Raw genomic sequence first — 53,525 nt, 5'->3', positions numbered from 1 at the left:
GGCAACCAGCCGGACATCCTGCAGACCGGCGGCTACGCCGACTTCGCCAAGAACGGCCAGCTCTACCCGGCCCAGGACGTGCTCTCCGGCAGCACCACGGCGGACTTCCTCCCCGCGATCGCGCGCGCCGGCGAGCAGGACGGCACCCAGTACGGCATCCCGTTCATCTCCAGCGCCCGGATGTTCCTGATCAACAACGAGCTCTTCAAGAAGGCCGGCCTCGACCCGGCCAACCCGCCCAGGACCTGGGCCGACCTCACCACCGCGGCCACCGCGCTGAAGAACGCGGGCGTGGAGATCCCGCTCGGCGTGCCGCTGGGCAAGGAGGAGGCGCAGGGCGAGTCGTTCATCTGGATGCTGGAGAACCACGGCGGCTACCAGGACGCCAAGGGCCAGTACAGCATCAACTCCCAGGCCAACGTCGACACCTTCGGGCAGCTCAAGAGCTGGGTGGACGCGGGTCTGACCGAGCAGAGCCCGGCCTCCGTCAACCGCACCGACCTGGCCAAGGACTTCGCCTCCGGCAAGGTCGGCATGCTCAACGGCATCCCCACCCAGCTGAACGACGTCAAGGCCATGGACGTCACCTGGACCGCGATGCCCAGCAAGGACGGCACCGGCAAGGCCACCCTCGGAGTCGCCGACTGGATGATGGCCTTCAAGAAGGGCGGCCACAAGGAGCAGATCAAGGCCTTCCTCGACTTCGCCTACGCCAAGGACAACGCGGTGAAGTTCGACAAGCAGTACAGCCTGCTGCCGGTCACGCAGTCCGCGCTCACCGCACTCCAGGCGGACCCGGACGAGAAGGCCCTGGCACCGTTCCTGCAGATCCTGCCCACCGCCACCTTCTACCCCCTCAGCGACCCGACCTGGCCGGCGGTCTCCGCGCAGATCAAGACCCAGATCGGCAGCGCGGTCGGCGACCCGAAGAAGACCCTCGACGCGCTCCAGAAGGCCGCGCAGCAGGCCGGCGAGTGACCCTGACGAGCGCACAAGGAATCCCCACACCGTGTCCTTCCCCAGCAGCACAGACGCCCGGCCCGGCGACCCCGCCCGGCCGGCCGCGCCGCCGACGAGTCCGTCGGCCCCGCCCGCGGGCCCCGCGCCCGGGCGCCGCTCCCTGTTCGAACGGCTCGGGCCACTGCCCTGGCTGGCCCCGGCCATCGTGCTCATCCTCGGCGTGGTCGTGTGGCCGGTCGTCGAGATGGTCACCACCTCACTGCGCAGGATCGACACCACCGGCACCGACCACGGCCCGGCCGGTCTGATCAAGTACCGCAAGCTCTTCGGTGACCCCCGCCTGCCCGGAGTGCTCACCTGGACCGTCGTCTGGACGGTCGTCGTCGTCGGCCTGACCATGCTGATCTCGCTCGCGCTGGCCCAGCTGTTCAACCAGAACTTCCCCGGCCGTCGCGTCACCCGCTGGGCGCTCGTCGCCCCCTGGGCCGCCTCCGTGCTGATGACCGCGATCGGCTTCCGCTGGATGCTCGACCAGGTCGCCGGCGTGTTCAACCGGCTGCTGCTCGACCTCGGCCTGATCGACCACTCCCGGGCCTGGCTCGGCGACGCCGCCCACGCGAAGCCCTGGCTGGTCCTCGTCGCCGTCTTCGTCTCGCTGCCGTTCACCACCTACACCCTGCTGGCCGGACTGCAGACCATCCCCGGAGAGGTCTACGAGGCGGCCAGGGTCGACGGCGCCACGCCCTGGCAGACCTACCGCAAGGTCACCCTGCCGCTGCTGCGCCCGGCCTTCCTGGTCGGTCTGGTGATCAACCTGATCAACGTCTTCAACTCGTTCCCGGTCATCTGGGGCATGACCCAGGGCGGCCCGAACGCCGACACCGCCACCACCACCGTGTTCATGTACATGTTGCGCGGCTACGACGTCGCCGAGTCCGCCGCCATGTCCGTGGTCAACTTCGGCGTCGTGATCCTCATGGTGATCGTCTTCCTCAAGGTCAGCCGCTGGAACGGGGAGGAGAGCTGATGACCATCCTTCAGTCGCCGCCGGCGAAGCACCGCCCGCGCGCACGGACCGTCCTGCTCACCGCGCTGGCCTGGGCGCTCGCCGCGCTCTTCGTGCTCCCGTACGTCGAAATGCTGATCACCGGCGGACGCCCGGCCGGCCAGCTGCGGGACAACTCCTACCTGCCGACGCACTTCGACTTCTCCTCCTTCACCAAGGTCTGGACGGACACCACGCTCGGCCAGAACCTGCGGACCACCCTGCTGGTGGCCGGAGGCTCGACGTTGCTGGTGCTGCTGGTCGCCCTGCCCGCCGCCTACTACACCGCCCGGGTGCGCTTCCGCGGCCGCAAGGCCTTCCTGCTGCTGGTGCTGGTCACCCAGATGTTCCAGCCCACCGCCCTGCAGGTCGGCCTCTACCGGGAGTTCTTCGCACTGGACCTGCTGGACACCCCGATCGTCCTGGTGCTCGCCAACGCCGCCTTCAACCTGGCCTTCGCGATCTGGATCCTGAGCGCCTACATCGGCTCCATCCCCAGGGAGTTGGAGGAAGCCGCGATGATCGACGGCAACGGTCGCATCGGCGCGCTGTTCCGCGTCACCCTGCCGCTCGCGCTGCCCGGCGTGGTCACCGCCGTGATCTTCACGTTCATCTCGGCCTGGAACGAGTTCATCATGGGCCTGACCCTCACCAACTCGCCGGACCGGCAACCGCTCACCGTCGGCATCAACAACATGATCGGCGCCTACAGCGTGCAGTGGAACTACGTGTTCGCCGCCTCGCTGGTGGCCATCGTGCCGGTCGTCGTCCTGTTCGCGGTGATCGAGCGCCACGTCGTCTCCGGACTCACCGCCGGCTCGGTCAAGTAGCCGGGCCACCACGCTGCCACGCCACGAGGTCGCCCCGCGGAACGCGGCCTCGCGGCGTGGCCGCTCCGCTGGGCACCGGGGGCCGGGACGGGCTCCCGGGCGACCGTCCTCGCACTCGTCACAGCCCGATGTTCGACTTCGGCCCCATGTACGTGCCGGCACCCGGCCAGTCGGCCCTGGCCAGCTTCACGAACCGCTCGGAGAAGCCGTGAGCGGGAAGGTCGTCGAGCTTCACCCACTCCACGCCCCGGATCGGCCGGGTGTCCGCGCCGTCGGCGACGTCGCCGATCCGGGCGCCGGTCACCGCGACCTCGAAGGTGATGTGCACGACGCCGGCGGCCGTGACGTCGCAGACGTACAGCAGGCAACCGACCTCGACTTCGAGTCCGGTCTCCTCGAGCATCTCCCGGCGCAGCGCTCCGGCCAAGGTCTCACCGTCCTCGACCTTCCCACCGGGCAGGGACCACCTCCGCGGCCCCTCGGTGTCCTGGTTCAGCAGCAGCATCCGGCCGCCCCGTACGGCGATACCCGTCACACGTGTATGCATCCGCGCACCGTACCGCTTCCCAACGCCGGGAGAAGAAGGGCGTGTTGAGGAACCTCGCGGTCCCCGTCGGCATCGCCGCCGGTGGGCCGGGCACCCGGGCGGCCGGCCGGTCGCGGACGCCGCCCGAGCGGTGTCGCCCGGTCGGGGGACGGCCCGGTCGGCTCACGACCTCGAAGGGGCGGTGGCCGGCGGCGCCGAGCGCGTCGTCCGCCCGTACCGCGCCGGCCTCCGAAATGCGCCGGCGGGTCGTCCAGCACCGTAGTGCTGTGTGCGAACGAAGAGGAGCCGGCGGCACTCAAGGTCACCTGGACGGACGCGATCGCTGCGGAAACCGGAGCCGTCGGGGTTTGTGAGAACCCGATCGCCGTAGCTCGGCGGGTCGGGGAATCGGGCGCCCGGCCTCTCTCCCTCCGGCGGGTGCCGTCGGCACCCTGCCGGGCGTGCCGGAAGGGCGACCCGGTGCGACCACCGGCCGATGCTTTCGGTGCCGGTGGAAGTCCTCCGGTCGCCGGAGGCCTGCCGGGCCCCTACGGTCGTGTTCTGACACGGGCCCGTCGTCGCGGAAGGCCAGGATGCGGTACTACCGGTGGATTCTCGAGACGCAGGACGACGACGGCCGCTGGTCCCGGCGGGACGGTGCTCCCATGCCGGACCCCGTCGAATACGAAGGGCCGCCCCAGCAGGCGGCCAATCATCTGCGGGACGTGTTCGTCCGTACCCTCTCCAGACCCGCGCCCGGCCCCCGGGCGATCAGGGTCCGGGTCTGGGAGGGCCGGCACACGGTCGGCGAGCCCCAGGCCGAGACCGAGTGGTCACGCGAGTAGCCGCCCCGGCCGCGGCCCTCGGGCGTCAGGGAGGGGCGGCCGGGTCGGTGCGGTGAGCCGGCCCGTCGGGGGAGGGGTGCTACGCGGAGACGGCGGCGCGCCGGGGTGCCCGGCGTCGGTCGGAGGAGCCCTGGTTGTCGCGGCCCGCGCCGGTCGCGCGGGTGTCACCGGCCGCGTGGGCGGGGCGTCCTCGACGGTTACGGCTGGTGGACGGGCTGCGGCGGGGGCGTTCGACGACGGGGGCGGCGATCACGGTGGGGATGCCGGTGGGCACGCGGGCGCCGGTGATGCGGGCGAGGTCCTCGTCGCCGGCGCTGACCCTGGTGGTGACGGGGGTGATGGCGGCCGTGGTCATCATGCGGGCCATCTCGCGGCGCTGGTTGGGCAGGACGAGGGTGACGACGGTGCCGGACTCGCCGGCCCGGGCGGTGCGGCCGCCGCGGTGGAGGTAGTCCTTGTGGTCGCTCGGCGGGTCGAGGTTGACGACGAGGTCGAGGCCGTCGACGTGGATGCCGCGGGCGGCGACGTTGGTGGCGATCAGGGCCGTGACCTGGCCGGTGCGGAACTGCTCCAGGGTGCGGGTGCGTTGCGGCTGGGACTTGCCGCCGTGCAGGGCGGCGGCCTTCACGCCGTTGGCGAGCAGGTCGTCCACCAGGCGGTCGGCGCCGTGCTTGGTGTCGATGAACATGATCACCCGGCCGTCGCGGGAGGCGATGTGGGCGATCGTGGCGTTCTTGTCGTAGTTCTGCACGTGCAGCACGTGGTGTTCCATGGTGCTGACCGCTCCCGCGGACGGGTCCACCGAGTGGGTGACCGGGTCCTTGAGGAAGCGCCGCACCAGGCGGTCGACATTGCGGTCCAGGGTGGCGGAGAACAGCATGGTCTGGCCGCCTTCGGCGACCTGCTCCAGAAGCTCGGTGACCTGCGGCAGGAAGCCCATGTCGGCCATCTGGTCGGCCTCGTCGAGCACCGTGATGCCGACCCCGTCCAGCCGGCAGTCGCCGCGCTGGATCAGGTCCTTGAGCCGGCCGGGGGTGGCCACCACGACCTCCGCCCCCTGGTTCAGGGCGTGGGCCTGGCGGCCGATCGACATCCCGCCCACCACGGCCGCCATCCGCAGCCGCACCGCGTGGGCGAACGGGGTGAGGGCGTCGGTGACCTGCTGCGCGAGCTCGCGGGTGGGGACCAGCACCAGGGCCAGCGGGTGGCGCGGCTCGGCGCGCCGGCCGGCGGTGCGGGCCAGCACCGCGAGGCCGAACGCGATGGTCTTGCCGGAGCCCGTCCGTCCACGTCCGAGGACGTCGCGTCCGGCCAGCGAGTTCGGCAGCGTCGCGGCCTGGATCGGGAACGGCTCGGTGACGCCCTGACGGGTCAGGGTGGAGAGCAGGGCCTTCGGCATGTCCAGTGCGTCGAACGCCTCGACGGCCGGCAGCGCCGGGGTGGTGCTCACCGGCATCGCGAACTCGCCCTGCGGAGAAGAACCCTGGCGGCCGCCACGGCCGCCGGCGGGCCGGTCGCCGTAGAAGGAGCTGCCGCCGGAGCGGGAGGAGGACGAGGAACGGGAGTTGGCGTTCTGGTACGGGGAGCGGCTGGAGCGGTTCATGTGAGACCTTCCTGGGGCGGCACGTCGCGAGGAAGCTCCGCAGCGCGGGGCGCCGGCAGGAGGCCGCAAGGAACGGGCCGAAGTGTGGAGTGCGGGGCGTGGACGGTGGAACCGTGCGGCACGTCACCTTGAGGTCGGCGCTCGCCGCGGAGGGCGGGAGCGGAGAACCTCGAACCGCGGGGTGTCACGGCAGGGCGGCGATCCGGACGCGGCGCTGTGCGTCTCGCGTGGGGATGGCCGCCGGTGGCGGAGCCAGGGGGCCGGAATCAGCCGGGGAAGCGCGTCGTGGCGCAATGCCGAGGGGCCCGCACCGGGCATCATGTACGCGGTGCGGGCCCCTCGCTACCAGGCGGGTGCCGTGGCAGAAAAACTACAGCGGACGAATGTTCTCGGCCTGCGGGCCCTTCTGGCCCTGAGTGACGTCGAACTCGACCTTCTGGCCCTCGAGCAGCTCACGGAAGCCGTTGGCGTTGATGTTCGAGTAGTGGGCGAACACGTCCGGGCCGCCACCCTCCTGCTCGATGAAGCCGAAGCCCTTTTCCGCGTTGAACCACTTCACAGTGCCATTAGCCATAAAGAAATCTCCTTCAAGGGGCTGTCCGAAGCCCGCACAGCGCGCGCTTCGAGTCGCCGCGATGAGCACCCACCCGGGGAAGAGCCGGGAAACAAAAAGGCGCCTGCGAAACATCAGCAGGCGCACACAAAGTTCATGGGAACCACTACTGCAACTAAAGCGACTCTAGCAGGCCCAGGCCCGTCGCGGGTGGATATTTCACCCCCACTTCTCCGGGAGCCTTCCCCCGGGGCCGTCGGCCGCGAGGCGACAGGACCACCAACACACATGGAGAGTGGCCTGGTTGAGCGATCACCCGTACTCCTTCGGCGCCGACCACTCGCCTTCCCCGGGGAAGGCGAGTCGCGCGGGTGCGCAGCGCCTGCCCTGGCCGCGCCAGACCCGTGAAAGCGACGCACCACGCCCACCGGCGCCATCCGGGGGCGCGCTGGACGGCTTGCGCGAAATTCCTGTCGTAGCTCCGAAATTGAGTGCGTCGAGAAGTCCCGCTCCCGCGACTTTCGGCGCATACTGCAGGGAATGACGAAATCTGCAGCAGTCCGCCGTGTCCTGCCCACCAGTCCCTTCAAGGCCCGGATCGAAGCGCCGCGCAAGCACTTCGCCGTCGGCGACCGCGTCACCCACGACACGTACGGCCTCGGCCGGGCCATCGGCGTCGAAGGCGACAGCGACATCGCGGTACTCGTCGACTTCGGATCGCGGCGGGAACGCATCACCCAGCCCTACGCCGCGATGTTCAAACTCTGACCCAGGGCGCACGCGGCTCTCCGCCGAGTGTGCCGCGCGTGTGCGGACCCCTGCGGTACGCCCCTGGCTCGCCGCGTCGGCACGCCGTCCAGGGGACGCGCACCCCGATCGGGTCGAACGGGAATCCGCAGCTCCGGCCCTGTAGCCTCGCCGGCCATGGCTGGAACAGCATGTGACGAAACGTCAAGGGCGGCTGGCTGCGGGCTGGGCAGGCGATAAACTCTGCGCGTGGATGACAAACATCTGTTTGAGTCCGTCTGTGCAGTGCTCTCCCTCCGAGGGTTCGAACTGGCGCCGCCCCAGGTGGCCGGGCTCTGCGCCCGGCGGCGTCCGGGGATCGGCCTGGTGCTGGAATGGAGCCCGGGCCAGGACCTGATCGGACCGACCCTCCACGCCTGCCCGCATCCCGCCGACGCCGCCGGGCGCACCGAGTTCCGCGGCATCCGCGGCGCGCTGATGCTGGCCCTGGCGGAGGTCCTCGGCTCCGAGGGCTTCACCGTCACCGCCCTCGGAGCCGACCTGCTCGTCACCGCCGGCCCGTACGATCCGGGCGATGCCCCGACCCTCACGGCTGCTCTCAACTGCCCCGCACCACGACGCAGCCGATCGGCGTGTCAGGTCGCCGCCATGTAGCGCCGTGCCGTGCAGCAGGCGCAAGGCCCGTGGTCGCCGTGGCCGCTGCCCCGGCCCGTGGGCGCCGCGGAGGCCGTGTCCTATTCTGGTGGGCATGTCGAACCCTGACGGGCTGCTCGTCGACATCGCCGCGATGGTCGAGTCCGAGCACAGCAATCAGATGTCCCTGACCGTGGTGGTCCCCGGCGCGGTGATCACCGGCAGGCTCGCGCCGGTGACCCTGTGGTTGGATCGGGTGGCGGAGGTCCTCCAGGCCTCGGAGCACCTGAAGCCGTTCGCCGCTCTCTTTGCCCCGCCCGCCGACGGCCCGCCCGCACGGCCCACCCATCTGCATCTCCACCGGGCGAAGATCCTTCAGGGCGACTTCGGGCTGCCCCACACCGGCGGCATGTACCGCATCGCCATCGAGGATGTCAGCAGCTGGACGGTCGGGGACCTCAGCTACTCCGATTCCTGAGGACCACGGCAGGCCGAGCGGCCGCCCGGCTCGACGCCCTACGTCCCCGCTGCAAGGAGTCGCTGAGCCTCGAGTGGGGTGTCGTGACCGCTGGCCCGGGTGTCGGGGTGGAGCCGCTGACGGCCCCGGCCGGAGAGACGAAGGGCACAGCGGGCAGGCGGAAGGCGCCGGCGCCCCGGGCGGTGCCGTCCATCTCCGAGCGGACCATCCCGAGGACGCGCCCGGCGGCGTCCAGCCCGGCCGCGCCCTCCAGTCGCCACGTCTTGTGCCGCGCTGCGGTGTTGCCGTCCGGGGCGACGGCCAGAGCGTGCAGCGCGAGGCCGTCCCCGATCCGGCCCCTGCGGCGTGGCCGTGCGGCTGGAGGGAGCTGTGGCCGGGTTGCCGGTCCGGTCAGGTGTCCGCGGCGGGTTCCTGGTGGTGTTGGGTGCGGCGGAGTTGCTCGTTGATGCGCAGGGCTTCTTCGAGTTGGTCTTCGAGGATGACGATGCGGCAGGCGGCTTCGATGGGGGTGCCCTGGTCGACGAGGTCGCGGGCGCGCATGGCGATGCGTAGTTGGTAGCGGGAGTAGCGGCGGTGGCCGCCGTCGGAGCGTAGGGGGGTGATGAGGCGGTGTTCGCCGAGGGCTCGTAGGAAGCCGGGGGTGGTGCCGGTCATTTCGGCGGCGCGGCCCATGGTGTAGGCGGGGTAGTCGTCGTCGTCGAGTTTGTCGGGTGTGTCGGGGCTGGCCGTTGTAGTCACTGCACCTCTCTGGTTCTCGGGGAGAACGCGTCGAGGGGCCCCGGGGCCGTGTCGGCTCCGGGGCCCCGAAGGGGAACAACACCATCTACCGGCCTGGGCCGGTCCTTCTACTTCCGCACTGCCCCGGGGGAGGGGTGTGCGGGGATCGCGAATGCGTGACCGGAAACCACCGTCCTTGCGTTGGGGTCTGCGGTGTCCGCCCGGGCGAGTGTTCACGGGCCGGGCGATCCTGATGGCGCTTGCGCCCTCCGTTCATCCTCTGTACTGAACTGTCACTTTCGTACTGCTGGTACTGCACCTGCTGAACTGCGTCCTGCTGGTCGGTGGCCGTGACGGCCCACCCGGTCCGGCAGCCCGGGCCCGCCGGCCGCCCCGCGTCTGCGGTGGCCTGGAACCCCACTGCCCGGACTCCTCGGCACGCGCGCCCGCAGTCTGGGCGCCTTTGCCGAGGTCCTGCTTGTCTGGCGACTGCCGGGTACTGCACTCACTGAACTGCGCACTGCTCGGTACCGCTGGTGGCCCCTGATGCCTGCGGGCCGCCCGGTCCGGCAGCCAGTCCCGTCGCCGTCCTGCGCCTGCCTGGCTTCGGAACTCCACTGCCGGACCGAACTGCGAACTTCGGTCCAACAACCCCGGCCAGTTCGTGTCTGGCCGGTATCGCCGACTGCTGTCTACGAGAGAAACGTTAGACCCACCCACGAGCAATGTCTACTCCGGCGCGCATAGATTTTGCGGCACCCGTGTGTGAGGTAGTCTTCCGCTGCGCGGCGGCGGCAACCCCCCGAGCCGCCGCCGTGCGCCCGAAGAAACGAGCGACACACCGCATGGAGGCGGCAGTGGAAGAGCTGGTGCCCACAGCACCAGAGACGGCCCGGAACGGACAGGCGGCCCTGATCGAAGCGATCACCGAGGCCGTGCGCAACGGTGACGACCGCCCCGTCCGCCGGCTGCTGGCCCGCTTCGCCGAACAGGCCACCATCGCCGACCTGTACGCCCTGCGCGACGCCCTCGACACCACCCGCCCATCCGGCGACCACGGGCAGAGGTGACTCCTGCCGGAACGCACTCGCGACCCTGCCCGGCCAGGCGTTCAGGTCGACCCCGGGCCTGGCGTCGCGGCTGCTGCGAAATGCGCGCTCGCCCTGGCTGGCCGGTGCGAGGGAGCGGGTTCCGCAGGCCAACTGGCTCCGGCACCGTGCCCGTGTCGGCCGGCGCCCGGCACGGCTGGGCCGTTCGCACCTGCCCGAGGTCGATGTCGCGGCGCACCACCGTGGCGCCGGACTCGAACCGGGCGCCCGGCGGGGGCGGTCGGTCTCTCGTCGTCGGTCAGCGCTTGGAGGCCGACGCTGGCCGGATTGAACGGCCCGGCGCCGGCCACCCTGCCACGTTGTGTGGCCGGTGGCCGGCGCCGGTAGTGCCGCCCCGGGTCAGGCCGCGATCGTGAGGTCGGCGCGGCCGAACAGGAGCGCGTAGCCGCGGGGAAGGCCGGCGAGGAGGCGGTCGGTGAGGTGGTCGCCGGCGAGGTCGTTGAGGGCGGCCAGGACGGAGGACGCGTCCCAGCGGGCGCTGGTGAGGCTGGTGTTCAGGGCGCGGGCGACGGCTTCGACGAAGGCGGGCGCTGCGACCGGCTGGGGCAGGGGGATCTGGGCGGCGAAGACGGCGCGGGCCCGGTCGGGGAGGCTGGCGGCGACGTCGCAGCGCTCCTCGCCGGTGAGCTGGGAGCCGAGGACGGCCAGGACAGCGTGCAGGACGCGTTCGGCCTCCTCGTCGGAGGTGTAGCGGCCGAGGGTACGGACCTGCTGGAGAAGGAGACGGTACCGGGTCATGGCGGTGGTGGCCTTCCAGGGGTGGGCCGCCGCTGGCGGTACGGCGGCGCGAAGGTAGGGGTCAGGGCCGGTGGCCGGGCTGGGGGCGGCCGAACAGGAGGTCGTAGCCGGGCGGCAGCTGGAGCAGGACACGCTCGATGAGGTCGTCGCCGGCCGCGTCGGCCACGGTGCTGAGGACGGCGCCGATGTCCCACAGGGCGGTGGTCTCGGTGGCGCCCTCGATCCAGGCCGCCGTCGCGCGCACGAACCTCTCCGGGCTGAGCGGCTCGACCGCCCGCAGCGGGCTGAGCAGGACCAGGGCCATGGTCTCCGGCAGGCGGGCGGCCAGTTCGGCGCGCACACCGCCCGCCAGGTGGGCGCCGAGCAGGGCCAGAACGACACGCGCCGCCCGCTCGGCCTCCTGGGGTGTGTCGTACTCACCGCGTTCCCGGATCTCCTCCAGGAACGCCTCCCATCGAAGAGTCACCACAGTTCTCCCTCTGTCCCAAGGACGGGCGCGAACGCCGTCGGCGCCCGGTCAGGGCTCGACGATCAGGCGCCCGTTCAGACCGGTGAGCTTGAGCAGCCGGACCACGCAGCGGCCGGCGCCGCGAAGGGCCAGGCGCCCGCCGCACCGGTCGGCCTGGTTGTGGGCCTGGACCAGGACGCCCAGGCCCGCGCAATCCATGAACGTCACCTCCGACAGGTCGAGGACCACCTCCCGATGTGACTTGAGCGCGGCGGTCAGGGCACGGCGCAGCGAGGGGGCGGTGCCGAGGTCGATCTCGCCGTCCGCCCGGACCACGAAGGGGTCGTGCCCTTGGTCGTGCATGGTGTCTCTAGCTGTCGGCCCGGGACGCCGTGGTGTGCAGGGGCCGCTGGGCCGGGCGGGTCGTGGCTGGGTGGGGTGGCCGTCCCGCAGGGCCCGGGGGATTGGCGGTGCGGGACGGCGGTCCGGGGGCCGGTCAGGCCTGGATCTGCTTGCGGCTTCCGCTATGGCTGATCTCGATCTTGCGGGGCTTGGCCTTCTCGGCGACAGGGATCTTCAAGGTCAGTACGCCGGCGTCGTAGTCGGCGCTGATCCCCGCGGGGTCGAGGGTGTCGGAGAGCATGACCTGGCGGGAGAACACGCCGAGCGGTCGCTCGGACAGCTCCCACTTCACATTGTCGCCCTCGTGGCGGGGGCGGCGTTCAGCCTTGACCGTCAGCATGTTCCGTTCGACGTCGATGTCGATCGCCTGCGGGTCCACCCCGGGCAGGTCGAAGCAGATCACGTACTCGTCGCCGACACGGCAGGCGTCCAGCGGCATCGGGGCCGGCCGGGACCAGGTGCCGTTCGTGCCCAGGAACTGCTGGGTCAGACGGTCCAGCTCGCGGAACGGGTCAGTGCGCATCAGCATCGCGAAACACCTCCACTGATCGATGGGAGCCAGTGCGCTTCACCTGAATCTGTTCTAGCATGTCATCCATCCGATGACAAGCAGCGAAGTCGCCAAAGGAGTGACACCTATGGGAAAGCGGCCCGACCCGCCCGCCACCGGCGGCAGCCCACCCACAGGACCGGCGTCCTTCCTCGCCGCCACTGCGGCGCTCGCCGCCATCGACGACGCCGTCCGCACCGCCCAGAACACCAGCCCGGCCGCCCGGCCCGGCGCCGGTGCACCGGACGAGGGACCGAGGCCGGCCCTGGCCGCGCTGGTGCTGCTGCGCGAACTGCGCACCGAGCTCGCCGGCTGGGAGGCGGGCCTGGTGGAGAGCGCCCGCGCCGGTGGCGCCACCTGGGCCGACCTCGCCCGGCCCATGGGCGTCGCCAGCCGCCAGGCCGCCGAGAACCGCTACCTGCGCCTGCGCCCCGCCGACAGCGGCTCCACCGACGCGGAGACCGGAGCGGAGCGCGTCAAAGCCGTACGCGACCGCCGGGCCGCCGACCGCGCTGTCACCGCCTGGGCCCGCGACAACGCAGCCGACCTGCGCGTCCTCGCCGCCCAGATCACTGCCGCGCCCGGCCTCACACCCCGGGCCCGCCCAGCGCTGACCGAGCTCACAACCGCCCTCGGCGCCCCCGACCCGGCCGACCTGATAGCGCCCCTCGCCGACATGCGACCCCACCTCGCCGCCGCCCACCCGGACCTCGCTGCCCGCCTCGACGACCTCACCAACCGCACCGACCGCCTCCGCCATGACAGCGACCAACGACGAACCTGACCCCCTCATCACCGAAGACCGCTGGCAGCACATCGAAGACCGGCTCGCCGCCATCGAACGCCGCATCCGCGAGCACAGCAGCGACGCCATTGCCACCGTCGACGCCTGCCTGGCCAGACTCGACGCCCTCCGCCACGACCTGGCCCACGGGCGGCGCGGGAGGCGGTCAGGTCACGCGGCATTCGCCAGCTCGGGCAGCCAGCCCGGCAGCCATCCCCGCCCGGGCTCAGACCCGGGTCCTGCGAGCGCACCAGTCGGTGCAGTAGCGGCGGGCGCGGCCGGTGGAGGCCGGCGGCATGCCTGGGCGCAGCCCGGGCAAGGGCCCGGCGGAACCGGAGCGGCCAGGTGTTGATGAGAATCCGCGATTTCCCCCCAGACCTGCTCGACCTCAGGCCGTCCGACGATCAACGAAGCGGGGAGGCCGGGTGAGTAGGCCGTTTCCGACGCCGTCAACGGCAGGGCGGGTACCGTGCGCGTCGGCCCGCGGCGGTGCGTTCAGGGCTCGGGATAGCCGGGGCCCGGCGTGGCCTCGACCAGGGCGGCGTTCAGCGTTGCCAGCGCGGCGATCACCGCGCTGACCTGCCCACCGGGCAGCCCAGGGAGCAGCTGGCGCAGTGTCGATTCGGCGTCCCGGTTCCTGGCTTTCTGCCGTGTCGCCGCGCGCTGGGATGCCTCCTGCGTCCTTACAGCCCTCGTCGGTGATCAGCTCACGACGGCTTCCTCACCTACCTCCTACTCCCCCCGCGGCTACGCGCTTCTGTCGCCGCCGTCTGGCCCTTGCCGGCCCGGACGGCCGCTGATCCGTCCCGCGCGCATGAACGGACGAATATCGGTAAAAAGGGGTGAAGAAGGGGCGGTGAGGCTGCGGCGCCCGGCGGACGACTGGAGGACCTGATGAGCGACCTGTCGAACAAGGCGCGGGAACTGGGTGGCAAGGCGAAGGAGAAGGTCGGTGACCTGACCGGTGACGAGGAGCTCAAGGGCGAGGGCCAGGCCGACCAGGTCGATTCGAAGGTCAGGCAGGCCGCGGACGATGTCAAGGACGCCGTACAAGGCGCCGCCGACCGGGTGAAAGGCGCCCTGAAGCGGAACGACTGACCAAGGGAGGCACCGGCATGGCCCTGTTCCTGTTCATCCTGTTCATCGCCGTGGTGTTCGGCTTCGTCGGCGCCCTCGTGAAGGGCCTGCTGTGGCTGCTCGTCATCGGCGCCGTGCTGTTCGTCGCAGCCCTGGTGCTCGGCGGCGTGCGCCTGGGCCGCGGGCGAGGTGCACCCAGATAGGTGCGGGCCCCGGGGCGTACCGTCCGCACAGGGGACAGGCCGCCTGTGTAGGCGCTGCGCTGGCCTCTGCGACAGGATCCTCGGGGGACAGGACCGGCTCTGGGGTGGCACGTGTTGGCAGGTCTCCCGCCTCTCCCGCCCCACCTGCGCCCATCGGTGTCTCGCAGCGGCATTCCGTAACCGGCTACGGGGGACGGGAGTTACCGGTTTCGTGACCGAGACCGCCCAGGTGCATCAGAACCGGTCTCGGCGTACCGGGCACCCCTGGTCCGTGGCGCGTTGGCGGGCCCGCTGGCACGGTTTCATCTGCTGGAACGTCACAGGAGCGCGCCAGCGGGCCGCGGAACTCTGGCATCTGGAGGTTCTCAGAGCACGGTATTTCACGTGATCCCAGGCGGGGCGATAGCGGTATCGCCGGGGCACTCGGGTCTCAGCACACGGCTTTCGTCCTTGGCCGCTCTGCGCGTGCGCGTTCTCCAGTCTCAGGGGGAGCCGGGGCCGCCGCAGCCCGCGCGAAGCGTCGGTGAAAGGGAACAGTGAGGCGTAGCCCGGATCGTCGAGTTCAACTGGCCGTGGCCCACTGGGTGGTTCGCGCGTGCAGAGGGGAGACGACTGCGGCGTAGCAGTTTCCGGGCAGGTCGGTGACCCAGTCGAAGGTGTCGAGGGTGACGCCGTGCTGGGCGGCGGCGTGGAGCATGTCGGCCAGCAGAGCGGTCGCGGTGGCTTTCTGCTCCTCGGTGCCGGGTGTGGTGCGGCGCTGAGCGGCTTCGTTGATGCGGTCGGTCAGGTCGCGGTGCCTGAGGACGGCGCGGTAGCACGTGCTGGGCAGGTCGGTGACCCAGTCGAAGGTGTCGAGGGTGATGCCGTGTTTCGCTGCGGCGTGGAGGATGTCGGCCAGCAGGGCGGTCGCGGCGGCGCGGTCCTGCTCGGTGCCCTCGTCCGGGCGGCGCTGAGCGGCTTCGTTGACGCGGTCGGCCAGGTCACGGCGCCTGGCCATGGCGCGGTAGCACGTGCCGGGCAGGTCGGTGACCCAGTCGAAGACATCGAGGGTGACGCCGTGCTGGGCGGCGGCCCGGAGCATGTCGGCCAGCAGGGCCGTCGCGGCGCCTTTGTCCTGCTCGGTGCCCTGGTCGAGGCGTCGCTCGGCGGCGGCGTTGACGCGGTCGGCCAGGGTGCGGTTCTTGCGGTCGGTGTACTGGTACACGCTTCTGTCTCCTCGGTCGGTCGGGTGGCCGTCGGCGTGGCCGGGGTTCGTTTCCGGCTGTCGAAGCGGGTGATGGCGGCGGTGCCGCAGAGGGTGTGGACGCCGAACCGGGTGCTGCACGCGCGTCCCGCCGGGCCAGGCTCGGCTCTGGCGGGACGCTCGGTTCGATGCGACTCGTGTGAGGCGTCCCCGACCCTTGCCTGTGGCGTGTGCCGGGCGCGGACGGCCGAGCGGTGCGGGGGTGCGGCCGGCCGGGCTGGTTAGGCGTACGGCGGGCCGCACCCCGGTGGGAGGGTTACAGGCTGTGGGTGAGGTGGTCGGTCAGGAGGCGGGTGAAGCGGGCCGGGTCGGGCAGGTCGCCGCCCTCGGCGAGCAGGGCGCTGCCGTGGACGAGTTCGGCGATGTCGGCCAGGACCGGGTCGTCGGACTTCGCCCCGTGGGCCCGGTGCAGGGCGGTGATCAGGGGGTGGGTGGGGTTGAGCTCCAGGATCCGCTTCACGGTGGGCAGTTCCTGGCCCATGGCCCGGTACATCTTCTCCAGGGTGGGGGTCAGGTCGTGGGCGTCGCCGACCAGGCAGGCGGCGGAGGTGGTGAGCCGGGTGGAGAGGCGGACATGCTTGACGTGCTCGGCCAGGGTGGCCTGCAGCCAGGTGAGGAGGTCGGCGAACTCCTCCTCGCGCCGGGCCTTCTGCGCCTTCGCCTCGTCGTCGCCGTCGGTGTCGGCGTCGTCGCCGAGGTCGACCTGGCCCTTGGCGATGGACTGGAAGCGGTGGCCCTCGAAGGCGGGGACCTGGTCGGTCCAGACCTCGTCGACGGGGTCGGTGAGGATCAGGACCTCGTAGCCCTTGGCGGCGAAGGCCTCCATGTGCGGGGAGTTCTCCACCATCTGGCGGTTCTCGCCGGTCAGGTAGTAGATGGTGTCCTGGCCGTCCTTCATCCGCGCGACGTACTCGCGCAGCGTGGTCGTCTTCTGCGCGTCGTGGGTGGAGGCGGCCGAGACCAGCGGCAGCAGCGCGTCGGTGTTGTCGCGGTCCTCGAGCAGGCCTTCCTTGATCACCCGGCCGAACTGCTCCCACGCCGTGGTGTAGGCCTCGGGGTTGGTGGCCTGCATGTCCTTGAGGGCGGCGAGGACCTTCTTGACGAGTCGTCGGCGGACCGCGGTGATCTGGCGGTCGTGCTGCAGGATCTCGCGGGAGACGTTCAGCGACAGGTCGTGGGCGTCGACGACGCCCTTGACGAAGCGCAGGTAGTTCGGCATGAGCGCGTCGCAGTCGTCCATGATGAACACCCGCTTGACGTACAGCTGCACGCCCCGCTTGGTGTCCCGGGAGAACAGGTCGAACGGCGCGTGGGCGGGGATGAACAGCAGCGCCTCGTACTCGAAGGTGCCCTCGGCGCGCATGTGGATGGTCTCGGCCGGGGCCTGCCAGTCGTGGCTGATCTGCTGGTAGAAGTCGTGGTACTCGGCCTTGGTCACCTCGCTGCGCGGGCGGGCCCACAGGGCCTTCATCGAGTTCAGCGTCTCGAGCGCGCCGGCGGGTTCGGCGCCGTCCACGGCCTCGGCCTCGGTCTCGGCACCGTCCGAGGCGGCGGGTTCGGCGGCCATGCGGATGGGCCAGCGGATGAAGTCCGAGTACTGCTTGACGATCTGGCGGATCTTCCACGCCGCGAGGTAGTCGCCGAGACCGTCCTCGCCGTCGGCCGGCTTGAGGTGCAGCGTGACCGAGGTGCCCGCCGGCAGGCCGCCGGCCTCCGCGATCGTGTAGGTGCCCTCGCCGTCGGACTCCCACGCGGTGCCCTGCTCGGTGCCGGCGCGGCGGGTGTGCAGGGTGACCTTGTCGGCGACCATGAACGCCGAGTAGAAGCCAACGCCGAACTGGCCGATCAGGTTCTGCGCCGCTTCCGCGTCCTTGGCCTCCTTGATCCTGGCCAGCAGGCCGGCGGTGCCGGACTTCGCGATGGTGCCGATCAGGTCGACGACGTCCTCGCGGGTCATGCCGATGCCGTTGTCCCGCACCGTCAGGGTGCGGGCCTGCCGGTCGACCTCCAGGGTGATGTGCAGGTCCGAGGTGTCGGCCGCGAGGTCGGTGTCGGTGAGGGATTCCAGGCGGAGCTTGTCGAGGGCGTCGGAGGCGTTGGAGATCAGCTCGCGCAGGAAGATGTCCTTGTTCGAGTAGATCGAGTGGATCACCAGCTGCAGCAGCTGGCGGGTCTCCGCCTGGAACTCCAGCGTCTCGGTCGGGCTGGCCACGGGAGGCGTCTCCTTTGTGTGCACGTAGCGGGAAGGGCTCGGGTCGGGCTGCCGGGGCTGGCCGGGGTGCTGTGTGGCCGGCCCCGGGGGTGTTCAGATGTGGCTGAGGGGCTGGTAGGGCTGCTCGGGGCGGGCGGTGCCGGGTCGGGCGGTGCCGTAGCAGGACAGGAAGAGCTTCCAGCCGTCGCGGCACTCCAGCGTCGCGCCGTAGCGCACTGCGGGTGGGTCCGGGCGCGTGCTGTACCGGTCGACGCGCACGATCCCGGCGGCCGGGTCGTCGGCCGCCATGGCGGCTGCGACCAGGGCCTGCTCGACGAGGGCCACCGGAATCGACGAGCCCGTCAGGTCCGGCGCTTCCACGCTCTCGGCGCCGTCACCGTCGCCGGTGGTGATGGTGGGGGCGGTGCCGCTGGCACCGGCGATGGTCCACCACACCTGTCCGCCGCTCTCCAGGGTCACGGTCAGTCCGTAGGGGCTGTCGTCGTCACGCTGGCAGGCGCCGGTAATGCCCGGTATGCCCAGGGCACGCTCGATGAGCAGTTGCTGCAGATCGGCTGGAGTCATGGGAGTCGGCTGGGATCGGGGACGGCGCGACCGTCGCCGTCCGGAAGATTCGGGTGGTCTGCACGCCGCGAGCCGTCAGGCGTCAACTCGCGCCCCGTGTGGGGGCACAGGCGCCTCGTGCGGGCTTGCGGCGGTAAGCCGGTCCACGGCGTGCGGGTCGTGGACCGGCAGGGGTGTGACTCGGGGTGGTCACGGGCTGGCTGAGGGTGTGCGGCGCTGCCGGTTGCTGTCGGCGCGTAGCTGGTCGGCTCGGGCGGTGAGTTGATCGAGGCGGTCTGCGATCTTCGGGTGCTCCGCCTCCAGTAGGGGCCGGGTCTCGGTGAGCGGGGCGAGCAGGCGGGCGGGGTCGTTGTGGCCGAGTGCATCCAGGAGGCGCTCTATGGTGGGGGCCGCTTGTGTGCCGAGGCCGTCCAGAGCGCCGATCTGTCCGGCGAGGCGGCGCAGGTCGGCGGCGTTGTCGCGGGCCCAGGTGGTCACCGCGCGGTCGGCGGCGCGCTGGTCGCGCGTGGCCTGGACGCGTTGCTCGCCGGTGCTTCCCGCCCCGGTGCCGGCGTTCGCGCTGGGACGCAGGCGCAGGTAGCGGCGTTCGGCGGCTTGGCGGCTTTGGACGCCCAGTGGTTCGGCGAGGTCGGCCCAGGTGGCGCCGGCATCGCGAGCGGTCTCGATCAGGCCGGTCTCCCAGTCGGCGAGTTCCTCGCGCAGGTGGCGTAGCAGCAGGATTGCGGAAAGGGCCTGTTGTGGATCGCTTTGGCCTGCGTCGTCCGGGGGTGCGTGGCGGGCGGTGCGGGCGGCGGCGTCCATCATGCCCAGCGCGGCGGCGGCGGCCAGGAACGAGGCCGGCCCCACCCCGGCCGCGCCGGTGTCCTGGGTATCCATGTCGTCACTCTTTCGCTGACTGGGTGAGTGTCATCGTCTGGATGACATGCTACAACGGTTCGTGTCGCGCCGCGCCGGCGCGAACCACCCAAAGCGCTTCTGGATCGGAGGTGCCCGACGATGTCCATGCGCACTGCGGTGCCTCACCAGGCGCCCCCCGGGGCCTGGTTGCGACCGGCCCCGATTCCGATGGACGCCTGGCGCGAGGACGACCGTTTCATGATCGCGCTCGATGTGCCCGGCGTCCCGCAGGAGGCGATCGAGGTCGACGTACTGGGTCGGGTGGCGACCGTAAAGGCCGAACGCCGTCCCGCCCCCCACGGCGGGAATGCGCGCATCCAGCTCGCCGAGCGCTCCCACGGGGTGTGCGAGCGCCGGATCCAGCTGGCTGACAGTCTCGACCCGGGCCGTATCACGGCCCACCTGCAGGACGGCGTCCTGACCCTCACCGTCCCCACCGCCTCGGCCTCCCGGCCCCGCAGGATCACCATCTGTCGGCAACGGGTGAAACGAGGGCTGCGGCGATGCTGGCGAAGGCGGCGAAGTGGTCGGCCTTGCGTTCGTAGCGGCGGTGGAGGCGGCGGAAGCCGCCGACCCAACGTCATGGCTGACCGGCTACCGCCGGCTCAACCACCGCTACGAGCGTGATCCCCGCAACTACCTGGCCTTTCTCGGCCTCGGCGCCACCCTGTGCTGCTACAAACGCCTGATCCGCATCACCACATAGGACACGGTCCAAGTCGAGCGAGACGGGACACCGCCGCTGGTCCGGTTCCGGGAGCTCTGACGAATGTCCTCTGACAGGTGATCTTGACCGTCTGTCAGCAGATCTTGACCACAGCTGATGCTGAGGCGTTGGGCTGGCGTGGGCAGGACGAACGAGTGCCCCGCATCGCGAGTGGACCTATCGGAAACGGGCCCTCTGTTATTGAGGTTCGAGATCCGCAAGGATCGCATCTAACGTGCAGTCAGGAACAAGGGTTCGCGGACAGCCCTGGGGTGCAGCCGACAGGCCCGGTAGCCCCGCGGTGGCCCACTTTGACGGAACGAGGGACTCATATGAGTGCAGCAACGCCGCCTGGCCTTCCTCCGGTGCCCCCCGAGCCCCCTGGCCCGGCAGGTCCCGAAGCGCCCGTGTCTGGCAGCAGCCGCCGGTTGGGCGAGATCGCGGCGTTGGTCTCGGCGGGCGCTGCCGTCGCCGGTCTGCTTCTGGGCTTTTTCGGGCTGCCGACTCTGGTGAACTCCCCGACCGCGAGAACCGTCACAGAGACTGTGACGGCCACAACGACAGTCACCGTGACCGCGGCCCCGGTGGCGGTTGCCACCCCAGCTCCGTCGACTGCGAGTCAACCGAGCCAGCTGACACCCACCCCGGCAAACCGGATCTCGCTGGTGAACGATCTGCTGCCCGTCGCCGAGGAACAGGGGCCCTATGACCGCGGGCCGCAGAAGGTCAATGGCCAGGCCTACTCCACAACGCTGTCTTCCAGCTGCTCGGTCGCCACGTGGCAACTCGACCGCCAGTACACGACCTTCACCACCACCCTCGGTGCGGCGGACAGCACCGCCTCCGACACCAAGATACTGCTCTACGTCGAACTGGACGGCGTGCGAAAAATCGAGCGGAGCATGGCCGTCGGCTCCACGCTGCCCGTGACACTCGACCTGCGCGGCGTCTTCCGCATCACCCTCGGCTCCATGTCCTGCAACAGCCGCCACCAAGAAAACGTCGGCGCGTGGATCGACCCCGTCATCACCAAGGCCCCCTGACCAACGGCCCCCCACGCCGAACTGGCCCGGCGCGAGATGGCAGCAGACGGTGTCCGGTGCAGGCCGATCCGAGGGCCGCCACCCCCATCGGGGCTGGCACGCTTGCCGGTGACGGTCATCTGTCCGTGAGGCTGTGGTCAAGATCTGCTGGCAAACGGTCAAGATCACGTGTCAGAGGACAACGAAGGCCGGCGGCCGGTTGTCCCAGCCTTGCCCCAGGTCCGGACGCAGAACAGCGTGACCTGGGGTTTTCAGGTGGGACCGTCCCAGCGAATCGGGCATACCGGGCGTGCTGGGACAGGGTGTGTCTCAGCTTTGTCCCAGGCCGACGGCGGCGCGACGGTGCCCGCCGGTGATGGCCCGGATTGTGCGTCTCGGGTCCGGCGGGCACCGGCAGCAGCGTAGCGGGCGCGGCACGCCGGCCCGGCTCTACAGCGCGGGGTGCGGCGGGTCTTCGGGGGCGACGGCTGCGATCCGCACGGTCGGCGGCCAGGGCGGGGCGGGGGCGTAGGCGTGCACGACGTTGAGCGCGGGCCGGCCTTTGGCCCGGTCGCCCTCGATCCGGGTGGAGTACAGCTCGACCTGCTGGCCGCCCTCGGTGACGGTGCGGATCGGGCGGCCGAGTCGCGGCCGGTGTTCGAGTTCGGCGCGCAGCGCTTCCAGTGCCTCGGTGGCGCCGAGCTCCTTGGCGCGCCGGGCGGCGCGGTCGGTGACCACGGCGACCGCCGGGTCCGGCTGCTGGTGCTGGTCGGTCACTCGGCGCCCTGCCGCGCCAGCAGGTCGGCGACGGCCTGGTCGACGGCGTCGGATGTCTCCCGGTCGGCGGCGAGCAGCACGCGGCCGCGGTAGGCGGCGACGATCTCGGCGACCGCGACCAGGTCCACGACGGCGGGGACCTGGTCGACCTGGTCGAGCCGGTCCATCGGCACCCGGCGCAGCAGCTGCTCGGCGAGTTCCGCGTCCAGGCGCTCGGCATCACCGGGGAAGCCGTGGCCGGCGCGCAGCGCGGCGCGCAGTTCCTGGACCGTGTCCATCGGCGGCAGCCCGAGACGGCCGCCCCCTCGTTCGGCGGGCTGGGCGCTCATCCCCACCAACCCCTCTCCCTGTCGGCATCTCCCGGCGCCGGGCCGGGCCCTGTGGTGTCGACGGTAGCCGCCCCGAGGCTGGTCTGGGGCGGCGCCTGGCAACTCGTCCCGGACGGGGCCGCCCCGGGTCCGTCCGGGACGGACCCGGCCCCGCAGGCCCACCGCCGCCGCCCGGCCAGGAGGCCGGCCCCGCGGCGGTCGGGTGTTGGGTCAGGACGGTTCGTTCGAGGCGAGGACGCGGTCGAGGTACTCCTCGCGGGCCGTCTTCTCCAGCTTGCCGTCGAGGCTCAGCGCGCTGCGCAGCGCGTCAGCGCTGACGTCAGCCGGGATCTTCAGACGGGCTTCGGCCTCGCGCTGGATCTCGCCGAGGGTGTGCTGTGCGGAGGCGGGGTGGTGGCAGATGAACCAGTCCAGCATCTTGGCCACTGGCGGGAAGCGCTCTGGTCTCTTCATCCTGCCGCGAGCGGCCGCCAAGCGCGCGGCATGGACCCCACGGGCGGGGCGTGGTAGCTCCGGTGCTCCCGGCCGGTCCCAGGGGGTAGGCCGACTGTGCGGTCTCCCTCCGTGACCGTGCCCGCCGACGGACCCACGGGTCGCTGGTCCGCCCGGCGCCCTACATCGCGGCACCTGCCACGACCGTCGATGCCGGGGAAGGCATCGTGCCCCGGCGCCACGCACGGCGCGTCGGTCGAGGCGTGTAACGCGCTGCGGACCGGGCAGACGGTGGCCGGACGTCCTGCGGTCTCGCTGGGTCGGGCCGCCGCTCGCGGCCGACCAGTGGCGCCGGGCGCCCGGGGGTGCCGCTGACTCGTCCGCCCGGATCTGGCAGGGCCGGAGTTTTGTCTGGAGGACCAATGAGCAAGTCCAACCCTGCGCGCAAGCTCGTGGGCGCCGTGACGGACGCTGTCTCGGGCAAGATGGATCACGGCCGGCCGGAAGTGCCGGGCGCGCCCGGCGTGCAGCCGCCGCCGGTGGCGGAGCCCACGGAGCCCACGGAGCCGCGCGCCCCGCTGCCGCCCAAGCCCGACCAGAGCCCGCCTGCCGTCCTGTCAGCGACCGGCCGAAGAGGTGGCGGGGCCGAGGATGCGCGCGCGGCTTCTTCCGTCAGGCGAGCAGCTTGAGGAGAGCCCGGTGCCGCGCCGCCGGCCGCGTTGTCAGGGAGACGGCGTCCTATATCTGGGCACCACCCCGGCGGTGTGCCGGGCCTCCGACGTCAATCCCAGACTCGTCGAGCCCTACGGGCGGACCATCGCCGTCGCGCTGCCCGGCCTCGTCGCGGACCCCGCGGGCCCAGACTTGCCGGGCGGCCGCGAGACTGTCGAACATGCCGTCCTCGACCTGCTGCATCACCGCCGGAGCTGTCCAGTGAGGCCCTATGCCTTGCTCGACCTCGACCCGACCGCACGGAGCCGGTCGACCCGACCGAACCGGTGGCCCGCTTGCATCCCGCCGGTCGCCCGGCGGCCCGGCTGTTCCTGCGGCGGCTGCTGGCCGGGCGGCGTACGGCGGCTCTGGAGGAGTGCGGCCGGGAACCCGCCGCCCGCCGGCCTGCGAGGTGCGGTCGCAGGCCCCACCGGGACCGCCCTCAGGGGCAGCCGGAGACCCACTGCCGCGACACCGCTCTGCCGCTGCGGCCCGAGGACGGCACCGTGCTGTTCTGGACCGACGGCCTGCTGAACCGCCGCGACGAGGGCACTGTCCGCCCGGACCGGCTGCTGCGCGAGGCCGAGAAGCGCGGCACCCGCGAGCTGGCGGACTTCCTCGACCGCATCGCAGCCCGCCTCGGCGGCCCCAGCTCCGACGACGACAGCTACCTGCTGGCCGCCCGGCTCCGGGCGGGGTCGAGGCGTTAGCGATCGCGGATCCGGGGTAGCCGCAGCGGCAGACCGCGGGGACCACGTTGCGAGGAGGCGGACGGCATGGACGGACGTGAGCAGATGGAGCTGCGCGGGATCGAACGGGGGCTCCACCGCGACCGCGTCCTGGAGCTGCGGCTGCGCGTCGTCGGGCTCCGCCTGCGCGGCCGGGCCTGGGACGTGCTGCGCGGCGTGCGGCCGCGGACCGTCCTGGCGCTCGCGCTGCTGTCGCTGGGCCTGCTCGGGGCAGGCCTGGGGACGTCCGAGGCGCCGTTTCTGTGGGTCTTCACGGGCTGCTGGGCCCTGACCCTGACCATCGCCTTCGCGGTGCTCTGTGCCTGCGCCGACGGCCGCCGGGAGGAAGGGTGAACGCGCTGCCCACGCCGCGCGGTCCGCTGTCGGCTGCGGTGTCGGCCCTGCTCACCTCCGGACCGCCAGGAGCGGGCCGTCCGCTCACACCGTCCGGCCCGCCCACCGAGCCGTGGGGCGAGGACCACCAACTGGCCCTGCACCTGTGCTACGAGCTCCACGACCGCGGGCTGCCCGGGGTCCCGGACGGCTGGGAGTGGGATCCCGAACTCCTGAGATTCCGGAAAGAGTTGGAGCAGCCTTTCCTGGCCGCGGTGCGCGCGGAGGCGGAGCCAGTGCCGCCCTTGAGGGAGGCGTTGGAAGCACTGCTCACCGAGCCGCCCGACGGCACCGGCCCGTCGCACTACCTGCTCGCCGAGGGCGAGCGCCGGCACGCCCGCGAGTACCTGGTGCACCGCTCGGTCTACCACCTCAAGGAGGCGGACCCGCAGCTGTGGATGCTGCCGAGGATCCACGGGCCCGCACAGGCGGTGCTGACGGCGATCCTCTACGACGAGTACGGTGCCGGACGGCCGGAGCGGGCCCACGCCCGGCTGTTCGAGCGGATGATGGTCGCCTTCGGCCTCGACCCCGGCTACGGGCACTACCTGGACCTCGTGCCAGCGCCGACCCTGGCCGTGGTCAACTTGATGACGCTCTTCGGCTTGCACCGGGCGTTGCGCGGCGCGGCCGTCGGGCACTTCGCCACCGTGGAGGTCACCTCGTCGCCCGGCTCCGCCCGCTTGGCGGCGGCGTTGGAACGGCTCGGCGGCGGCCCGGACGGCACCCTCTTCTACCGGGAACACGTCGAGGCGGACGCCGTCCACGAGCAACTCGTGCGGCGCGGGGTCATCGAGGAACTGGTCGCGGCCGAGCCCGAGTTCGCCCGGGACGTGGCGTTCGGCGTGGCTGCGGCCGGGGTGGTCGGCGGGCACTTCGCGGACCACCTGCTCGGCCGCTGGCGGGCCGGACGCAGCTCGCTGCGCTCCCCGCTGCCGGACGGCACGGGGTGAGCCGGGCCCGTCCGGGCCCCGGCCCGGACGGTCAGCCGGCCCTGGGAGCCGGACCTCCAGGTGCTCGGAGAGCACCCGCGTCTCCAGTGCCGGCTGGGGCGCGGTGGCCGGGCCATGTACGACCTCGCCGTCCCGCAATCGGAACTCGCTGCCGTGCCACGGGCAGCGCAGGCAGCCCTCCACCAGTTCGCTCTCGGAGATCGGCCCTGTGCGGCACGGCCGTCCATGGAGAACTTCACCGGCGTGATCAGCGATGTACGCATCTGGAGCCCTGCCCGCCACGGGTCTTCAGGGTGCAGGCCGGCTGGCGCAGTTCCCAGGTCCACGGCGCGGCGGTCTCTCGGACCACCAAGAAGGCCGCCCACCAGTACGCAACAGTGAGCCTGCTGGGACACATAGCTGGCATCGAGCCGGTCGAGCAAACCGGCTCGGTGTCGGGCTGGGTGTCAGCAGCGCGCGGTACGCGAGCGATCCGCTTCCCGAGCAGGCACGGGAGCTGTCCTTCGCCGACCGCCTGCAGCACGTTCTGGAACTGCCGCAATTCGCACCCGCTGTGGTGGCGGAGGTGGTCGCACGCATTGCCGCAGGTGCGCTCATCCCCGGGACCTTCACGCGGTGCTGTTTGCGGCGGTCTCCTCGGCCTGGGAGCCGGCGTGCCGAGCCGTCCTACAGGCTGCCGCGGCGGAGCCTGGCACAGCGGTGGCCTTGCTGACGCTCTACCAGTCGATGGGCAATCGCCCCATGACCGGCAGCGGCAGCTGGTCCCAGGTGCGGCCGTCGAGTAGGCGGCGGCCGGCCTTGGGGGTGTGCCCGCCCCACTGCTTGAAGAAGAACGCCACCTCGCCCTGAACACAGGCGTCGCGGATGTCCCGGGTCCAGGCCGCCTCCATGGGGCGGTACCCCGGCCCGGACTCACCACCGGCAATGACCCAGTGGATGCCGCCCAGCTCCAGCCCGTCAAGTGGGCCCAACAGCGGCTCGCAGGACAGGAACCGGACAGCGGCGGGCACTACGCGAAGGTCGTCCACCCGGTCGAGTTCCTCCGCGCTCTCCACGGACACGCCCATCCACACGTTGGAGGGCCACTCCAGCCGGTCCGCCACGCGCCGGAGCCGGCGGGCCCGCTTGGGTCAGCACCTGGTACGTGTGCTGCGGCGTGTCCGCCATCACGGCGAAGACCCGGCGCACGAAGTCCAGCGGGACCCGGGCGTGGAAGAGGTCGGACATCGAGTCGACGAAGACCGTCCGCGGACCGCGCCATCCGTACGGAGCCCGCAGAACGTCCGGGTGGAGCGTGAGATCGAAGCCGGGCCCCGACGTCCGCGGATCACCGTCGTTCTGGTACTTCGCAGCGCCCATCGCCTTCAACCGCTTCGCCAGCGTGAGCGCGTAGCAGTTGTCGCAGCCAGCCGACACCCGGTCACACCCCGTCGTGGGATTCCACGTCACCTCCGTCCACTCGATCCCGCTGCGCTCGCCCGCTGCCGCTCCCGATCTCCGTCGTGCTCTGCGGCCCCGCCCCCGCAAGCGTCCGCGTCCCGTGTTCGGGACAACCCTCCTCCGTCGCCGGAGCCCTGTCGAACCCGGCAGGGCACAGCTCCGCACTCGCCGGGGACGCCTATCACCGGCCGACGGCTCGGCCAAGCTGTCCGATCCGGCGACGATCGGTCGCCCCGTTGTCCGACGGGTGCTCATCGCCCCCCAGGGAGAAGCACTCATGCCCGAGCAGTTCATGACCGTCAAGCAGACCGCTGCCTACCTGAATATGTCTGTCGCCTGGGTGTACCGAGAGGCGCCGCGGGTCGGGCTGAGCCCCTACAAGTTCGGCCGCGGACTGAACGCGAAGCTCCAGTTCAAGCTGTCGGAGGTCCAGGCGTGGGTGAAGCAGCAGCGGATAGCGGGGGTCTGACGGCGTTCGCGCGTGACGGAGGGCCTGCCCTGGGTAGGGCAGGCCCTCCGCGTGTTCAGGTGGCCAGGCCGAGGTCGAGGAGTTGGGCGGCTCGGCTGAGCGAGCCGGGCATGAGGTGGCGGTAGATCCCGAACGTGATGTCGATGCTTCGGTGGCCCATCCACTCCGCCACGTCGGTGATCGCTATGCCGTTGCTGAGGCAGTTCGACGCAAAGAAGTGACGGAGGCCGTAGAGCACCATCCCTTCCGGGATGCCGGCGAGGCCGGACTTCTTGATCCGCCGCCACTGGCGGTCGATGACGTAGTGCGGCATAGCCCGGGTGATGTCCACGGGGTTGCGGAGGAGGTACCCGTCCACGGTTCCGTACGTGTCGGCGTACTCCTCGATCGAGCGCCGGGTGCGGGCCGGCAGTGGGACGTCCCGGTACTCGCCGGCCTTGCGGTGCTTCAGACGGGCGTAGGACCGGGTGGTCTGGTTGACTTGCTCGGTGACCCGGTAGACGTCGTCGGCGACGATGTTGTTGATGTTGACGGCGTACACCTCTCCGTTGCGCAGACCACAGCCGCTCATGAGGTTGGCGATCAGACGGAAGGTGTCGTCGCCCGCATCCCGGATCTGGTGCAACTGAGAGAGCGACGGGATCACCGCACGCTTCGGGTCGTACTGCGGCGACTTGACCCCGTCGAGCGGGCTGCCCTCGTAGAGGCCGAGCCTGTGCGCGTCGAGCAGGATGGCCTTCAGGCTCATGAACGCGTTGGCCTGGGTGGCCAGGCCGACGCCGTTTCGCTCCATGTCCTGGATAAACGCTTCGACGACCTTGTGGTCGAATGTGCCCATGCGGCGACTGCCGAAGGCGGGGAGGAGGTGGATCCTCAGAAGGGAGTCGACGTTCCGCAGCGAAGTGGGACCCAGGTCGCGCTGACTCTTGAGCCACTCGGCGACGTAGTCGGAGAAACTCATCCCTCCGTACTTCTGGACGCGCTCGGCCTTGCGCTGGCTTTGCGGGGAGTTCTTTCGCGCGTGGTACACCTCGGCGAGACGGGTCTTGGCCTTGTCCTGAGTGGCGAAGCCGGACTCCTCCGTCTGACGGCCCGCCGCGTTGCGGTACCTGATCTTGTACTCGTGAGGGCACTTGCTCCAGCGGGACTCGGGGTGCTCGGACTCCTTGAAGAAGCTGCCCATGCCGCGGGTGAGGCCTGTGGTCGCCATGGTGGTCGGAACCTCCGGGAGTCTTGCTGACGTTTTGCTGACTCCGGATGGTCGATCATGCCCCTGAGCTGGGCGGAAACGTCAGTTCCGCTATATCCTGCGCAAGGTGATCTGGATGGTCCCGGGCTTCACCGTCGACGCCTACCGGGACCGGCTGCGCGAGCTGGACGCCCGGATCCGGGCCGAGGGCCCGTTCGTGGCCCACTCGGCGCGCTTCCTGATCGAGGCGCGCAAGCCGTAGCCGCGGCCCGCCGGACGCCGGCCCGCCGGGCAGGGGACCGGCGGGCCGGCGTCGGAGCTCAGGACTGTGCGACCAGGTCCAGGTACGCGTCGTGCCAGAGGTCCTCGTCGCCGTCCGGCAGGAGCAGCACGCGGTCGGGCCGGAGGGCCTCGATGGCGCCGGGGTCGTGGGTGACCATCACGATCGCGCCCGGGTAGCTGCCCACAGCCGTCAGGACCTCCGTGCGGGAGGCCGGGTCGAGGTTGTTGGTCGGCTCGTCCAGCAGCAGGACGTTGGCGCCGGAGTGCACCAGGGCGGCCAGGGCGAGCCGGGTCTTCTCACCGCCGGACAGCACCCTGGCCGGCTTGTCGGCGTCGTCTCCCCGGAAGAGGAACGCGCCGAGCACGTGCCGCAGTTCGCCGTCGGTGAGGCCGGGCGCGGCCGCGGCGAGGTTGTCGCGCACGCTGAGTGCCGGGTCGAGGGTGTCGTGCTCCTGGGCGAAGTAGCCGAGTCGCAGACCGGAGCCGGGGACGACGCGGCCGGAGTCCGGTGTCTCCCGGCCGGCCAGGATGCGCAACAGGGTGGTCTTTCCGGCCCCGTTCAGGCCGAGCACGACCAGCCGGCTGCCGCGGTCCACGGCCAGGTCCAGTCCGGTCAGCACCGGCCGGCCGCCGTAGGACTTGGCGAGGCTGATCGCCCCGAGCGGCATCCGGCCGCACGGGGTGGGCTCGGGCAGCCGGATCCGGGCGGTGCGTTCGGCCTGCCGGACGGGTTCGAGTTCGGCGAGCATCCGGTCGGCCCGGCGGGCCATGCTGCGGGCGGTGGTCGCGGTGGCGACGTTTGCCCGCATCCGGTCGGCCTGCGCGTGCAGGGAGGCGGCCTTGCGTTCGGCGTTGGCCCGCTCCCGGGTGCGACGGCGCTCGTCGGCGGCGCGCTGGGTCAGATAGGTCTCCCAGCCGGTGTTGTGGACGTCGATCGTGGCGCGCTGCGGGTCCAGGTGGAAGACCCGGTTGACGGTCTCCGCGAGCAGGCGCAGGTCGTGGCTGATCAGTACCAGCCCGCCCTGGTGGGTGGCGAGGAAGCCGCGCAGCCAGGCGACGGAGTCGGCGTCCAGGTGGTTGGTCGGTTCGTCCAGCAGCAGGGTGCCGTGGTCGGCGAACAGGATGCGGGCCAGCTCGACCCGGCGGCGCTGGCCGCCGGAGAGCGTGCCGACGGGCGAGCCCATCAGGTGGGTGGGCAGGCCGAGCCCGGCCGCGACCCGGGCCGCCTCGGCCTCGGCGGCGTAGCCGCCGCGGGACTGGAACCCGGCCTCGGCCCGGACGTACGCGTCCATCGCCCGGCGTTCCTCGGCCGGCGTCCCGGCGCGGGCCATCGCCGCCTCGGCGGCGCGCAGCGTGCGGACGGCGGTGTCCAGGCCGCGGGCGGACAGGATGCGGTCGGTGACGGTGACCGACGGGTCGGCGGCGCGGGAGTCCTGCGGGAGGTAGCCGACGGCTCCGGTTCGGGTGACGGTGCCGGCGGCGGGTGCCAGCTGCCCGGCCAGGGTGGCGAGCAGCGTGGTCTTGCCGGCACCGTTGCGGCCGACCAGGCCGATCCGGTCGCCGGGGGCGATGTGCAGGGTGACGTCGGACAGCAGGAGACGGGCGGCGACGCGCACGTCGACACCACGGGTGGTGATCACGGGATGACGCTCCGAAAAGGCTAGCGAACAGACGGGTGGCGTGGAAGCGGTCCGTCGGCTAGGAAATTCGGGGCGTAGACATGGGGTCACGGTAGCGGGAGGGGCGGACCGGACGCATCCGAATTAACGGGGTGGCGCGGGGCGGTCGGCCGCGGCGGGGCTCCGGGTGTCACTCCGTCCGCCCGGGGCGGTGCGGTTTCGGCCATGCCGGAGGCGGATGGCGTGCGGGGCCTCCTTGTCATGGTCGCGGCATAATTGCTTGCATGTCCGCATGGGCCGACGCGATCTCGTACTCCTGACCGACCACAGCTCGACCGAAGGCAGCCGGCAGGTGCTCGCCGCCGCCGCGCGGACGCTGACCGGCCGGGAACCCGTCCAGCTGGACGCCCGGCACTTCATGACCGGCGGCAGCGGTCTGATCGAGGCCGACGACGCGGGCGGAATCCGGCTGGAGGCGGGCGGCCGGGCGGTTGCCGCCGACACGGTGATCGTCTACGAGATCCCGCCGCACCGGCGCCGCGCGTTCGAGGGCTGCCAACGGCGGCTGCGCGGCTTCGGCGCCCGCTCGCTCGGCACCGACGCCGAGGCGTGGCGGGCGGCCACCGAGAAGGACGCCACGGTCGCGAGCTTCGTCAGGGACGGCGTGCCGCACATGCCCAGCATCGCGCTCTCCAGGCCGAGCCCGGAGGCCGCCGCCGACGCCTTCGCGGCACTCGGCGGCGACGTCTGGGCCAGGCCCTGCATCGGGATGGGCGGCGACGACGTCTTCCACCTCACCACCCGCGCGCAGCTCGACGCCGCCGCGCGGCACTACGCCCGGGCGGGCGCGGACTGGCTGATCGCCCGCGACGCCCGGAACGTCCTCCCGGACGGGCGCCGCCACCAGTACCGGGTGGTGGTGCTGCAGGGGCGCGTGGTCCGGGTCGTCGAGCACGTCCAGGCGGACCCGGACGCGCCCTGCAACGAGAGCCGGGGGGCCGTCTCCACGCTGCTCGACTACACCGAACTGCCGGACGGGCTCGCGGAGTCGGCCATCGCGGCGGCCGCCTCCACGGGCCTCGACCTCGCGGGGGTGGACCTCGCCGCCGAGAGCGGCGGCGTGGTCTTCGAGGTCAACGTCCACCCCGCGTTCGGCCGGCGCGGCCTGGAACAGGTGGCGCTGCCGTACGTCGCCGCGCACCTCGGCGAGTAGCGCCGGGAGCATCCCGCCGGTGCCCGGAAGGCCCCGGCTCCGCCTCAGGCCCGCAGGACCGCCGCGAGCACCGAAGGCCGGAACAGCGCCGACGGTGGCGCCACCAGCGACATCACCTCGTGGAACACCGCGGTGACCGCCGTGTCCAAGGTGCTGGCCGCCAGCACCTTGTCGAAGAAGCTGTGCTGGAGCCCGATCAGGGCGCCGGAGGGCGCGCCGGTGGTGGCGGGGAAACGGGCGTCCTCGGCGCAGGAGATCACCCAGGGGATCTTGGACGCCACGGCGACGGCGCGCCGTGCGGCCCGGGCGGTGGCGTGTCCGATGCCGCCGTGCCGCTTCGCGGTGCGGCGGAGCTCCCGGGCGCAGAACAGCGCGACGGTGACGCCCTGCCCGTACACCGGGTTGAAGGTGCTCGCGGCGTCGCCGACCACCACCAGCCCGTCCGGGCAGCTGCGCTCGTAGTGCCGGCGCACGCCCGGGCCGGGGTGGAAGCCGCGGACCTCGCCCGCGGGTTCGGCGTCCCGCAGCATCTCGTGCAGGAGCGGGTCGCGCAGCAGGCGCAGGTGTTCGGAGAAGCCCTCCTCGCCGGCCGCCGGCTCGGCGCCGCGCATCCCGGCGAGGCTGACGATCCAGCGGTCGCCCTCGACCGGCAGCAGCACGCCCATGCGCTGCGCGTCCGGCGCCTTGGTCTGGAGGTAGGCCGCCCGGCCGACGGTCTCGGACCCGTCCGGGCGGTGGAACATCCGGGAGACGTACGCGACGCCCGCGTCCACCCGCTCCTCGGGCACCGGCGGGCAGCCCAGCTCGGCGAGCCACTTCGGCACCGAGGTCGAGCGGCCCGTCGCGTCCACCACCAACTCGGCGGGTATCTCCCGGACTTCGCCGCGCTCCTGACCGCGCTCGCGGACCTTCACCCCGGTCACCGTGGTCGCCGTGCCGAGCAGTCCGACCGCGTCCGTGCCCTCCAGGAACTCGATCGCGGGATGGGCGCGGACCCGGTCCAGCACGAACGAGTCCAGCAGCGACCGGGTGCAGGAGAGGAAGCCCACCTGCGCCGGGTACTCGGCCAGCCATCCGGCGGAGCAGAGCCACTTGACGTCCGAGGCGGCCACCCGCTGCGCGCCCGCGGCCACCAGTTCCTGCTTGATGCCGGGCATCATCTCCTCCAGCAGCCGGTGCCCGGCCTCCAGCACCAGGTGCGCGTGCCGGCCCTGCGGCACCCCCGCCCGGAACTCCGCCCCCGCCGGGTACCGGTCCCGCTCCACCACCACGATCCGCTCGGCGAACCCGCGCAGCGCCCACGCGGCCGCCATTCCCGCGAGCCCGCCGCCGATCACCACTGCCGTACCCCGCCCCGGGGCCCTCTCCGAAGAAGTCATGACACGTAGCGTAGTGGCGTGCTCGCCTCCCCGTGATCACTTCGCTGCCGACGAACAGCCCTGCCCAGTGGGGCCGTTGGCGGCGCACAGCGGCACCGGACGGTCCGCGGGGCGTGCGTGGGGCGTGCGCGGGGGCGGCAGGCGCGGGCGGCGGACACGGTCCGGGGGCGCAGGCCACGGCGGGCGCCGGCCGGAGCTCCGGCCGTAACCCCGGTCGGGGCCCGGGTCGTGCGGGTACTAGACTCGACGGGATTGTGCTGGCGCCCCTCCCGGTGCGCAGGCGCGCGGAGGCGAGGAGGTGAGGGCCGTGGAGTGCAGTAGTACGGGTCGAAGTCGGCCCCGCCCCCGGTTGTCCCGCACCACTCGCGGCCCCCGGCACACCTCCTCCCGTACGGCTCCCGCGCGGCACTGACCTCGTCCTCCCGGCGAGGCGCCGCCGGTCGCGCCGTGCGCGTGGCGGCCGGCCGGGCGCCTCCGGTCCGCCGTGTCCCCTTGCGGCGGCCGGGCATCCACCGTGGAGGTCCCGCCATGTCCGACTGGCGTGTGCGCGCCGTGCGCGCGAGCAAGCGTCCGTTCTCCCGTTCCGTCGTCCGGCCCACGGACACCCAGCCCGCGCCAGAGCACTCGATGGACCCCCGGCCCGACCAGCCCGTCGAGCCGGTGACGCTGGAACGCTCCGTGGTCGACGCGGCCGTCTACCGGGACGGCCGCCGGACGGAGGCGCCCACCGACCTCGCCGACATCTACCGCACGCTGCCCGACCGGCCCGGCACGATGGCCTGGATCGGCCTCTTCCGCCCCGCCGAGGCGCAACTGCTGGAGGCCGCCGACCGGTTCGACCTGCACGAGCTGGCCGTCGAGGACGCCATCGTCGCCCATCAGCGGCCGAAGCTGGAGCGCTACGGCGACACCCTGTTCGTGGTGCTGCGCGCCGCCCGCTACCTGGACGAGGCGGAGGAGGTCGACTTCGGCGAGATCCACCTCTTCGTCGGCCCCGACTTCGTGCTCACCGTCCGGCACTCCCAGGCCCCGGACCTGTCGGCGGTGCGCCGCCGGCTGGAGGCCGACCCGGAGCTGCTGGCGCTCGGCCCGGAAGCGGTGCTGTACGCGGTGCTGGACGCCGTGGTCGACGGCTACGCGCCGGTGATCGCCGGCCTCCAGCACGACATCGACGAGATCGAGACCGAGGTGTTCGGCGGCGACCCGCAGGTCTCCCGCCGCATCTACGAGCTCTCCCGCGAGGTGATCGAGTTCCAGCGGGCCACCCGCCCGCTGCTGGAGATCATGAAGAGCCTGGAGGCGGGCTTCGGCAAGTACGGCACCGACGACGAGCTCCAGCGCTACCTGCGCGACGTCGCCGACCACGCCACCTACGCCGCCGAGCGGGTGGACGGCTTCCGGCAGATGCTCCAGAACATCCTGACCGTCAACGCGACACTGGTCTCGCAGCGGCAGAACGAGGAGATGAAGCAGCTCGCCGAGGCGGGGCACGCGCAGAACGACGAGATCAAGAAGATCTCCTCCTGGGCGGCCATCCTCTTCGCGCCGACACTGATCGGAACGGTGTACGGGATGAACTTCGAGACGATGCCGGAGCTCAAGTGGGTCTTCGGCTACCCGTTCGCGATCGGGCTGATGGCGCTGGTGTGCACCGGGCTGTACCTGGTGTTCAAGAAGCGGGACTGGCTGTAGGCCGCTGCCCCGGGCCCGCTGCCCCGGGCCCCGCGCCCCCGGGCCCCGCGCCCCCGGGGCCCGGGGCCCGGGGCCGCTTCTGAGCGTGGACCCCGCACTCCGCTTTCCTCACCGGACGGTGACAACTCGGCCTCGTTCCAAGGACGTTCGGTGCCGGCGCGGGATCGGAGGGGGACTCTTCCACGGGAGCGGGGAGGGGGTCCGGATGCGGGCGATCGCGGGGATGATGACGGCGGCCGTGGTGATGGGGTTGCTGCTGGGCGGGGCGGTGAGCCTGCTGCTGTTCGCCTTCACGGACTGGTTCGACCCGATCGCGCGGTGGGTGCACGTGCACGGCTTCTTCCTCTGGGCCCACGGCGCACCCTAGACATCAGCCGGGCAGCAGTCGCTCGTACTCGGATTCCGGGTCCAGTTGGCGCCGGTACTCGACGTGCAGCCGGACGGTGCCGTCCGTTCCGGCCAGGCGGTCGAGCGGGCCGGCGCCGGCCGGGAGCGGGTGGGGCTGCGGCCACTGCTGTGCGAGGACGGCCAGCGGGGTGCCGTCGGCGGTGCGGACCACCCAGGTGGCGCGGCCGCCGCCGATCAGCGGGAGCCGGGGCCGGGGGAGGCCGAGGGCGGTGAGCGCCGCCGTGGTGTCCAGGTGGTCGGGGAGGGTGAGGGTCTCGGCGTGCGGGGCGTCGGCGTCGTCGCCGGCCGCGACGCTGTCCCGGGTGAGGAGGATGCGCATGGCGGGAGGATAGGCCGGAGCCGCGGGCGAGCGCCCGGAGTGTGGCCCGCGGGGGTGGCGGCGGGGCCTCACCCGTGTGCCGGATTGACAAGGGGCATTGCCGTACCGGCAAATGGCAGGCATGGCCGACGAAGACTTCGAGAACGTCCTCACCACGGTGGGCCCGCGGCTGCGGGCGCTGCGGCGGGAGCGCGGCACCACGCTCGCCAAACTGGCCGCCGTCACCGGCATCTCGCTCAGCACGCTGTCCCGGCTGGAGTCCGGGCAGCGCAAGCCGACGCTGGAGCTGCTGCTGCCGCTGGCCCGGGAGTACCGGGTGCCGCTGGACGAACTGGTCGGCGCCCCGGCCACCGGCGACCCGCGGATCCACCCGCGCCCGGTGACCAGGAACGGCCAGACCATCGTCCCGCTCACCCGCCACCTGGGCGGCCTGCACGCCTACAAGCACATCGTGCCGCCGGGCCGGAACGCCGGACCCGAGCTGGAGCTGAAGGTCCACGAGGGGTACGAGTGGCTGTACGTGCTGTCCGGACGGCTGCGGCTGGTCCTCGGTACCCACGACCTGGTGCTGACGGCCGGTGAGGCCGCCGAGTTCGACACCCGCACCCCGCACGCCTTCGGCAACGCGGGGCAGCAGCCGGTGGAGTTCCTCAGCCTGTTCGGGCCGCAGGGGGAGCGCATCCACGTCAGGGCGCGCCCGGGAACCTCTGTTCGGTAGGTTCGTTCCTGACAGGGGGTCTTCCTACCGGCTCCCGCCAGGCCATCGGGAGGGGCCGAGGAAATGACTGTGCAGCAGAGCGCGGAGTCCGGCGAGAGCGGCGGAGCCGGGGAGCGTGCGGAGGCCGGGGACGGCCGGGCGGAGCCGGGGACGGGCAGCGCGGTGGCGGAGGGTGCGGACGCGGGCGCCGGTGCTCCCGGCGGGATCGGTGCACCCGGGAGCGCGGGTGCTCCCGGGAAAGCGGCCCCCGGGGAGGGCAGTGCCCCCGGGGCGGCCGTCGCGGCGGGGACGGCCGTCGCTCCCGGGGCGGCCGAGGAGGAGGCCGAGCGCCCCCGGAAGAAGCGCCCGTTCTGGCAGGAGCTGCCGATCCTGCTGGTGGTCGCGCTGCTGCTCTCGCTCGGCATCAAGACCTTCTTCGTGCAGGCCTTCTCCATCCCCTCCGGTTCGATGGAGCAGACCCTCGCGATCGGCGACCGGGTGCTGGTCGACAAGTTCACCCCGTGGTTCGGCGCCGAGCCCGAGCGCGGCGAGGTGGTGGTGTTCCGCGATCCGGGCGGCTGGCTGGAGGGCACGCCGACGGTCTCGGGCGACTCCGTGATGGGGACCGTCCAGAAGGCGCTCAGCACCGTCGGCCTGATGCCCTCGGCGGACGAGAAGGACCTGATCAAGCGGGTGATCGCGGTCGGCGGTGACACCGTCGAGTGCGAGGCGGGCTCGCCGCTGAGGGTGAACGGCGTCGCGCTGGACGAGCCGTACCTGTTCCCGGGTGCGACGCCCTGCGACAACGACCCGGTCGGCACCGTCACCGTGCCCAAGGACAAGCTGTGGGTGATGGGCGACCACCGCAACAACTCGCGGGACTCCCGGTGGCACCACAACGAGACCGGCGACGGCTTCGTGCCGGTGGACAACGTGGTCGGCCGGGCCTTCGTGGTCGCCTGGCCGTTGTCCGACTGGTCCACGCTGCCGGTCCCGGACACCTTCGACAAGGTGCCGGCCGGGGCGGCGGGCGCGGCCGGCGCGCCGTTCGGGACGCCGCCGGTGCCGGAGGCCGCCGCACTGGCCGGCATCGTGCCGCTCGCCCTGTGGCAGCGGCGGCGCTCGGCGCGGAAGGACCGCTGAGGCCGGCTCGCCTTCCCGGAACCCGGCCGACCGGCTTCGATCGGGTTCGATCGGCTTCCATCGGCTTCGATCGGCTTCGACGGAACTCCTCCCATTGACATCTACACGCCTGTAGAGTTCAGGAGGTGAGCTGAACGCCCGGCGGCCGGCCCCCCCGAGCGGGCGCCCGGCGGCCGGGTCCGGGTCGGGAGGCGGAGCCGTGATGGAGAATCAGTGCAGCCCCGGGGACGCCGGAGGTCCGGCGGGGCCGGAACCGGCGGGAACGGATCAGGCAGGACCGGAAGCGGCGGCCCGGGACGTCCGCTGGGTCTACCAGCCGGTCGAGGTGGACCTCGGGGACGGCGGCTGGGCGCTCGGCCGGATCAGCGCGTGGTGGCAGGACGCCGCCGGGCAGTGCTGGTGCCGGCTGCGCATCGGCCGCGGCGGACAGCCCGCGCTCTGGCAGCCGTTCGACCCGGCGCGGGTGCTGCTGCTGCCGGTGTCCGGGCTCTGAGCAGGCCGGTCGGACGTTCCCGGTGGAACCGTTCGGCGGGCCCCGTCGTCCCCGGGATCGACCGCCGACAGGCCACTTAGCGACCGGGGACGACGTGACTTCGGAGATCTACTTCAGCAGCAACTACCGCGACCTGTGCGAGCAGCACGGCACCGGCGCGGGTTTCCAGTTCGAGTTCTCCTGCTACCGCTGCTCGGACACCTGGCGTTCGGCGTTCGAGCCGTTCCGGACCGGTCAGATGGCGGGCTGGATAGGCAAGGGCGTCAGCGCGGCCTGGAACCTCATCGGCGGCAACGCCAACACCATCAGCAACGCCGCGGACGGTCTGGCCGGCCAGACCTGGGGCACCTCGCGGGACGCGGCCTTCCAACGGGCCATCAGCAACGCCCAGTCCCACTTCAACCGCTGCGCCCGGTGCACTCATTACGTCTGCGGCCGCTGCTTCGACCCGGCCCAGGGCCTGTGCCACACCTGCGCCCCGGACACCGCGGCCGAGGCGGTGGCGGCGCAGCACCGCGGCCTCAACGACACGGTCACCGAGCGCGCGTACAAGTCCGGTCAGCAGTCCGGGGCCGAGTTCGACGTCAACGCGCCGCGTCAGCTGGTCTGCCCGCAGTGCCACACCGAGACCCACGGCACGCCGTTCTGCCCCGGCTGCGGCTTCCGGCTGGCGCAGCCCGTCCAGTGCACGAGCTGCCACAAGGACGTCCCGGACGGCGCCGCGTTCTGTCCGTCCTGCGGGACGAGACGCTGACACCTCGTCCGCGGGACGGCGGGGCGCCCCCGGAGCGACGAGCCGGAGGCGCCCCGCCGTCGTGTGCGCGGGACGGACCGGCTCAGCCGTACGAGAGGTTGGCGCAGGGATCGTCGTCGGCCGAGCGGGCGGCGCCGCTGACGCTGGTGGGCAGCGGGGCCGGGGCGGTGGGGGCGCCGCCGGGGGCCGCGGTGGCGGGGCCGGCGGGGTTGGCGGCGGCGAAGTCGTGGCCGAGGACGACGCTGACGCCCCGGCCGCCGGGCTGCACGGTCGCGCCGGGGAACAGCTTGGCGACCGCCTCGGCGGCGGTGCGCTCGCCGGTGCCGTACTCGACGACGGTGGTGCTGCGCGGCTTGCCGACCGCGTTGCCGACGCCGGCGACGGTGTAGCCGGCGCCCTTGACGGTCTCCGCGGCCCGGCCGCCGAGCCCGGACTCGCCGGTGCTGTTGAGCACGGAGACCTTCACCTCGGCGGCCTTGGTGTCCGGTGCCGGGGTCGGCACGGGCGCGGCCTCGGCGGCGGGAGGGGCGGAGGGGGTGGCGGCGTCGGCCGGGGCGCTCGCGTCCTGGCCGTCGATGGTGCGGTCGGCCTTGAGCGCGGCCCACAGCTGGTCCACGTCGGGGTGCACCAGGGCGACCCGCGGGCCCTCGTAGCGCCAGGGCACGGTGAGGAACTTGATGTCGTGCAGGTTCACGTCCTTGAGTTCCATGGCGAAGGAGAGCAGCTTGGCGGCCGAGCCGAGGCCGGGGTCGACGGTCAGTGACCTGGTGGCCGCGTCGGCCAGCGGCAGCAGCGTGGTCGGGTCCATGCCGCGGGACTTGACCTCCTTGATGAGGGAGGACATGAAGGCCTGCTGGCGCTTGGTGCGGCCGATGTCGGAGCCGTCGCCGATGCCGTGCCGGACCCGGACGTAGTCCAGCGCGGCCTGGCCCTCGACCTTCTGCTTGCCCTTGGGGAAGAGCAGCTTCCCCTTGTGGCCGAGGTTGGGGTTGAGGTCCCCCTCGTGGATGTCGTTCGGCAGGCAGACCTCGACGCCGCCGACCGCCTTGGTCATCGCGGCGAAGCCGTTGAAGTCCACCACGATGGTGTGGTCGACGCGCAGGTTGGTCAGCTTCTCGACGGCGTTCTGGGTGCAGGCCGGGTTGCCCTGGTCGCTGTCGCCGACCGAGAAGGCGCTGTTGAACATCACATTGGTCTGCTCCTTGGTCCACTTGCCGTTGGGGAGCTTGCACGGCGGGATGGTGACCAGGGAGTCGCGGGGGATGGAGATGCCGACGGCGTGCTTGTGGTCGGCGTAGACGTGCAGCAGGATCGCCGTGTCCGAGCGGGCGCCGCCGTCCCCGCCGCCGCCCAGGTCGCTGTTGCCGTTGCCGCGGCTGTCCGAGCCGATCATCAGCACGTTGACCGGGGTGCGGCCCTGGGCGTCCGGGGTCGCGGCCTCCGGGCGGTCCTTGCTGAGGGCGTCGCCGTCGAAGGTGTTGATGTTGCTGTTCAGCCGGTAGTAGAGGCCGGCGCCGCCGAGGACGGCGAGCGCGGTGCAGCCGGCGGTCGCCCAGAGCACCTTCTCCTTGGTGCTGCGCTTGGGCTTCTTGCGCGCCCGGGCCGCTGAACGGCCGTCCGATATGCTCGCACTGTCCGGGTTCCGGTCGTTCTTCCGGCCGGTTCTCCGGCCGGTGGCCCGGCGTCCGCCCGCCCGGTGCGGCGAATTCTCGGCTTCGGGGGAACCCTTTCGGCCAGACACGTCGTCATCCTCCACAGTTGCCACGCGAGCCCCCGTCGAAAAGCGGCGGGTTCGCGTGGCCCGGGGCCGGAGCCGATCCGGGCGTGACCCGTCGCTAAACTTTTACACCGCTGTAGAACTTCAGTGGAGCATACTAGGCGCGGATGGGAAAACCAGCTGGTCAGACCATGAGAAATTGGTCAGAGCGGCTGTTCCGCGCTGCTCCGGACCCGTACGAGGAGCACGATGACTGATCGGATAGCACGTTCGATAGCCGGCGCCCTGGTGGCCCTGCTGGCCGCCGCCGGCCTCACCGCCGCGGCCTCGGGCGCGGCGGCGGTGGCCGCACCCCGAACCGTCGCGGCCGCCGCCGCGCATCCGGGAGCCCCCGGGGGTGCCGCCGCCGCGGACGGCGGCGCGCAGATCGGCACGGAGGCGCGCGCCGCCTCCGCGGTCGCCGCCACCTCCGCCACCTCCGCCATCTCCTCCGCCGCCGATGTCGCGCACCTCGCGGCCAAGGACGAGAAGAAGAAGAAAAAGGGCTTCTTCGCCAAGCTGGGCAAGTTCCTGCTGGTCGTGGTCATCCTGCTGATCCTGCTCGTCATCCTGCTGATCGTCGGGATCGTCTACGCCGCCAAGCGGATCTTCAGCCGCCGCAAGTAGCCGCGCGCCGCCAGCGTCGGTCGTGCACCGGTCGTGCACCGGCCGTTTACTGGCCGAGTACACCGCGCAGCGCGCACGGCCGCGACCCGGGCGTTCGCCGCCGCCCGCCGGGCGGTGGAGCCGGAACGACCGCCCGGGGCGGGCCACTTGACGCCGATTGGCCCTGGCCGGGGTGCCGGGGCCGCCCGAGGATGGGCGCCATGAGCGACTTCCGCACCCACGAGAGCCCCGAAGGTCTGCGCCCCGAGAGCAGGGTCGTCCACCCGCCGCTCGCCGAGGTCACCGGCAGCCGTCCGCTCGGCGTCCCGCTGCACCAGGGCCACCTGTTCGCCTTCGACACCGGCGACGCACTCGCCGGGGCCCACGACGGACCGGACGGCGCCTTCCTCTACAACCGCTTCGGCAACCCCACCGTCCGCTCGCTGGAGCAGGCCGTCGCCGGACTGGAGGGCGGCACCGGCGCCCTCGCCACCGCCTCCGGCATGGGCGCGATCAACACCGTGCTGCTCTCCCTGCTGCGCGCCGGCGACCACGTGATCGCCCAGCGCAGCCTGTACGGCGGCACCGTCGGCGCGCTGACCGACCTCACCGAGCGCTGGGGCGTCGAGGTCGACTTCGTGAGCGGCGACGACCCCGCCGGGGTGGCGGCCGCGCTGCGGCCCCGCACCCGGGTGCTGCTCCTGGAGACCGTCTCCAACCCCACCACCCGGGTCACCGACCTGCCCGGGCTGATCGCCGTCGCCCGGCACGCCGGGGTGGTGAGCGTGGTGGACAACACCTTCGCGACCCCGCTGCTGTGCCGCCCGATCGAGCACGGCACGGACATCGTGATCCACTCCGTGACCAAGTACCTGGGCGGGCACTCGGACGTGCTCGGCGGGGTCGCCGTCTTCGCCGACCCGGAGCTGCACCGGCGGGTCTGGCGGCGCTCGCTCGAACTCGGCGCCTCCGCCGACCCGTTCGCCGCCTGGCTGACCCTGCGCGGCATGCAGACCCTCGCCCTGCGGGTCCGCCGCCAGTGCGAGACCGCGCTCGACCTGGCCGGCCGGCTCGCCGCCCACCCCGCGGTCACCGCCGTCCACTACCCGGGCCTGCCCACCCATCCCGACCACGACCTCGCCCGCCGGCTGCTGCCCGACGGCCACGGCGGCGTCCTGGCCTTCGACCTGGCCGGTGGCCGGAAGGCGGCCGGCACGTTCACCGAGTCCGTCCGGCTCGCCTCGCTGGCACCGTCCCTGGGCGACGTGCACACCCTGGTGCTCCACCCGGCCAGCACCTCCCACCGGCAGCTGTCGGACGAGGAACTGGCGGCGGTGGGCATCGGGCCGGGGACGGTGCGACTGTCGGTGGGCATCGAGCACCCGGAGGACATCTGGGCGGACGTCGCGCGGGCGCTGGCGAAGGTGTGAGCCCGAGCGGTGCGGCCGCCGGAGCGGGTGAGTGCGGGCCGGCCCGGGCCCCGTGCTCGACGTCCGGGGCGCCGCCCGGGTCGGAGCGCGGTGGAGGCGGGCGCGCCCCGCGGCCCGTCAGCGCTGCCGGGGCCGGGCCACCAGGAGCGCGATGTCGTCCTCGGCGGCCGGGGCCGGCGGCGGGGCGAGGGAGCGCAGGACGGCGTCGAGCAGGTCGTCGAGGTCTCCGGCGGCGGGCAGCCGCAGGGCCGCGAGCCGCTCCAGCGAGACGTCGATGTCCTCGCCCCGGCGCTCGACCAGGCCGTCGGTGTAGAGCAGCAGGGCCTGCTCCGGCAGGAGCGGGTGGGCGGTCTGCTCGTAGCCGCCGAGACCGGTGCCGAGCGGCGGGCCGGTGGGGACGCGCAGCAGCTCGGTCGGCCGGCCGGGGGTGATCAGGGCGGGCGGCAGGTGGCCCGCGCTGGAGAGGGTCCAGCGGCCGCGGCCCGGGTCGGCGAGGGCCAGTAGGCAGGTGGCCGGGCGGGCGGAGTCGTCGGCGGAGATGATGTTGTCGAGCTGACGCAGGATCCGGTGCGGGGGCAGGTCCATCCCGGCGAGGTCGCGCAGTGCCGAGCGGTAGTGGCTCATGTCGACGGCGGCCTCGACGCCGTGCCCCATGACGTCGCCCATGGCGAGCAGGGTGCGCCCGAACGGCAGCCGGACCGTCTCGAACCAGTCGCCGCCGACCACCGAGGCGCTCCCGGAGGGCAGGTAGCGGGAGGCGAGGGCGAGGTTCTGGTGCGGGTTGCCGGGTTCGCTCAGCAGTGCCCGCTGGAGTTCGAGGGCGATTTCCTGGGAGCGGGCGAAGCGCCGGGCGTTGTCGAGGGCGGTGGCGGCGCGGGCGGCGAGGTCGCCGAGCAGGGCGGCCTCGTCGGGGGTGAAGGCCGGGCCGGCGGCGGTGCGGCCGAGGGTGAGCAGCCCGATCAGGCGGCCCCGGGCGGCCAGCGGCAGGACCAGCAGCGAGGCCGTACCCGCCGGACAGCTGTCCTCGGGGCCGGGCTCGGTGAGCACGGCGACACCGCCGGCCAGGCTGCGGGCGGCGGCCGAGCCCTCCCGGTGGCGGATCGATTCTCCGTACCGGGGCAGCTCGGCGAGGGCGGCGGCCAGCGCGGGCACGGACCGGGCGCCGGCGCGGCGCAGCCGCCGGGGCGCGCCGTGGCCGGCCCGGGCGGGTTCGGCCTCGGGCGGCAGCAGGTCCACGACGGCGAATTCGGCGAGCCGGGGCACGGCGAACGCGGCGAGCTCCGCGCCGGTGGTGGCGATGTCGAGGGTGGTGCCGATCCGTTCGGTGGCGGCGTCCAGCAGGGCGAGCCGGGCCCTGGCCCGTTCCAGCTCGCGCAATTGGTCGCGGGCGGGGTCGGGGTCGTCCAGGACGACGACGACCACCCCGGTGGTCCGCCCGGAGCGCCGCAGTGCCCGGTAGCGCACCCGCAGGCCGGGCGGCACGGGGGCGCCCGCGCCGTCCGGGCCTCCGGTGGCGTGCTCGCGGGCGAGGCCGTCGGCGAGCACCCGGCGCAGGATGCCGAGGGCCCCGGCGAAGGCGGTGGTCCCGGCGGCCCGGCCGAGCAGGTCCGCGCGGCGCAGCCCGGTGGCGGTGGTGAACGCCGCGTTCAGGTACTGCCAGCGCAGGCGCTCGTCGAGCAGCGCGACGCCGACGGGGGCGGCGGCCAGGACCTCGCGGAGCCGCTCCGGATCGTCGCCGCCGGTGTCGCCGCCGCTGTCACCGCCGGTGATCGCGCCGAGCCGGGCGGCGAGGGCCGCCGCGGTCGCCGCCAGGGACCGGGTGTCCGGTGTCGCGGGCCGCGGACCCTCTGCTCGGTTGCCGTGCCGGAAGTGCATACGCCCATGATCACGCGCCCGCGCGCGGCACGCCCACAGGTGGGTGAAACGTTGACCGGCCGGAGACGGTGCTGTAACGGAACGCTCGGACGGCTCGGACGGCTGCGGGGCCGACCGCGGCGGACATCCGCGCCGCCGTACGGATACGGCAGGCGAACGCCGGATGATCTCCGGTCATACTTGGGCGGCGGCGCCCGACCCCGGACGCCGCGGGCCGGGCCGGGCCCACCCGGCCGTACCGACCCGGCCGCACCGCCCCGGCCCGCGCCCGAAGACCCAGACCGGAGGAACCCGATGAGCCCCCACCAGCCGACCAGTCGCCCGGCGGCCGGGGCCCCCGGGGTGCCGTGGAACCGGCAGCGGCTGCGCAGCAACAACGAGTGGCTGCTGCTGGAACTGCTGCGCACGGGCGGCGGCTCCTCGCGCGCCCAGCTGGCCCGGGACACCGGGCTGTCCAAGCCGACGGTCTCGGCCGCCCTGGCCGAGCTGGAGCGGGCGGGCCTGGTCCGGGAGGCCGGGCGACTGGCCCCCGAGCGGGGCCGCACCGCCGTGCTGTACGAGGTCGACCCGACGGCCGGGCACGTGCTCGGCGTGGACATCGGCCGGGCCCGGCTGCGGGTGGCGGTGGCCGACCTGGCCGGGACGGTGATCGCCCGCCGGGACGTCGCCAACCGGGGCCGCTCGGCGAACGCCGTCGCGCACGCCGTGGTCGCCGCCGCGCACGAGGCGATCGACGAGGCGGGCCTGGCCGCCGGGGACATCGTGCACGCGGTGATCGGCACCCCGGGGGTGTGGGACGAGCAGCGGCGCGGGGTGCGCTACGCCAGCAGCCTGCCCGGCTGGGGCAGGCCGGGACTGTTCGACCGGATAGGGGAGGGCCTGGGAACGGCCGTCTCGGTGGCCAACGACGCCAACCTGGCGGCGCTCGGCGAGTACACCCTGGGTGCCGGCCGGGGCAGCCGGATGTTCGCGTACCTGCTGGTCGGCACCGGCCTCGGGCTGGGTGTGGTGAAGGACGGCGAGCTGCTGCTCGGCGCGCACGGCGCGCTGGGCGAGATCGGCCTGGTCCCGCTGCCCGGGCGCTCCGGCGAGCCGGGCGCGACCATCGAGCAGGACGCCGCCGCGGACGCCGTGGTGCGTGCCGCCCGGGACTTCGGGCTGGACGGGGAGTCCGCGACGCGGCAGCTGACGGCGAAGCAGGTGTTCGAGCGGGCCCGGGCCGGGGAGCCCGCGGCGGTCCGGGCGGTGGAGCGGGAGGCCGAGCGGCTCGCCTACGCGGTGGCCGTGCTGTCGGCCGTCCTGGACCCTGACCTGGTGGTGCTGGGCGGCGGGATCGGCAGCAGCGCCGACCTGCTCCTGGAACCGCTGGAGCAGGCCCTGCACCGGCTCGCCCCGATGCGTCCGACGCTCGCGCCGAGCCTGCTGGGGGAGGAGGCGGTGCTCCTCGGCGCGGTCTCCACGGCGCTGGAGACCGCCCGCCCCGAGGTGTTCGAGCGCCGGACGGCGGGGCTGCGCTGACGGTCGATCGGCCGGGTCGTCCGGCTGCTGTCTTCGGCTGCTTTGTTTCGGCCGCTGCGCTCGGCCGGTGGCCGGAAGGTCTCGATCTGCCAACGAGTGGGGGTTCGGTGGACGGTGCGTGTGCGGTTCCTGCTTGAATCGCACGACTCATCCATACGGAACGGAGCGTTCTCCTCCCATGCCTTCACGGATAGCCGGTCGCCGTCGGGCCGGCCTGGCCGGATTCGCCGGACTCGTCCTCACCGTCGGTCTGGCACTGACCGGGTGCGACCCGTCGGCGGCCGACGGCGGTGCCACGGCCTCGGCCACGCCGACCGCCGCCACCACCACGACCGCGGTGACCACCCCGCCGGCGGCGCCCGCCGCCCCGGCCCCGGTCAGCAGCCCGCCGGCCCAGCCGGCCCCCGCGGCGCCGGTGGCCACGCCCCCGCCGGTCGCGCCTCCGGCCCAGCCGAGCGCCCCCGTGCAGCCGCCCGTCACCAAGGCGCCGCAGCCGAAGGTGACCACCGCCCAGCCGCCGACCGACCCGGAGCCTCCGGCGGCGGCCGGCGCCGGGTGCGACATCCGCTCGGCCGCGGGCAACTGCTACGAGGCCGGGCAGTTCTGCCGCACCGCGGACCTGGGCAAGAGCACCCACGAGGCCGGCGGCCGGGTGATCTACTGCCGGATGGTCAGCGGGAAGCCGCACTGGCAGGCCTGAGGCCCCGCGGGCCCGGGGCGCTCCGGGCTCAGGCGCCGATGACGCCCAGGGTGTCCCAGAACAGGTGCTCGTAGGCCTGGAGCAGCAGCCCGTACTCGTGTGCGGCGGCCAGGGTCGGCCCGTCCAGTCGGTCCGGGCCCAGGGCGTCGGCGGCCTGCTGCTCCAGCTCGGGCGCGGGCTGGGCGAAGAAGTCGAAGAACGCGCAGGCCTCGTCGGAGAAGCCGTACCGGCTGCGCAGCGCCTGCGCGATGGTGGCGCAGTAGCCGCCCCAGGCCGCGAAGTTGGCGACCAGGGCGGCGGCCGCCGCGTCGGGATCGCTGTTCACGGCGAGCCAGGCGAGGAAGTGCGGGTAGGCCTGGCAGCCGGGCAGGGGCGGTCGGGACTCCAGTGCGTCGCGGTCGAGGCCGACGGCGGCGCCGAGCGCGGGCAGGGTGCGCAGCGCGGCGCTCTCGCCCTCGGCCAGGGCGGCGAACCAGGCGCTGACCGGCCGGTCGGCGCTGCGGCCGGCGAGCAGCAGCAGACTGCGGCGGTCGGAGCGGATGATCCGGTGCTGCTGGGCGCAGAGCTCGGCCAGCGCCGAGTGTGGTGCGGTGCCGTCGGCGAGTGCGGTGACCAGCGGCGGGACGGTGTCGCCGGGTGCCAACCGGGCGCGCAGGTCCTGGATCTGGTCGAGGATCGGGTGGTTCACCGGTGCCTCCGGGGTGCGGTACGGTCCGCTGCCATTCCTACCGTCCGACGGTGCCGGTGCGGCGGCGACAGGCCGGGGGCGGCGCCCCCACCCCGCCCGGCCGGTCCGTGTGCCGGGCCGGGAGCCGGTGGAGCGGGCGACCGCCCCGCACCCGCTCCCACCGGGCCGCACGCCCTACTGCGGGGTGGGGGCGGTCAGCGGGGCGAAGGTCTGTCGGAGGTCGACGACCGTGGTCGGGCCCTTCACCCAGGCGAGAGGGGCATGGTGCACCCGGACCCCGGCCGGTTCCCGGAGCAGCGCCTCGCCGGCCGCGTTCTGCGGCCACTCCACCGAGCCGGTGGCGGTTCGCGCGGGGATGAGCCAGTAATCGCCCCGGGTGTACTCGCCGCCCGGTCGGAAGTACACCTGGACGCCGTCCTCCAGGTCGAGCCAGGCGCCCTCCTGGAGCTGCAGGGCGCCGCCGGCCAGCGGCAGGGCGTCCCGGCCGCGGGGCGCCCGGTGGTCCCAGCGGCGCAGGAACGGGTGACGCTCGGCCGTCCGCCCGACCTCCGGCACCGGTTCGGCGGACAGTCGCACCCGGCGCCCCGGCAGGTCGGTCTCCTCCACCTGGAGCAGGTTCGCCGCCTCGCCCCGGCTGACGTACGCGCTGTCCGCGACCTCGACCCGGTCGCCGACCGAGAGGCTGAGTTTGTCGTCGTCGCCCAGCGTGGTGAGGTCGACCCAGACGCCCTCGATCGAGGCGATCGGCAGGACGACCGAGCCGTTCTCCCGGGACCACTTGAACGTGGCGCAGCCCTCCGCCGAGCCGCCGTGGTGGACCTCCACCCGGTACAGCTGGTTCTCCGGACCCCGGTAGCCGGCCTCGGGGTGGGCCAGGCACGGGTCCTCGCTCACCCGCTCCGGCCGCCGGGCTCGCGCGGCCAGCAGCCCGCCCGGCCGCTCGTGCGCGTCGGCCCACGTGTCGAAGGCCTCCCGCACCCGGGACGTCCCGCCGTCCGGAACGCTCAACTCCGAGGCGGGAAGGGTGAGTACCTGCCAGACGAGCTTGGCCCGGGCCGCCGTGTCGGGCATCGCCGCACCGAGCGCCACCTCGCGGATCTCCGGGTCCTCGACGGCGGTGACGCTGCGCTCCCAGACCTTCAGGTAGACCAGGAACGGGAACTCGCCGGGCAGCCGGTCGCCGTCGCGCTCCTGGTCCCGGTAGGCGTCCGGCTGGTCCCAGTACGTCCAGCCGGCGGGCGCCTCCCGGGCGTCGCCGCCGTTGCCCTGGCCGCCGTCGTCGGGCACGGCGATGCCGGGCTCGGGCCGGTCGGCCTCGCACAGGATGCCGTCCACGTAGTAGCGGCCGCCGCCGATGGTGAGGTCGTCCACGTCGTGGTTGCCCGGCACGTAGCCGATCGCGAATCCGGCCGCCCCGGCCGGTCCGCCGCGGCGGCCGATCAGGTCGGCGGCGAGCGTGCGCAGCTGGTACCGCTCGATCGCTGCCTGCTCGTTGGCGTCGGCGTCGAGCTGGACCCGGCCCTGCTGGGTCAGCACCGCGGAGTAGTGCTTGCCGGGCCGGAAGGTCAGGCGCGAGAAGTCTGCGTGCACGGTTTCCCTTTCGGAGTCATCAGGGCGGGTCAGGAGACGAAGAAGATCCCGGCGTCGGTGCCGGCCGGGGTGTACTCGGCCAGCCGCGCCCGCAGGTTGTCCTCGCGCTGGGGCTGGAACAGGTCGTGGAAGGCGCCGAGTTCGGAGCGGTCCTCGGCGCCGCGGGTGATCTCCGGGGCGCACCTGGCGGCCAACTGCCCGTAGCCGGGCGTGCCGTAGCGGAGGCTGGTGAACAGCGGGCGGACCCGCTCGGCCTCCAGCTCGCGCAGCCGGGCGGCCGGCGCCGGGTCCAGCTCGCCGCGCTCGACCAGCTCGGTCACCGCCGAGCGCACCAGGTCGGGTTGGCACTCGTACCGGCGCGGGGTGCGCGAGCCCGGTGGGACGTAGCAGAACCGCAGGCAGCCGAGCGAGCGGCGGGCCGTCCGCAGCCGCCCGGTGAACACGCAGTCCTCGGCGATCGGCACCGCGTGGGTGTGCACCTCGCCGACCACCGTGGAGCGGTGGGCGTGCAGCAGCGCGTGGGCGTGCTCGCAGTCGGGCCCGGAGAGCGCCGGGTGCTCGGGTCCGGTGGCGTCCAGGATGCTGTCGGCGAGGTGGATCTCCAGCGGGTCGGTGTCCACCTCGTCGCCGACGACCTCGATCGTGCCCAGGATGCTGCGCTCGATCGTCACGCAGGCGGTGGTGTGGTCCAGCACGAGGCTGGGCTCCTGCGGCGAGTGCGGCTCGCAGTGCGGCTCCAGCGACCAGCCCGGCACCAGGGTGCAGTGCCGCAGGGTGACGGAGGCCAGCGGTCCGGTGACGTTGACCCCGCGACCGGTGATCAGCAGCCCGTCCAGGACCAGCCGCCCGCCCGGGCAGACGCCCCGCACGTTGAGCGCGTCCGGCCGGTTGCTGTACCAGTCGAGCAGCCGGATCACCGGCCGGGTGCCCTCGGCGGCGCGCAGTTCGAGGCGGTCGTCCTCGGCCAGGTCGAAGTCCAGCTGTTCCTGGTAGGCGCCGCTGTGGGTGATCTCGATGACGGCGGCGCCGCCCGCGCTGCCGTCCTCCTGGTCGGCGCGCCACTGCTGGTAGGCGTCGTTGATCCGCTCGTACGGCCCGCCGGGGCCGACCCGGTAGAGCGCCCGGTGCCGGGCCTCCGGGCGGTCGCGCGGGTACTCCCCGCCGCCGGTGTCGTCGCCGAACGCGTGGTGGTAGTCGACCCGGACGCCGCGGCGCGGGGCGGAGCGGGCGCCGAAGGCGATCCGGCCGAGCAGCGGGTCGACGGCGACCTGGCCGCGCTTGGGCCGGTACGTCCAGTCGCTCAGGTCGGCCACCGTGATCTCGGCGGGCGGGACCGGCTCCTGGGCGCCGTCGCGCCAGATGGCGAAGCTCTTGCCGGGTCCGTAGTAGTCGGCCAGGCGCTCGGCGAGCTGCCGGCGCCGGATCGGGGCCGGCACGTTGTCGAGCGCCGCGAGGTGGGTGGTCGACGGCTCCGGTTCGGGTTTGGTGACCAGCTGGGTGTCGTTGCCGAGGACCGAGAAGGTGAAGAGGTTCCTGGCCCGGTCGATGCAGTAGGCCGGCGCCCGGGTGACCGGGTACGCCTTCAGCCGCCAGACGTACAGGGCGACCCCGGCCGGAGTGCAGCCGCCCTGGCGGCGGGTGGAGGCGGCCCGGCGGACGTCGACGGTGTGCGCCTGCCCGTCGAAGGGCCCGCCGAGGAGGTCGAGTTCGGCGCCGCGTCGCACGTCGACCAGCCGGCCCCGGCTCAGCCGCCGGCGGTCGGCCGCCTCCTCGTCGGGGCGCAGCAGCCGCACCGGCTGGGTGCCGCCGAGCAGCCGGGAGAGCTCCACCGCCCGGGCCGGCCAGTCGGCGACCGAGGCGGACAGCTCCTCCAGCAGGGCGAGCGTGCCCTTGCGCCGGCGGTGGGCGACGGTGTTCGCGACGTCGTGCCGCGGCGCCAGCCGGGCGGCGAGCCGGTCGCGGGCCGCGACCCGATCCGGGGAGGCCCCGCCGTGCAGGCCGGTGGCGAGCACCTCCTCGTAACCGGGCAGGATCCGGTAGCCGACCAGGTCGCCGAGGTAGGCGACGGCCCAGTCGGCGGCGGTCTCGACGAACCAGTCCTGGTAGCCCTGTTCGATGCCGCTGCGCACGACGTCGACCTGCTCGGCGACGACGGCCAGCAGGGCGCGCAGCGGCTCGCCCGCGTCGGCGTCGCGCAGCCGGTGCCACTGCGGCAGCAGCTCCAGCAGTCCGTCCGGGTCGCGGCTCATCGGACGCACCTCTCGACGATTCGCTCTCCCCCAGCCTCGGGCCGGGGGGACCCCCGTCGCTCACTCATGCGCGGATCTCCTTGAGGATCAACGTGTCGGGAAGATTCGGTGACAGCAGGGCGAGTTGGGCCGGACGGATGCCGCGGAACACCGTCACCACGCGGCCGGCCGGCAGCGGGCGGGTGTCGGTGACCGCCGGGTTGAGGCGCAGCAGTTCCGCGACGGAGATGCCGTTGCGGGCGGCGATGTCGGTGAGGGTCTCCCCGTCGGGGTCCCGCACCCGGTAGCGCTGCTCGTCGAAGCGGGCGAGCCGGGCCGGGACGGTCGGCTGCGGCTGCGCGAGCTGCTCGGACAGGTGCTCCAGGCCCTCCGGGGTGAGGCTGCCGGGCACACCGGTGAAGGCGTCGACGTCGACCCGGTCCACGCCGGGGACGGCCTGGGCGACGGCGAGCACCTCGGACAGGTGGGCGCTCTGGCCGAGTTGGCGCCCGGCGTAGCCGAGGCGGTCGAGCAGGGCGCGGCGCAGCGCCGGCTCGACCAGGTCCCAGGAGTGGTCCGGGTCGACCTTCACGTTCACGGCGACGACCAGCAGGACGAGTTCGCGCAGCGCGACCTCGACCGGCAGCTTCGGGTCCCCGTACGCGGTGAGCGAGGAGTGCAGGGTGCGGATCAGGTCGGAGTCGGCGGTGAGCGGGATGTCGTCCACCCCGGCCACCGTGACGTGGACGAGCTCCCGCCGGCCGTCCGAGAGCCGGGTGGCGCCGGCGCGCCCGATGCCGGCCCGGGAGCGGGTGAAGTCCTCGTAGTCGGGCACCGAGACCAGCCGGTCGAGTGCCGTGACGGCGAGCGGGATGTTGCGCCTGGCCGGACCCGGGCCGTCCGGGCCGGCGCCGCCGGTGGCGGGCAGCGGGTTGACGACGGCGGAGACGCCGAGCGGGCGGGTGGTGAGCTGGGTGATCCGTCCGGCGCCGACGTTGCCCGACTCGCCGATGCCGATCCGGTAGCGGGCGCGGACGTTCTCCCGGCCGGTGGGCAGGCGCGAACCGTGCACGCCGTCGCCGAAGGTGACGGTGGTGCGGCCGTCGGCCGCGGTCGAGGTGACGTAGACCCGTTCGTCGGCGCCGCGCCCGGCGAGGCTGTCGACCTCGTGCCAGCGCACCCCGTCGACCCGGATCTCCAGGGTGCTGCGCGCGCCCCCGGGGGTGTCGGCGGCCAGCCAGGTGAGCGGCGACTGCCAGAGCGTGAAGCGCTGGCCGGGGACCCCGGCGTCGCCGCTGCCGACGGCCTCGTCGCGCGTGGCCCCCTGGGTGGCGCGGACCACGTTGCCGAGGACCTGGACGGTGTCGCGCCGGTAGCGGTAGGCCAGCGGGGCGCTGAGCGTGATCGCGGTGCGGACGGTGTCCCCGGGCAGGTACGGGTCGACGCTCTGCCCGACACCGGCGATCATGGCGAGTTCGGTGCCCCGGACCCCGGTGGTGTTCGGGATGTCGGTGCGCTCGCCGCTGACCGCGATCCACCGGCCGGGGGTCAGCCCGTCGTAGAGCCGGGCGAGTTCGATCCGGTCGCCGTGGACCTCCTCGGTGACGGGCTCGTCGGCGAGCCGCAGCGACTCGCCGCGGGCGTAGACGGTGGTGTCCCGGATGTCCGAGAGCTGGGTGTCCTTCTCGTCCAACCACGGCTGCTGCAGCGACAGTTCGGTCACCTTCCCGGTGATGCCGAAGTCGGCGCGGGAGATCACGCGCACGTCGGTCACCCGGGTGATGACCTCGGCGAGGTCGCGGCTGCCCGGGATGCCGCCGTCGATCCCCTTGCGCGGGCGCTGGATGACCACCCAACTGCCGGGCGCGATCTGGTCGTAGACGGCGTCGAGGGTGAGGACCGTGCCGGAGACCGGCTGCAGCTTGGTGGTGAACACCACCTCGACCGCGGGCGGCGACTCGTCGGTGGCGGTGTAGCGGTGGACCCGGACGTTCAGCTCGCCGGACTCGCCGGTCTTCTCCTGGCCCGCTTCGAGCTGGTAGTCGAGCGCGGGGCCGGGCCCGCCGTCCACCGTCACGTGGATGCGCCCGTCGGCCTGCGGGCGGGACACGAAGACGGTGCGTTCGGGCAGTTTGGCCAGGAACCTGGCGCTGACCCCGGCCTCCTGGTCGGGAGCGGGCACCGCGGCGCGCACGGCGGCGGCGTGCGGGTTCGGCGTCGGTGCCGGCGGCTCGGTGGTGACCACCTTGACCTGTCCGGGGCCGAGGGTGAAGGTGTGGTCCCACGGCAGCGAGAAGCCGTCGTGCGTCAGGCTGCCGGCCTCGACGTACGTGAAGTCGGCGGTCCTCGGGACGGTGCCGGCGGTGTCGAAGCCGATTCGGACTCCGATCAGCGTGCTGCCGGCGAGCGGCCAGTCCACGTAGCGGTCGATCCGGCCGTCGTTGCCGTAGACGGGCTTGAGCGGCGCGGTGGCGCCGAACGGGGTGGCGACCACCCGCATCGCCTGGATCTCGTGCACGGCGAGCGGCACCGTCAGGTCGACCCGCCGCCAGGCGGGGTAGAGGCCGTCGCGCAGCCGGGGATCGAGTGCGGACAGCAGTTGCACGCCGAGGTCCGAGCCGGGCGCGAACAGGCGCTGCGGGTCGCGGGTGAGGTCCCGGGCGCTCAGCGGGGGCCGGGTGGGGGCGGTGCGCAGCGCCGCCAGCACCGAGCCGAGCCCGCGGACGGCCGGGTCGGCGGCTCCGGTGCCGGGAGGGTTCGGCCCGGGCTTGTCGGGGGCCTGCGGCGGCTCCAGCTGGTGGGCGCGGTCGCGCAGGCCGGAC

General features: G+C 73.0%; 53 protein-coding genes and 5 pseudogenes (2 of these 58 only partly in view). 30 read left to right on the top strand and 28 right to left on the bottom strand.

The features are described from left to right. The 3 genes in view from ACFWJ4_RS09405 to ACFWJ4_RS09395 are tightly spaced (at most 31 nt apart) and all read left to right on the top strand, a layout consistent with a single transcriptional unit that may run on beyond the window. On the top strand, positions 1 to 978 hold the 3' portion of the coding sequence (locus ACFWJ4_RS09405; RefSeq protein WP_380541209.1) for an extracellular solute-binding protein. The gene continues 282 nt to the left of window position 1, outside the view; the window shows 978 of its 1,260 coding nt (coding positions 283–1,260); its start codon lies beyond the left edge, outside the window; its stop codon occupies positions 976 to 978. Between the two features lie 31 nt (positions 979 to 1,009). Then, a complete protein-coding gene (locus ACFWJ4_RS09400; protein WP_380541207.1) occupies positions 1,010 to 1,987 on the top strand; it encodes a carbohydrate ABC transporter permease in 978 nt (325 codons plus the stop codon). Beyond that, entirely contained in the window at positions 1,987 to 2,835 is an 849-nt protein-coding gene (locus ACFWJ4_RS09395; RefSeq protein WP_380541204.1) for a carbohydrate ABC transporter permease, read from the top strand. The genes ACFWJ4_RS09400 and ACFWJ4_RS09395 overlap by 1 nt, the downstream gene beginning before the upstream one ends. A 118-nt stretch (positions 2,836 to 2,953) precedes the next feature. Here the strand turns inward: ACFWJ4_RS09395 and ACFWJ4_RS09390 are convergent, their stop codons facing one another. Continuing rightward, positions 2,954 to 3,382, bottom strand: coding sequence for an NUDIX domain-containing protein (locus ACFWJ4_RS09390; protein ID WP_380541202.1), 429 nt, complete (start codon positions 3,380 to 3,382; stop codon positions 2,954 to 2,956). A gap of 644 nt (positions 3,383 to 4,026) precedes the next feature. Between ACFWJ4_RS09390 and ACFWJ4_RS09385 the strand changes: the two genes are divergently transcribed. After that, positions 4,027 to 4,206: a hypothetical protein gene (locus tag ACFWJ4_RS09385; RefSeq protein WP_380541199.1), complete on the top strand. Its 180-nt coding sequence runs from the start codon at positions 4,027 to 4,029 to the stop codon at positions 4,204 to 4,206. Positions 4,207 to 4,285: 79 nt separating this feature from the next. Here the strand turns inward: ACFWJ4_RS09385 and ACFWJ4_RS09380 are convergent, their stop codons facing one another. Together ACFWJ4_RS09380 and ACFWJ4_RS09375 are read right to left on the bottom strand one after the other, a co-directional pair. Beyond that, a complete protein-coding gene (locus ACFWJ4_RS09380) occupies positions 4,286 to 5,809 on the bottom strand; it encodes a DEAD/DEAH box helicase (RefSeq protein ID WP_380541196.1) in 1,524 nt (507 codons plus the stop codon). Between the two features lie 370 nt (positions 5,810 to 6,179). Next, positions 6,180 to 6,383 (bottom strand): cold-shock protein, encoded by a 204-nt coding sequence (locus ACFWJ4_RS09375; RefSeq protein WP_030918248.1) that lies wholly within the window; start codon positions 6,381 to 6,383, stop codon positions 6,180 to 6,182. Positions 6,384 to 6,902: 519 nt separating this feature from the next. On the opposite strand from ACFWJ4_RS09375, the gene ACFWJ4_RS09370 reads away from it, so the two are divergent. From ACFWJ4_RS09370 to ACFWJ4_RS09360, 3 genes are all read left to right on the top strand, one after another. Then, on the top strand, positions 6,903 to 7,130 hold the full coding sequence (locus tag ACFWJ4_RS09370) for a hypothetical protein (RefSeq protein WP_359913429.1): 228 nt from the start codon (positions 6,903 to 6,905) through the stop codon (positions 7,128 to 7,130). A 228-nt stretch (positions 7,131 to 7,358) separates the two neighbouring features. Continuing rightward, a complete protein-coding gene (locus ACFWJ4_RS09365; protein ID WP_380357436.1) occupies positions 7,359 to 7,763 on the top strand; it encodes a hypothetical protein in 405 nt (134 codons plus the stop codon). A gap of 94 nt (positions 7,764 to 7,857) precedes the next feature. Next, positions 7,858 to 8,220, top strand: a complete 363-nt coding sequence (locus tag ACFWJ4_RS09360; RefSeq protein WP_359913424.1) for a hypothetical protein — start codon at positions 7,858 to 7,860, stop codon at positions 8,218 to 8,220. A gap of 390 nt (positions 8,221 to 8,610) precedes the next feature. Here the strand turns inward: ACFWJ4_RS09360 and ACFWJ4_RS09355 are convergent, their stop codons facing one another. Then, entirely contained in the window at positions 8,611 to 8,892 is a 282-nt protein-coding gene (locus ACFWJ4_RS09355) for a MerR family transcriptional regulator (protein WP_371522889.1), read from the bottom strand. A gap of 914 nt (positions 8,893 to 9,806) precedes the next feature. On the opposite strand from ACFWJ4_RS09355, the gene ACFWJ4_RS09350 reads away from it, so the two are divergent. Further along, positions 9,807 to 10,007: a hypothetical protein gene (locus tag ACFWJ4_RS09350; RefSeq protein ID WP_371519662.1), complete on the top strand. Its 201-nt coding sequence runs from the start codon at positions 9,807 to 9,809 to the stop codon at positions 10,005 to 10,007. A gap of 378 nt (positions 10,008 to 10,385) precedes the next feature. Here ACFWJ4_RS09350 and ACFWJ4_RS09345 read toward each other — a convergent pair whose 3' ends face one another. The 4 genes from ACFWJ4_RS09345 to ACFWJ4_RS09330 form a co-directional block, all read right to left on the bottom strand. After that, entirely contained in the window at positions 10,386 to 10,784 is a 399-nt protein-coding gene (locus ACFWJ4_RS09345) for a DUF2267 domain-containing protein (RefSeq protein ID WP_359913418.1), read from the bottom strand. 61 nt (positions 10,785 to 10,845) lie between these two features. Further along, positions 10,846 to 11,250: a DUF2267 domain-containing protein gene (locus ACFWJ4_RS09340; protein WP_359913415.1), complete on the bottom strand. Its 405-nt coding sequence runs from the start codon at positions 11,248 to 11,250 to the stop codon at positions 10,846 to 10,848. Between the two features lie 51 nt (positions 11,251 to 11,301). Continuing rightward, positions 11,302 to 11,595 carry an STAS domain-containing protein gene (locus ACFWJ4_RS09335; protein ID WP_371519665.1) on the bottom strand — a complete coding sequence of 98 codons (294 nt, stop codon included), beginning with the start codon at positions 11,593 to 11,595 and terminating at the stop codon, positions 11,302 to 11,304. A 133-nt stretch (positions 11,596 to 11,728) separates the two neighbouring features. Continuing rightward, on the bottom strand, positions 11,729 to 12,163 hold the full coding sequence (locus tag ACFWJ4_RS09330; protein WP_359913409.1) for an Hsp20/alpha crystallin family protein: 435 nt from the start codon (positions 12,161 to 12,163) through the stop codon (positions 11,729 to 11,731). A gap of 109 nt (positions 12,164 to 12,272) precedes the next feature. Between ACFWJ4_RS09330 and ACFWJ4_RS09325 the strand changes: the two genes are divergently transcribed. The 3 genes from ACFWJ4_RS09325 to ACFWJ4_RS09315 all read left to right on the top strand — a co-directional run bounded on the left by ACFWJ4_RS09325 (position 12,273) and on the right by ACFWJ4_RS09315 (position 14,248). Continuing rightward, entirely contained in the window at positions 12,273 to 12,968 is a 696-nt protein-coding gene (locus ACFWJ4_RS09325; RefSeq protein WP_359913406.1) for a hypothetical protein, read from the top strand. A gap of 894 nt (positions 12,969 to 13,862) precedes the next feature. Then, the gene (locus tag ACFWJ4_RS09320) at positions 13,863 to 14,066 is read left to right on the top strand and encodes a CsbD family protein (protein WP_380541191.1); all 204 of its coding nucleotides are present in this window, start codon (positions 13,863 to 13,865) and stop codon (positions 14,064 to 14,066) included. 17 nt (positions 14,067 to 14,083) lie between these two features. Further along, positions 14,084 to 14,248 (top strand): hypothetical protein, encoded by a 165-nt coding sequence (locus tag ACFWJ4_RS09315; RefSeq protein WP_359913400.1) that lies wholly within the window; start codon positions 14,084 to 14,086, stop codon positions 14,246 to 14,248. A gap of 562 nt (positions 14,249 to 14,810) precedes the next feature. Here the strand turns inward: ACFWJ4_RS09315 and ACFWJ4_RS09310 are convergent. The 4 genes from ACFWJ4_RS09310 to ACFWJ4_RS09295 all read right to left on the bottom strand — a co-directional run bounded on the left by ACFWJ4_RS09310 (position 14,811) and on the right by ACFWJ4_RS09295 (position 19,143). After that, entirely contained in the window at positions 14,811 to 15,452 is a 642-nt protein-coding gene (locus tag ACFWJ4_RS09310; RefSeq protein WP_359913397.1) for a hypothetical protein, read from the bottom strand. A gap of 295 nt (positions 15,453 to 15,747) precedes the next feature. After that, positions 15,748 to 17,703 carry a molecular chaperone HtpG gene (gene htpG, locus ACFWJ4_RS09305; RefSeq protein ID WP_380541188.1) on the bottom strand — a complete coding sequence of 652 codons (1,956 nt, stop codon included), beginning with the start codon at positions 17,701 to 17,703 and terminating at the stop codon, positions 15,748 to 15,750. Positions 17,704 to 17,796: 93 nt separating this feature from the next. Continuing rightward, complete coding sequence (locus ACFWJ4_RS09300; RefSeq protein WP_380541185.1) at positions 17,797 to 18,267, bottom strand: hypothetical protein; 471 nt, start codon at positions 18,265 to 18,267, stop codon at positions 17,797 to 17,799. Between the two features lie 189 nt (positions 18,268 to 18,456). Then, entirely contained in the window at positions 18,457 to 19,143 is a 687-nt protein-coding gene (locus ACFWJ4_RS09295; protein WP_359913388.1) for a type III effector protein, read from the bottom strand. Positions 19,144 to 19,263: 120 nt separating this feature from the next. On the opposite strand from ACFWJ4_RS09295, the pseudogene ACFWJ4_RS09290 reads away from it, so the two are divergent. The 3 genes and pseudogenes from ACFWJ4_RS09290 to ACFWJ4_RS09280 form a co-directional block, all read left to right on the top strand. Continuing rightward, positions 19,264 to 19,623 (top strand): annotated as a pseudogene (locus ACFWJ4_RS09290) (Hsp20/alpha crystallin family protein); the annotation flags it as partial. 121 nt (positions 19,624 to 19,744) lie between these two features. Next, positions 19,745 to 19,870: pseudogene (locus ACFWJ4_RS09285) on the top strand (IS5/IS1182 family transposase); the annotation flags it as partial. 407 nt (positions 19,871 to 20,277) lie between these two features. Continuing rightward, entirely contained in the window at positions 20,278 to 20,913 is a 636-nt protein-coding gene (locus ACFWJ4_RS09280; protein WP_380541182.1) for an NPCBM/NEW2 domain-containing protein, read from the top strand. Positions 20,914 to 21,342: 429 nt separating this feature from the next. Here ACFWJ4_RS09280 and ACFWJ4_RS09275 read toward each other — a convergent pair whose 3' ends face one another. From ACFWJ4_RS09275 to ACFWJ4_RS09265, 3 genes are all read right to left on the bottom strand, one after another. Beyond that, the gene (locus ACFWJ4_RS09275; protein WP_359913453.1) at positions 21,343 to 21,669 is read right to left on the bottom strand and encodes a hypothetical protein; all 327 of its coding nucleotides are present in this window, start codon (positions 21,667 to 21,669) and stop codon (positions 21,343 to 21,345) included. After that, entirely contained in the window at positions 21,666 to 21,998 is a 333-nt protein-coding gene (locus ACFWJ4_RS09270) for a hypothetical protein (protein WP_380541179.1), read from the bottom strand. The genes ACFWJ4_RS09275 and ACFWJ4_RS09270 overlap by 4 nt, the downstream gene beginning before the upstream one ends. 210 nt (positions 21,999 to 22,208) lie before the next feature. Next, entirely contained in the window at positions 22,209 to 22,451 is a 243-nt protein-coding gene (locus tag ACFWJ4_RS09265) for a hypothetical protein (protein WP_359900699.1), read from the bottom strand. A 986-nt stretch (positions 22,452 to 23,437) separates the two neighbouring features. Here ACFWJ4_RS09265 and ACFWJ4_RS09260 point away from each other — a divergent pair. From ACFWJ4_RS09260 to ACFWJ4_RS09250, 3 genes are all read left to right on the top strand, one after another. Continuing rightward, a complete protein-coding gene (locus ACFWJ4_RS09260; protein WP_380541176.1) occupies positions 23,438 to 23,851 on the top strand; it encodes a SpoIIE family protein phosphatase in 414 nt (137 codons plus the stop codon). A gap of 66 nt (positions 23,852 to 23,917) precedes the next feature. Further along, positions 23,918 to 24,223 carry a hypothetical protein gene (locus ACFWJ4_RS09255; protein WP_359900702.1) on the top strand — a complete coding sequence of 102 codons (306 nt, stop codon included), beginning with the start codon at positions 23,918 to 23,920 and terminating at the stop codon, positions 24,221 to 24,223. Then, on the top strand, positions 24,220 to 25,215 hold the full coding sequence (locus ACFWJ4_RS09250) for an iron-containing redox enzyme family protein (RefSeq protein ID WP_359900704.1): 996 nt from the start codon (positions 24,220 to 24,222) through the stop codon (positions 25,213 to 25,215). Before ACFWJ4_RS09255 ends, ACFWJ4_RS09250 begins: the two co-directional genes overlap by 4 nt. A gap of 102 nt (positions 25,216 to 25,317) precedes the next feature. Here ACFWJ4_RS09250 and ACFWJ4_RS09245 read toward each other — a convergent pair. From ACFWJ4_RS09245 to ACFWJ4_RS09235, 3 genes and pseudogenes are all read right to left on the bottom strand, one after another. After that, positions 25,318 to 25,497 (bottom strand): annotated as a pseudogene (locus ACFWJ4_RS09245) (Rieske (2Fe-2S) protein); the annotation flags it as partial. Between the two features lie 434 nt (positions 25,498 to 25,931). Next, entirely contained in the window at positions 25,932 to 26,318 is a 387-nt protein-coding gene (locus tag ACFWJ4_RS09240) for a DUF5131 family protein (RefSeq protein WP_380541173.1), read from the bottom strand. Positions 26,319 to 26,403: 85 nt separating this feature from the next. Next, positions 26,404 to 26,910: pseudogene (locus tag ACFWJ4_RS09235) on the bottom strand (DUF5131 family protein); the annotation flags it as partial. Between the two features lie 22 nt (positions 26,911 to 26,932). On the opposite strand from ACFWJ4_RS09235, the gene ACFWJ4_RS09230 reads away from it, so the two are divergent. Further along, complete coding sequence (locus ACFWJ4_RS09230; protein WP_380541170.1) at positions 26,933 to 27,124, top strand: helix-turn-helix transcriptional regulator; 192 nt, start codon at positions 26,933 to 26,935, stop codon at positions 27,122 to 27,124. Between the two features lie 55 nt (positions 27,125 to 27,179). Here the strand turns inward: ACFWJ4_RS09230 and ACFWJ4_RS09225 are convergent, their stop codons facing one another. Then, positions 27,180 to 28,334 carry a tyrosine-type recombinase/integrase gene (locus tag ACFWJ4_RS09225; protein ID WP_380541167.1) on the bottom strand — a complete coding sequence of 385 codons (1,155 nt, stop codon included), beginning with the start codon at positions 28,332 to 28,334 and terminating at the stop codon, positions 27,180 to 27,182. Between the two features lie 91 nt (positions 28,335 to 28,425). Here ACFWJ4_RS09225 and ACFWJ4_RS09220 point away from each other — a divergent pair. Then, positions 28,426 to 28,575: pseudogene (locus tag ACFWJ4_RS09220) on the top strand (SAM-dependent methyltransferase); the annotation flags it as partial. A gap of 58 nt (positions 28,576 to 28,633) precedes the next feature. Here ACFWJ4_RS09220 and ACFWJ4_RS09215 read toward each other — a convergent pair. Then, on the bottom strand, positions 28,634 to 30,235 hold the full coding sequence (locus tag ACFWJ4_RS09215; protein ID WP_380541164.1) for an ABC-F family ATP-binding cassette domain-containing protein: 1,602 nt from the start codon (positions 30,233 to 30,235) through the stop codon (positions 28,634 to 28,636). Positions 30,236 to 30,506: 271 nt separating this feature from the next. On the opposite strand from ACFWJ4_RS09215, the gene ACFWJ4_RS09210 reads away from it, so the two are divergent. Next, positions 30,507 to 31,427 carry a RimK family alpha-L-glutamate ligase gene (locus ACFWJ4_RS09210; RefSeq protein WP_380541161.1) on the top strand — a complete coding sequence of 307 codons (921 nt, stop codon included), beginning with the start codon at positions 30,507 to 30,509 and terminating at the stop codon, positions 31,425 to 31,427. Positions 31,428 to 31,471: 44 nt separating this feature from the next. On the opposite strand, the gene ACFWJ4_RS09205 is transcribed toward ACFWJ4_RS09210, so the two are convergent. Then, positions 31,472 to 32,806 (bottom strand): NAD(P)/FAD-dependent oxidoreductase, encoded by a 1,335-nt coding sequence (locus ACFWJ4_RS09205; protein ID WP_380541158.1) that lies wholly within the window; start codon positions 32,804 to 32,806, stop codon positions 31,472 to 31,474. A gap of 528 nt (positions 32,807 to 33,334) precedes the next feature. Between ACFWJ4_RS09205 and ACFWJ4_RS09200 the strand changes: the two genes are divergently transcribed. Further along, the gene (locus ACFWJ4_RS09200) at positions 33,335 to 34,498 is read left to right on the top strand and encodes a magnesium and cobalt transport protein CorA (protein ID WP_380541155.1); all 1,164 of its coding nucleotides are present in this window, start codon (positions 33,335 to 33,337) and stop codon (positions 34,496 to 34,498) included. 205 nt (positions 34,499 to 34,703) lie between these two features. Then, positions 34,704 to 34,865 carry a hypothetical protein gene (locus ACFWJ4_RS09195; protein WP_380541152.1) on the top strand — a complete coding sequence of 54 codons (162 nt, stop codon included), beginning with the start codon at positions 34,704 to 34,706 and terminating at the stop codon, positions 34,863 to 34,865. A gap of 3 nt (positions 34,866 to 34,868) precedes the next feature. On the opposite strand, the gene ACFWJ4_RS09190 is transcribed toward ACFWJ4_RS09195, so the two are convergent. Further along, positions 34,869 to 35,225 carry a hypothetical protein gene (locus ACFWJ4_RS09190; RefSeq protein ID WP_380541150.1) on the bottom strand — a complete coding sequence of 119 codons (357 nt, stop codon included), beginning with the start codon at positions 35,223 to 35,225 and terminating at the stop codon, positions 34,869 to 34,871. Between the two features lie 121 nt (positions 35,226 to 35,346). Between ACFWJ4_RS09190 and ACFWJ4_RS09185 the strand changes: the two genes are divergently transcribed. The 4 genes from ACFWJ4_RS09185 (at position 35,347) to ACFWJ4_RS09170 (ending at position 38,312) form a co-directional block, all read left to right on the top strand. Further along, positions 35,347 to 35,943 (top strand): XRE family transcriptional regulator, encoded by a 597-nt coding sequence (locus ACFWJ4_RS09185; RefSeq protein WP_359900727.1) that lies wholly within the window; start codon positions 35,347 to 35,349, stop codon positions 35,941 to 35,943. A 63-nt stretch (positions 35,944 to 36,006) separates the two neighbouring features. Continuing rightward, positions 36,007 to 37,065 (top strand): signal peptidase I, encoded by a 1,059-nt coding sequence (lepB, locus tag ACFWJ4_RS09180; protein WP_380541147.1) that lies wholly within the window; start codon positions 36,007 to 36,009, stop codon positions 37,063 to 37,065. A gap of 199 nt (positions 37,066 to 37,264) precedes the next feature. Continuing rightward, a complete protein-coding gene (locus tag ACFWJ4_RS09175; protein WP_380541144.1) occupies positions 37,265 to 37,558 on the top strand; it encodes a hypothetical protein in 294 nt (97 codons plus the stop codon). A gap of 94 nt (positions 37,559 to 37,652) precedes the next feature. After that, positions 37,653 to 38,312, top strand: coding sequence for a zinc ribbon domain-containing protein (locus ACFWJ4_RS09170; protein WP_380541141.1), 660 nt, complete (start codon positions 37,653 to 37,655; stop codon positions 38,310 to 38,312). A gap of 82 nt (positions 38,313 to 38,394) precedes the next feature. Here ACFWJ4_RS09170 and ACFWJ4_RS09165 read toward each other — a convergent pair whose 3' ends face one another. Then, positions 38,395 to 40,053: an LCP family protein gene (locus ACFWJ4_RS09165; RefSeq protein ID WP_380541138.1), complete on the bottom strand. Its 1,659-nt coding sequence runs from the start codon at positions 40,051 to 40,053 to the stop codon at positions 38,395 to 38,397. Between the two features lie 225 nt (positions 40,054 to 40,278). On the opposite strand from ACFWJ4_RS09165, the gene ACFWJ4_RS09160 reads away from it, so the two are divergent. Both ACFWJ4_RS09160 and ACFWJ4_RS09155 read left to right on the top strand, forming a co-directional pair. Then, positions 40,279 to 40,695 (top strand): hypothetical protein, encoded by a 417-nt coding sequence (locus tag ACFWJ4_RS09160; RefSeq protein WP_380541136.1) that lies wholly within the window; start codon positions 40,279 to 40,281, stop codon positions 40,693 to 40,695. Positions 40,696 to 40,895: 200 nt separating this feature from the next. Further along, positions 40,896 to 42,104, top strand: coding sequence for a trans-sulfuration enzyme family protein (locus ACFWJ4_RS09155; protein ID WP_380541134.1), 1,209 nt, complete (start codon positions 40,896 to 40,898; stop codon positions 42,102 to 42,104). A gap of 117 nt (positions 42,105 to 42,221) precedes the next feature. On the opposite strand, the gene ACFWJ4_RS09150 is transcribed toward ACFWJ4_RS09155, so the two are convergent. Further along, a complete protein-coding gene (locus ACFWJ4_RS09150) occupies positions 42,222 to 43,979 on the bottom strand; it encodes a SpoIIE family protein phosphatase (protein WP_380541131.1) in 1,758 nt (585 codons plus the stop codon). 294 nt (positions 43,980 to 44,273) lie between these two features. On the opposite strand from ACFWJ4_RS09150, the gene ACFWJ4_RS09145 reads away from it, so the two are divergent. Further along, positions 44,274 to 45,497 (top strand): ROK family protein, encoded by a 1,224-nt coding sequence (locus ACFWJ4_RS09145; protein ID WP_380541128.1) that lies wholly within the window; start codon positions 44,274 to 44,276, stop codon positions 45,495 to 45,497. Positions 45,498 to 45,675: 178 nt separating this feature from the next. Further along, positions 45,676 to 46,197: a hypothetical protein gene (locus ACFWJ4_RS09140; RefSeq protein ID WP_380541121.1), complete on the top strand. Its 522-nt coding sequence runs from the start codon at positions 45,676 to 45,678 to the stop codon at positions 46,195 to 46,197. A 28-nt stretch (positions 46,198 to 46,225) separates the two neighbouring features. Here the strand turns inward: ACFWJ4_RS09140 and ACFWJ4_RS09135 are convergent, their stop codons facing one another. The 4 genes from ACFWJ4_RS09135 to ACFWJ4_RS09120 all read right to left on the bottom strand — a co-directional run. Next, positions 46,226 to 46,885, bottom strand: coding sequence for a transcriptional regulator (locus tag ACFWJ4_RS09135; protein WP_380541118.1), 660 nt, complete (start codon positions 46,883 to 46,885; stop codon positions 46,226 to 46,228). A 174-nt stretch (positions 46,886 to 47,059) separates the two neighbouring features. Further along, positions 47,060 to 48,475, bottom strand: a complete 1,416-nt coding sequence (locus ACFWJ4_RS09130; protein ID WP_380541115.1) for a DUF6519 domain-containing protein — start codon at positions 48,473 to 48,475, stop codon at positions 47,060 to 47,062. Between the two features lie 29 nt (positions 48,476 to 48,504). After that, positions 48,505 to 50,724: a hypothetical protein gene (locus ACFWJ4_RS09125; RefSeq protein ID WP_380541112.1), complete on the bottom strand. Its 2,220-nt coding sequence runs from the start codon at positions 50,722 to 50,724 to the stop codon at positions 48,505 to 48,507. A gap of 64 nt (positions 50,725 to 50,788) precedes the next feature. Further along, positions 50,789 to 53,525: the 3' portion of a putative baseplate assembly protein gene (locus tag ACFWJ4_RS09120; protein WP_380541109.1), read on the bottom strand. The gene runs 1,043 nt beyond the window's last position; the window shows 2,737 of its 3,780 coding nt (coding positions 1,044–3,780); its start codon lies beyond the right edge, outside the window; it ends in the stop codon at positions 50,789 to 50,791.

This window comes from Kitasatospora sp. NPDC127067, from assembly GCF_042724755.1.
Taxonomy (GTDB): domain Bacteria; phylum Actinomycetota; class Actinomycetes; order Streptomycetales; family Streptomycetaceae; genus Kitasatospora; species Kitasatospora lactacystinica.
Note: the sequence above shows the minus strand (reverse complement) of the source record. Positions and strands in the feature narration are given on the sequence as shown.

What these genes read in the sequence shown, in the direction of transcription:
- ACFWJ4_RS09230 (WP_380541170.1), top strand. Translation starts at nt 26,933, where the DNA reads ATGCCCGAGCAGTTCATGACCGTCAAGCAGACCGCTGCCTACCTGAAT.
- ACFWJ4_RS09330 (WP_359913409.1), bottom strand. Translation starts at nt 12,163, where the DNA reads ATGCTGATGCGCACTGACCCGTTCCGCGAGCTGGACCGTCTGACCCAG.
- ACFWJ4_RS09150 (WP_380541131.1), bottom strand. Translation starts at nt 43,979, where the DNA reads ATGCACTTCCGGCACGGCAACCGAGCAGAGGGTCCGCGGCCCGCGACA.
- lepB (WP_380541147.1), top strand. Translation starts at nt 36,007, where the DNA reads ATGACTGTGCAGCAGAGCGCGGAGTCCGGCGAGAGCGGCGGAGCCGGG.
- ACFWJ4_RS09205 (WP_380541158.1), bottom strand. Translation starts at nt 32,806, where the DNA reads ATGACTTCTTCGGAGAGGGCCCCGGGGCGGGGTACGGCAGTGGTGATC.
- ACFWJ4_RS09155 (WP_380541134.1), top strand. Translation starts at nt 40,896, where the DNA reads ATGAGCGACTTCCGCACCCACGAGAGCCCCGAAGGTCTGCGCCCCGAG.
- ACFWJ4_RS09255 (WP_359900702.1), top strand. Translation starts at nt 23,918, where the DNA reads ATGGACGGACGTGAGCAGATGGAGCTGCGCGGGATCGAACGGGGGCTC.
- ACFWJ4_RS09335 (WP_371519665.1), bottom strand. Translation starts at nt 11,595, where the DNA reads ATGCACGACCAAGGGCACGACCCCTTCGTGGTCCGGGCGGACGGCGAG.
- ACFWJ4_RS09355 (WP_371522889.1), bottom strand. Translation starts at nt 8,892, where the DNA reads ATGGGCCGCGCCGCCGAAATGACCGGCACCACCCCCGGCTTCCTACGA.
- ACFWJ4_RS09140 (WP_380541121.1), top strand. Translation starts at nt 45,676, where the DNA reads ATGCCTTCACGGATAGCCGGTCGCCGTCGGGCCGGCCTGGCCGGATTC.
- ACFWJ4_RS09375 (WP_030918248.1), bottom strand. Translation starts at nt 6,383, where the DNA reads ATGGCTAATGGCACTGTGAAGTGGTTCAACGCGGAAAAGGGCTTCGGC.
- ACFWJ4_RS09225 (WP_380541167.1), bottom strand. Translation starts at nt 28,334, where the DNA reads ATGGCGACCACAGGCCTCACCCGCGGCATGGGCAGCTTCTTCAAGGAG.
- ACFWJ4_RS09295 (WP_359913388.1), bottom strand. Translation starts at nt 19,143, where the DNA reads ATGGATACCCAGGACACCGGCGCGGCCGGGGTGGGGCCGGCCTCGTTC.
- ACFWJ4_RS09200 (WP_380541155.1), top strand. Translation starts at nt 33,335, where the DNA reads ATGTCCGACTGGCGTGTGCGCGCCGTGCGCGCGAGCAAGCGTCCGTTC.
- ACFWJ4_RS09380 (WP_380541196.1), bottom strand. Translation starts at nt 5,809, where the DNA reads ATGAACCGCTCCAGCCGCTCCCCGTACCAGAACGCCAACTCCCGTTCC.
- ACFWJ4_RS09395 (WP_380541204.1), top strand. Translation starts at nt 1,987, where the DNA reads ATGACCATCCTTCAGTCGCCGCCGGCGAAGCACCGCCCGCGCGCACGG.
- ACFWJ4_RS09345 (WP_359913418.1), bottom strand. Translation starts at nt 10,784, where the DNA reads ATGACCCGGTACCGTCTCCTTCTCCAGCAGGTCCGTACCCTCGGCCGC.
- ACFWJ4_RS09320 (WP_380541191.1), top strand. Translation starts at nt 13,863, where the DNA reads ATGAGCGACCTGTCGAACAAGGCGCGGGAACTGGGTGGCAAGGCGAAG.
- ACFWJ4_RS09125 (WP_380541112.1), bottom strand. Translation starts at nt 50,724, where the DNA reads ATGAGCCGCGACCCGGACGGACTGCTGGAGCTGCTGCCGCAGTGGCAC.
- ACFWJ4_RS09385 (WP_380541199.1), top strand. Translation starts at nt 4,027, where the DNA reads ATGCCGGACCCCGTCGAATACGAAGGGCCGCCCCAGCAGGCGGCCAAT.
- ACFWJ4_RS09265 (WP_359900699.1), bottom strand. Translation starts at nt 22,451, where the DNA reads ATGAAGAGACCAGAGCGCTTCCCGCCAGTGGCCAAGATGCTGGACTGG.
- ACFWJ4_RS09360 (WP_359913424.1), top strand. Translation starts at nt 7,858, where the DNA reads ATGTCGAACCCTGACGGGCTGCTCGTCGACATCGCCGCGATGGTCGAG.
- ACFWJ4_RS09315 (WP_359913400.1), top strand. Translation starts at nt 14,084, where the DNA reads ATGGCCCTGTTCCTGTTCATCCTGTTCATCGCCGTGGTGTTCGGCTTC.
- ACFWJ4_RS09210 (WP_380541161.1), top strand. Translation starts at nt 30,507, where the DNA reads ATGGGCCGACGCGATCTCGTACTCCTGACCGACCACAGCTCGACCGAA.
- ACFWJ4_RS09160 (WP_380541136.1), top strand. Translation starts at nt 40,279, where the DNA reads ATGACTGATCGGATAGCACGTTCGATAGCCGGCGCCCTGGTGGCCCTG.
- ACFWJ4_RS09145 (WP_380541128.1), top strand. Translation starts at nt 44,274, where the DNA reads ATGAGCCCCCACCAGCCGACCAGTCGCCCGGCGGCCGGGGCCCCCGGG.
- ACFWJ4_RS09190 (WP_380541150.1), bottom strand. Translation starts at nt 35,225, where the DNA reads ATGCGCATCCTCCTCACCCGGGACAGCGTCGCGGCCGGCGACGACGCC.
- ACFWJ4_RS09325 (WP_359913406.1), top strand. Translation starts at nt 12,273, where the DNA reads ATGGGAAAGCGGCCCGACCCGCCCGCCACCGGCGGCAGCCCACCCACA.
- ACFWJ4_RS09185 (WP_359900727.1), top strand. Translation starts at nt 35,347, where the DNA reads ATGGCCGACGAAGACTTCGAGAACGTCCTCACCACGGTGGGCCCGCGG.
- ACFWJ4_RS09390 (WP_380541202.1), bottom strand. Translation starts at nt 3,382, where the DNA reads ATGCATACACGTGTGACGGGTATCGCCGTACGGGGCGGCCGGATGCTG.
- ACFWJ4_RS09270 (WP_380541179.1), bottom strand. Translation starts at nt 21,998, where the DNA reads ATGAGCGCCCAGCCCGCCGAACGAGGGGGCGGCCGTCTCGGGCTGCCG.
- ACFWJ4_RS09195 (WP_380541152.1), top strand. Translation starts at nt 34,704, where the DNA reads ATGCGGGCGATCGCGGGGATGATGACGGCGGCCGTGGTGATGGGGTTG.
- ACFWJ4_RS09370 (WP_359913429.1), top strand. Translation starts at nt 6,903, where the DNA reads ATGACGAAATCTGCAGCAGTCCGCCGTGTCCTGCCCACCAGTCCCTTC.
- ACFWJ4_RS09300 (WP_380541185.1), bottom strand. Translation starts at nt 18,267, where the DNA reads ATGACTCCAGCCGATCTGCAGCAACTGCTCATCGAGCGTGCCCTGGGC.